Raw genomic sequence first — 56,981 nt, 5'->3', positions numbered from 1 at the left:
CAGGGCGATCACCGGGCAGTTGAATTCCTTCGCCAGGGCCTTCAGCGAGCGGGAGATCTCGGAAATCTCGTTGGTCCGGTTGTCGCCGCTGGAGCCGGGTATCTGCATCAGCTGCAGGTAGTCGATCATGATCAGCGCCAGGTCGCCGTGCTCGCGCACCAGGCGACGGGTCCGCGCACGCATTTCCGAGGGGCTGATGCCGGCGGTGTCGTCGATGAACAGCTTCTTGTCGTTGAGCAGGTTGATCGCCGAGGTCAGGCGCGGCCAATCCTCGTCGTCGAGCTTGCCGGAACGGACCTTGGTCTGATCGATGCGACCGAGCGACGAGAGCATACGCATCACGATCGAGTCGGAGGGCATCTCCAGGGAGTACACCAACACGGCCTTGTCGGTGCGCATCACCGCATTCTCGACCAGGTTCATGGCGAAGGTGGTCTTACCCATCGACGGACGCCCGGCGACGATGATCAGGTCGGCCGGCTGCAGGCCGCTGGTCTTCTCGTCGAGGTCGGTGAAACCGGTGGACACCCCGGTCAGCGCCTCGCTGGTGTTGAACAGGTAGTCGATGCGGTCGATGGTCTTGACCAGGATATCGCTGATCCCCACCGGCCCGCCGGTCTTCGGTCGCGCTTCGGCGATCTCGAAGATCTTCCGCTCGGCCTCGTCGAGGATCTCGTTGGCGCCGCGCCCTTCCGGGTGGAAGGCGCTGTCGGCGATCTCGTTGCTGATGCCGATCAGTTGGCGCAGGGTGGCGCGCTCGCGGATGATCTGCGCGTAGGCCTTGATGTTGGCGACCGACGGAATGTTCTTCGCCAGTTCGCCGAGATAGGCCAGGCCGCCGACCTGGGCCAGTTGTCCTTCCTTCTCCAACTGCTCGGAGAGGGTCACCACGTCGATCGGCTGGTTGGCCTCGGCCAGCTTGTAGATGGCGCGGAAGATCAGGCGATGGTCATGGCGGTAGAAATCGCCGTCGGACACCGAGTCCGACACCCGCTCCCAGGCGTTGTTGTCCAGCATCAGGCCACCCAGCACGGCCTGCTCGGCCTCGATCGAGTGCGGCGGCACCTTCAGGGCTGTGGTTTCCAGGTCGTATTGCTCGGGGCTGGTGATCTCGTTCATAGACTCGACGCAAGAAAAAGGAACAGCGGAAAAAACAACGGGCACGGTGCCGTTGCCGGTACCGTGCCCGATGTTAGCGGACTGCCGCGGACACGCATATGCCCGCCCAGCCCTACCGATCGGATCGCTTACTCAGCGACGATGATCAGCTTCAGAGTGGTTTCCACGTCGGTGTGCAGGTGCACGGCGACGTCGAACTCACCGGTGTTGCGCAGCGCGCCGTTGGGCAGGCGAACTTCGGCTTTTTCCAGCGGGTAACCGGCAGCGGAAACGGCTTCGGCGATGTCGCGGGTGCCGATCGAACCGAACAGCTTGCCTTCGTCGCCAGCGTGGGCGCCGAGGGTTACCACCAGCTCGGAGAGCTGGGCAGCACGGGCTTCGGCAGCGGCCTTCTTCTCGGCGGCAGCCTTTTCCAGCTCGGCGCGGCGGGCTTCGAACGCAGCGACGTTCTCGGCGGTGGCGACGGTGGCCTTGCCCTGCGGCAGCAGGAAGTTACGGGCGTAACCGCCCTTGATGTTCACCTTGTCGCCCAGGTTGCCCAGGTTGGCGACTTTTTCCAGCAGGATGACTTCCATTTGAGTCTTACCTCTTAACTTTTAACCTTCACCGTTCGTGGAACCCTGGCGCCGGGCCAGGCGTCCACGAAAATCAAACAGACTGTCGACAACCGCTAAAAGACAGATCAGGTTCCCCAGCAGCAATACAGCCAGGTACAGGCCCACCAGCCAACCACCCGCGAGGCGCTTCAGGGCGATCAGGCCATGCCCGAGCGCCACGCCGGCGATGATCAGCGGCACGCTGCACAACGGGCCGAGCACCGCGGCCTGCACTTCCAGCGCCGGGACCACGACGGCCCCCAGCAGCAGGATCACGGCAACCGCCGGCGCCAGCCGCAAACTCCGGAATTCGCGGCCGAAGCCGCCCGGGTTGTACAGCGAAGCCTGCCAGTACCGCGCGAGCATCAGGCAGAGCAGGCAGGTCACCTGCAGCGAGGAAGCCATGACCCCGGTCAGGGTCGGCACCAGCGCCACCTGCAACTTGTCCAGCTCTTCGCCCGACAGCTGGGACTCCCCGCGAAGCTGGGTCAGGACCTTGGTGACTTCCGTCGCCAGGGCGCCGATCAGCTCGCTGGAGGTATGCCCCAGCACCAGCGCGAATACCACGCCAACTGCAACACTGCCCAGCAGCACATGGCTCCAGGACGTACTGGCGCGCAGGATCTGCGCCAGCGTCAGGGTACCGAGCAGGACCAGAAGGATGCTCGGATCGCCCAGGTACCACCAGAACATCGCCGGTAGCACCGCCCAGGCCAGGACGCCGAAGGCGTCGCCGAATCCGCGCCGCAGCAGCACCAGGCTACCGGCGGCGGCACTCAGCCAGAACAACAGTGGAACAACCGCGGAGCCTGCCACGGCGAGCGTGGCCTGCATGCGGCCGCGCATGGTGAACTCAGCCAGTGCGCGCATGCGATCTATCCCTTACCAGCGTTCGACTGCCCGATCTCAACGGCCGTGGCTGTCGGTGTAAGGAAGCAGGGCCAGGTAGCGGGCGCGCTTGATAGCGGTCGCCAGCTGACGCTGGTACTTGGCCTTGGTGCCGGTGATACGGCTCGGAACGATCTTGCCGGTTTCGGAAACGTAGGCCTTCAGGGTGTTGAGATCCTTGTAATCGATCTCTTTCACGCCTTCGGCGGTGAAGCGGCAGAACTTACGACGACGGAAGAAACGTGCCATGTGATTGGCTCCTCAATACTGGTCCGGAATTACTCGTCAGCGTTATCGCTATCGCTGTTGTCGTCGCCATCGGCGCCTTCAGCGTTATCGTTCGGACGCTCACGACGCTCGCGACGCTCGTTGCGGCTTTCTTCAGCCTTGAGCATCTCGGACTGCTCGGTGACAGCTTCGTCGCGACGCATGACCAGGTTACGGATCACGGCATCGTTGTAACGGAAGTTGTCTTCCAGCTCAGCCAGGGCCTTGGCGCTGCACTCGACGTTCATCAGAACGTAGTGGGCCTTGTGCACGTTGTTGATGGCGTAGGCCAGCTGACGACGGCCCCAGTCTTCCAGACGGTGGATCTTGCCGCCGTCTTCTTCGATGGCCTTTGTGTAACGCTCGACCATGCCACCGACTTGTTCGCTCTGGTCCGGGTGAACCAGGAACACGATTTCGTAATGACGCATAAATGCTCCTTACGGGTTGCAGCCTGCCGCAGAACGGTCAGGCAAGGAGTGAATGTTTTCTTGGCTTGCCTGGTGGAGAGGCGAACGAACGCCTGCCCGCGCGGCAAGGGGCGACATTCTAGAGAAGGGCAACCGGCGAAGCAAGGAAGATTGGCGAATATTTGTACAGCGGATGGAATGGCGCGGGGCCGCGCCGCGGCGGCCCCGCACGCGCTCACTCCAGCGGGGTGCGCTGGCGGAGGATCTCGAACAGGCAGACGCCGGTGGCGACCGAGACGTTCAGGCTGCTGACGCTGCCGGCCATCGGCAACCTGGCGAGGAAGTCGCAGTGCTCGCGGGTCAGCCGGCGCATGCCCTTGCCTTCCGCGCCCATCACCAGTACGGTCGGCCCCGTGAGGTCGAGCTGGTAGAGGGTCTTGTCCGCCTCGCCAGCGGTGCCGACCACCCACAGGCCGCGCTGCTGGAGCTTTTCCAGGGTGCGCGCGAGGTTGGTCACCGCCACCAGCGGGATCACCTCGGCGGCGCCGCAAGCGACCTTGCGCACGGTGGCGTTGAGGGTCGCGGACTTGTCCTTGGGCACGATCACCGCCTGCACCCCCGCCGCATCGGCGGTACGCAGGCAGGCGCCGAGGTTGTGCGGATCGGTGACGCCATCCAGGGCCAGCAGCAGCGGCACGCCCTCGCTCCGCTCGAGCAGTTCCTCGAGCATGTTTTCGCCCCAGACCTGGCTGGGGCTGACTTCCGCGACCACGCCCTGGTGGACGCCTTCCGCCCACTCGTCGAGTTCGCGCCGGTCGCGCTGCCCTACCGGAATACGGAACCCGGCTGCCAGCTCGGTGAGCACCTGGACCCGCGGATCATGCCGCCCCTCGGCCAGCCACAACTGCTTGACCCGCTTCGGGTGATGACGCAACAACGCTTCCACGGCATGCACGCCGTAGACCTTTTCCCACTGACTCATGACTTGGCCTTACGTTTGCGCGCCCCGGTGGCGGCCGGAGCGTTGTCGGCCTTCGGCTTGGAAGGCCCCTTGCGATGCTTGGTCGGCTTTCCCGGCTTGGCGGCAGTGGCGGGCTTGCCGCCCTTGGCCTTGCCCTTCGCGCTCTTGCCCGCAGGAACGACCTTGCCCTTCTTCCCGCCCTTGTCCTTGCCGCCGCCGACGCGCGCCTCGGCGAGCAGCGCCTGCTTCACCTCGCGACTCTTGCGCACGTCGGTGTTGCCGAGCATCTCCGCGGCCTGCGCCAGCAGCTCCGGCGCGACCGGCGGCAGCGCCTGCACCTTGCCGGCCTTGCGCCGCGGCACCACCGCGGCGTCGGGACTGGCCAGCGCCGGCTCCAGGTCGACCTCGGGCACGGATGCGCCCTTGCGCCCCTTCGGCGCCTTGCCGGCGTTCGCCGACTTGTCGCCGTTGCGCTTCTTGCGTCCGATCGGCGCGCTCAGCACGTTTCCGGCCAGCTCGAAATCGATCTTCCGCTCGTCCAGGTCGACCCGCGCCACTACCACTTCCGTGGTGTCGCCGAGACGGAAGCTGCGCCCGGTGCGCTCGCCGCTGAGGCGATGGTGCACGGCGTCGAAATGATAGTAGTCGCCGGGCAGCGCGGTCACATGGACCAGGCCTTCGACGAAGATGTCGGTCAGCTCGACGAACAGACCGAAACCGGTGACCGCGGTGATTACGCCAGGGAAGGTCTCGCCGACCCGCTCGCGCATGTATTCGCACTTCAGCCAGTTGGTCACGTCGCGGGTGGCCTCGTCGGCACGCCGCTCGGTCATCGAGCACTGCTCGCCCAACTGGTCCAGGCGCAATTCGTCGTACGGATAGATGCGCGCCTTGGGCATGCTCGCCGCGCCGGCCCGCTGCACGTGCGGAGTCTCCGCCTTGGAGCGGATCACACTGCGGATCGCACGGTGCACCAGCAGGTCCGGGTAGCGCCGGATCGGCGAGGTGAAGTGGGTGTAGGCGTCGTAGTTGAGGCCGAAGTGGCCATTGTTGTCCGGGCTGTACACCGCCTGGCTGAGCGAACGCAGCATGACCGTCTGGATCAGGCGGAAGTCGGCGCGGTCGTGGATCTTCTCCAGCAACTCCTGGTAGTCGCCCGGGGTCGGCGCGGCCTTGCCGCGGCCGAGGCTCAACCCCAGCTCGCCGAGGAACTGGCGCAGGTTGTTGAGCTTCTCCTGCGGCGGGCCGTCATGCACCCGGTACAACGCCGGAATGGCGTGCTTCTGCAGGAAGCGTGCGGTCGCCACGTTGGCGCAGAGCATGCACTCTTCGATCAGGCGGTGCGCATCGTTGCGCTGGGTCGGGCGGATTTCCGAGATCTTCCGGTCGGCGCCGAAGACGATGCGGGTTTCCTGGGTCTCGAAATCGATCGCGCCGCGGACATGGCGGCCGGCCAGCAGCGCTTTATACAGCGCATACAACTGCTGCAGGTGCGGCACCACGCCGGGCAACTGCTGGCGCAGGTTCTCGGCCTCGACGCTGTCGGGATGCTCGAGCAACTGGCTGACCTTGGTGTAGGTCAGGCGCGCATGGGAGTGGATCACCGCTTCGTAGAACTGATAGCCGGTCAGCTTGCCGGCCTTGGACAGGGTCATCTCGCAGACCATGGCCAGCCGGTCGACCAGCGGATTCAGCGAGCAGAGACCATTGGACAGCACCTCCGGCAGCATCGGGATCACCCGCTCGGGGAAATACACCGAGTTGCCGCGCCTGGCCGCCTCTTCGTCCAGCGCCGAACCGACCTTCACGTAGTGCGAGACATCGGCGATCGCCACGAACAGGCGCCAGCCGCCGCCGCGCTTGGCCTCGGCGTACACCGCGTCGTCGAAGTCGCGGGCATCCTCGCCGTCGATGGTGACGAAGGGCACCTGGCGCAGGTCGACACGCTTTTCCTTATCCTTCTCCGCCACTTCCGGCTTGAGCTTGGCCGCTTCCTTCTCCACCGCGGCCGGCCAGACGTGGGGGATATCGTAGCTGCGCAGGGCGACTTCGATCTCCATCCCCGGCGCCATGTAGTCGCCGAGCACCTCGACGATCTCGCCCTGGGCCTGGCGGTGGATGCTCGGCCATTGCTCGATGCGCACCTGGACGAACTGGTTGTGCCTGGCCTTGCCGGCCTTGCCCGGCGGGATCAGGACTTCCTGCTGGATCTTCGGGTTGTCCGCGACCACCACGCCGATGCCGCTTTCCTCGAAGTAGCGGCCGACCACGATCTCGTGGGCCCGCTCGATCACCTCGACCAGCTGGCCTTCGCGGCGTCCGCGCCGGTCATGGCCGGACACCCGGGCCAGGGCGCGGTCGCCGTCGAACACCAGGCGCATCTGGGTGGGGCTGAGGAACAGGTCGTCGCTGCCATCGTCGGGGATCAGGAAGCCGAAGCCATCGCGGTGCCCGCTGATGCGGCCGCGGATCAGGTCCAGCTTGTCCACCGGCGCGTAGGCGCCACGACGCGTATAGATAAGCTGCCCGTCGCGCTCCATGGCGCGCAGGCGACGACGCAAGGCCTCTTCCGGCTCCTCGCCGGCGAGCCCGAACTCGTCGAGCAACTGGGAGCGAGTCGCCGGAGCGCCTCGCTCGGATAGGTGAGCCAGGATCAGTTCCCGGCTGGGGATGGGGTTTTCGTACTTTTCCGCTTCGCGAGCGGCCTCGGGATCGAGGTTTTGCCAATCGGCCATTAGAGGTAGGTCACCTTTTCTTCTTTAGCGTTTGCTGCCATTGCTCTATTGAAGCGCGAAAACGCTTCGTCGGTCAGCTTCGGCAGCAGAATAATTTTTATCGCATCAGGGGTTTACAAGCAGAATACGTACTCGTATAGTTCGCGCCCACAACGTTGCTGAGACGTTGTAACACGGAAACGATGAGCGATCATCGACTCCAGTGCCCAGGTGGCGGAATTGGTAGACGCACTAGGTTCAGGTCCTAGCGGTGGCAACACCGTGGAAGTTCGAGTCTTCTCCTGGGCACCATATTTCAGACAAAGCCGGACATTAGACCGTTTTTGTTTCAGCAGTTCAGCCACTACCAGGCATTGAAACTGCGACAAGGTTTGCAACACCCAAGTCGATGAGCGATCATCGCACAATGCTGAAAAGCATGCCCAGGTGGCGGAATTGGTAGACGCACTAGGTTCAGGTCCTAGCGGTGGCAACACCGTGGAAGTTCGAGTCTTCTCCTGGGCACCATCTTCAAGACAAACAGCCGAGCATCGCTCGGCTTTTTGTTGTCCGCGATTTTTCCCTTCGAGCCACGCCACCTTCCCCCGCTCGCCGCGGCGCCGACCCCGGAAATGAAAACGGGCCGCATGCGCAGCCCGTTCCGTCACCGCCCCGCTATCCGCCTCAGGCGAATGGATGGCGCAGGATGATGGTTTCGTTGCGGTCCGGACCGGTGGAGATGATATCGATCGGCGCACCCACCAGTTCCTCCACGCGCTTGATGTAGGCGCGGGCGTTGGCCGGCAACTCTTCCAGGGTCTTCGCACCCACGGTCGACTCGCTCCAGCCGGGCATTTCCTCGTAGACCGGCTGCAGGCCGATGTAGCTGTCGGCATCGGTCGGCGCTTCCAGCACATCGCCATCGGCATTCTTGTAGCCGACGCACAGGCGCACCACGTCCAGACCATCGAGCACGTCGAGCTTGGTCAGGCACAGGCCGGAGATGCTGTTAATCTCGATGGCGCGGCGCAGGATCACGGCATCGAACCAGCCGCAGCGACGAGCGCGACCGGTGGTGGCGCCGAACTCGTGGCCGCGCTTGGCCAGGTAGGCGCCGACGTCGTCGAACAGCTCGGTCGGGAACGGACCGGAGCCGACGCGAGTGGTATAGGCCTTGGTGATACCCAGTACGTAGTCCAGGTACAGCGGGCCGAAGCCGGAACCGGTGGCGGTACCGCCAGCGGTGGTGTTGGAACTGGTCACGTAGGGATAGGTGCCATGGTCGATGTCCAGCAGCGATCCCTGGGCGCCTTCGAACATGATGTCCTTGCCGTGCTTGCGCAGGTCGTGCAGGGTCGCAGCGACATCGGCCATCATCGGCTTGAGCAGCTCGGCATACTCCATCGCCTCGTCCAGGGTCTTCTGGAAGTCGATGGCCGGCTCCTTGTAGTAGTGCTGCAGGACGAAGTTATGGTAGTCCAGCAGCTCGCCCAGCTTGGCGGCGAAGCGCTCGCGGTGGAACAGGTCGCCGACGCGCAGGCCGCGACGCGCCACCTTGTCCTCGTATGCCGGGCCGATGCCACGACCGGTGGTGCCGATCTTGGCTTCGCCGCGGGCCTTCTCGCGCGCCTGGTCGAGGGCGACGTGATAGGACAGGATCAGCGGACAGGAAGGACTGATGCGCAGGCGCTCGCGCACCGGCACGCCCTTCTCTTCCAGCTTGGTGATTTCGCGCAGCAGCGCATCCGGCGCCAGCACCACGCCATTGCCGATCAGGCACTGCACGCCTTCGCGCAGGATGCCCGATGGAATCAGGTGCAGGACGGTTTTCTCGCCATCGATCACCAGGGTGTGGCCAGCGTTGTGACCACCCTGGTAGCGAACTACGGCAGCCGCCTGCTCGGTGAGCAGGTCGACGATCTTGCCCTTGCCCTCATCACCCCATTGGGTGCCCAGGACTACGACATTCTTACCCATAACACTTGTCCCCATCGTGGAAGTTCGATGCCGGCCGCGGCCGGCGGAATCTCAGGACGCCAGCGGCGCCACCTGCCAATTGCCATCGCGCAGCGCCAGCTGCCGGTCGCAGCCCGCCTCGCGCGCAGAAGCCGCATCCTGCCCGGGCAGAGCCTGGACGACACGCTGCCCGTCGCGGCGCAGTCGTTGCACCGCCTGCCAGAGCCCGGCCCCTTCGGCCGGCGCCCAGATACCCGATACGGCCTGGTCCAACCGGGCCTGGCCGAGAGTGACCAGGCTTTTCAGATCGGTGGAGAAACCGGTGGCCGGGCGGGCGCGCCCGAAATCGGCACCGATATCATCATAGCGACCGCCCTGGGCGATGGACTGGCCAACGCCGGGCACGAAGGCCGCAAACACCACGCCGGTGTGATAGTGATAGCCACGCAGCTCGCCGAGGTCGAAATACAGCGGCAAGCCGGGGAAACGTCCAGCCAGCGAATCGGCGATCTCGATCAGCTCGTTCAGCGCCACCTGGACATCGGCCGGCGCCGCCGCCAGACGGGCACGGCCCTGCTCCAGCGCATCGCGGCCGCCGCATAGCTCGGCCAGCGCACGCAACATGCCGCGCAGCTCGGCAGGCAGGTCTGCAGTCAGCGCCTCGACCTCGTCCACCGCCTTGCGCTGCAAGGCATCGAACAACTGCTGCTCGACTTCGCCGGACAGCCCTGCCGCGCGCGCCAGGCCGCGGTAGATACCGACATGGCCGAGGTCCATGTGCACGTCCGGCACTTCCGCCATCTCGAGCATTTCCAGCATCAGGCTGATCACCTCGACATCGCTGGCAGGGCTCGGATCGCCGTACAGCTCGGCGCCCAGCTGGATCGGACTACGCGAAGTGGACAGCGCGCGCGGCTGCGCATGCAGCACGCTGCCGGCATAGCACAGGCGGCTCGGTCCCTCGCGGCGCAGGCTGTGCGCATCCATCCGCGCCACTTGCGGCGTAATGTCGGCACGGAAACCCATGAGCCGGCCGGACGCCGGGTCGGTCACCTTGAAGGTGCGCAGGTCAAGATCCTGTCCCGCGCCGGTGAGCAGCGACTCCAGGTATTCGATATGCGGGGTCACGACGAACTCGTAACCCCAGCGGTGGAACAGATCCAGCACCTGACGGCGGGCTGCTTCGATGCGCGCCGCCTCCGGGGGCAGCACCTCTTCGATCCCATCTGGCAGCAGCCAGCGGTCTACCGTTGCCATTTCGCCTCTCCCCTTTCAGCCGGGCGGCACATCATCAGTGAATCCAGTAAAGAAGCAGGGTGCCGAGCAGCATGCTGCCCAGCCCCACGAGACGCAGGTGACGGTCGCTCAGCCGGCCGATGCCGGTGACCGCCTCGCGCCATTGTCGCGGACACAGGAACGGCAGGATGCCTTCCAGCACCAGCACGAGACAAAAAGCGATGCCGAATTCCTGCCACATGATTCTCGCGGACGCAAAAAAGCCGGGATTTCCCGGCTGGCTCATCATAACACGATTTCTCCGGCGGGCGCTGCCGCCCGCCGGAGAACCGAGTATTACTTGTTGGCCTTGTTCAGATAGCGGAAGAACTCGCTGCTCGGATCGAGCACCAGTACGTCGCGCTTCTCGGCGAAGCTTTCGCGATACGCCTTCAGGCTACGGTAGAAGGAATAGAACTCCGGATCCTGGTTGTAGGCCTTGGCGTAGATCGCGGCAGCCTTGGAGTCGCCGTCACCGCGGGTCTCTTCCGACTCGCGGTAGGCTTCGGCAACGATTACCCGGCGCTGGCGATCGGCGTCGGCACGAATGCCTTCGGCCAGTTCGCGACCCTTGGCGCGGTGCTCGCGGGCCTCGCGCTCACGCTCGGTGCTCATCCGCTCGAAGACGCTGCGATTGACTTCCTTCGGCAGGTCGATGGCCTTGACCCGCACGTCGATCACCTCGATACCCAGCTCCTTCTGCGCCATGCGGTTCAGCGAAGCGGTGATGTCGCCCATCAGCGCGTCGCGCTCGCCCGATACCACTTCATGCAGGGTACGCTTGCCGAACTGGTCGCGCAGACCCGCTTCGAGACGCCGCGACAGGCGTTCGTCGGCGATCTGCTTGAGGCCCGAGGTAGCGGTATAGAAGCGCTCGGCATCCGCCACCCGCCACTTGGCATAGGCATCCACCATCACCGCTTTCTTTTCCAGGGTCAGGAAGCGCTGGGTCGGGGCATCCAGGGTCAGCAGGCGAGCGTCGAACTTGCGCACCTGGTTGACGTACGGGATCTTGAAGTGCAGGCCCGGCTTGACGTCGGACTCGACCACCCGGCCGAAGCGCAACATGACCGCGCGCTCGGTCTGCTGGACTACGTAGACGCTGTTCCACAGGACGATGGCGGCGACGACACCGACGATCAGAGCGATCAAAGACTTGTTGCCCATCAGCGGCTCTCCCTCGTACGCGCGTCTTGCTGGCGCAGGTCGTTGACGATCCGCGACCCCAGGTCGGAAGCGCTGGCGCTGCCACCACCGGCGGAAGCACCGGCACCCGTAGCGGGCGCGGCGTTACGACCATCGATCATCTTGTCCAGCGGCAGGTAGAGCAGGTTGTTCTGCCCTTGCTGACCGGTCACCAGCACCTTGCTGGTCTGGCTGAAGACTTCCTGCATGGTGTCCAGGTACAGACGCTCGCGCGTCACTTCCGGAGCCTTGCGATATTCCACCAGCAGCTTGGAGAAGCGATCCGCCTCACCCTGGGCGCGCGAAATCACCTCGTCGCGGTAACCGTTGGCTTCTTCGATGATGCGCTGAGCCTGGCCACGCGCCTCCGGCACCACGCCGTTGGCATAGGCTTCGGCCTGGTTCTTCTCGCGCTGCTCGTCCTCGCGGGCCCGGATCACGTCGTCGAACGCTTCCTGCACCTCACGCGGGGCCTGGGCGCTCTGGATGTTCACCTGGGTCACGGTGATACCGGTCCTGTAGGTATCCAGGAAGCGTTGCAGGCGCTCGCGCACCTCGGTCGCCATCTGCTCGCGGCCTTCGGTGAGGATCCGGTCCATGGTGGTGGAGCCGGCGACATGCCGCAGCGCGCTCTCGGTCGCCTGCTGCAGGCTGACCTCGGGCTGGTCGACGTTGAGCACGAAGTCCTGCAGGTTGCTGATCTTGTACTGCACGGTCAGCGGCACTTCGACGATGTTCTCGTCCTCGGTGAGCATCTGCCCCTGCTTGCTGTACGCACGCTCGCGGGTGACGTTCTCCTGGAAGCGCTTGTCGATCGGCGGGAAGTAGAAGTTCAGGCCGGGACCGACCGTCTCGTAATACTTGCCGAAGCGCAGGATGACCGCCTGCTCCTGCTCGTCCACCACATAGATGGCGTTGTACAGCCAGAGCACGGCGAGGATCGCCAGGCCGATGCCGAACAGGCCCAGGCCACCGCCCTTGCCGCCGGAACCGGAGCCGGAACCGTTGCCACTGCGTTTTTTTCCACCGAACAGCCCGTTCAGGCTGTCCTGAAGCTTGCGGAAAGCCTCATCCAGGTCGGGCGGCCCCTTGCGGTCACCACCGCCGCCACCACCACCGCGGCGGCCTCCCCACGGGTCTCGATCGTTGTTGTTCGAGTTGTCACCCGGCTCGTTCCAAGCCATAGCGCTCTCCATCTAGTAACGCGAAACGCGCCTGCGGCGCGGCCACCCATGCTACCGAATGCCCTGCCCGCTGCCAAAAGCAGCGATACGGGCTTTATTGCAAAGTGTGTTGCGCAACGAACTCCGCCGGCTGCCAGCCAGCGCGGCTCGCCAGGCGGTTCAACTCGGCCCGCGGCAGGCGCACCTGCAGCAGGGTACAACCTTCCTCATCGTGCGCCTCGGACTGCACCGCGCCCAGTTCGAACAACTGGGCGCGCAGGCGCCCGAGCCGCTGGGGCAGGCGCAAGGTCCCGACGAAGAGGTCCTCGCCGAGCAGCTCGGCGATGGCCTGGCGCAACAGGTCGAGGCCTTCGCCGGTCTGCGCCGACAGCCAGACGCGCACCGGCTTGCCGGAGTCGTCGCGCTGGATGTGCGGCTCGACCGAGGGTAGCAGGTCGACCTTGTTATAGACCTCGAGCATCGGCAATTCGTTGGCGCCGATCTCGCCGAGCACCGCCAGCACCTGCTCGACCTGCGCATCCCGTTCGGGCTCGTAGGCGTCGATCACGTGCAGCAGGAGGTCGGCGTTGCTCGACTCTTCCAGCGTAGCGCGGAAGGCCTCCACCAGCTTGTGCGGCAGGTGACGGATGAAGCCCACCGTGTCGGCCAGCACCACCGGCCCGAGATCGTCCAGTTGCAGGCGACGCAGGGTGGGGTCGAGGGTGGCGAACAACTGGTTGGCGGCATACACCTCGGAGGCGGTGAGCGCATTGAACAGGGTCGATTTGCCGGCGTTGGTATAGCCGACCAGGGAGACCGCCGGGATATCCGCGCGCTTGCGCCCGCGTCGAGCCTGCTCGCGCTGGCTGCGGACCTTCTCCAGGCGCTGCTTGATCTGGCGGATGCGCACGCGCAGCAGGCGTCGGTCGGTTTCCAGCTGGGTCTCGCCCGGACCGCGCAGGCCGATACCGCCTTTCTGCCGTTCGAGGTGGGTCCAGCCGCGTACCAGCCGCGTGCTCATGTGCTCCAGTTGCGCCAGTTCCACCTGCAACTTGCCTTCGTGGGTACGTGCGCGCTGGGCGAAGATGTCGAGGATCAGCCCGGTCCGGTCGAGTACGCGGCACTCGAACGCTCGCTCGAGGTTGCGCTCCTGGCTGGGCGTCAAGGTGTGGTTGAAAATCACCAGCTCGACGTTTTCGGCCTTGACCAGGTCGTGCAACTCCTCGACCTTGCCACTGCCGATAAGATATTTGGCGCTCGGCTGGTGGCGGGAGACGCTGACGAATGCCACCGTTTCCGCGCCGGCCGAACGCACCAGCTCCTGGAACTCCTGCGGGTCTTCACGCGCCTCGGGGTTCTGCCCTTCCAGATGCACCAGAACAGCCTGTTCCCCACCACCTGGGCGCTCAAAGAACAAAGCGGACTCCCGTCAAGCGTTGCCCGGCTCGGCCGGCTGGTCACCGCTCGGCAGACGCACCGGACGGCTCGGTACCACGGTGGAGATCGCGTGCTTGTAAACCATCTGGCTGACGGTGTTCTTCAGCAGGATGACAAACTGGTCGAAGGACTCGATCTGGCCTTGCAGCTTGATGCCGTTGACCAGATAGATGGAAACCGGGACGCGTTCTTTCCGCAGGGTATTGAGGTAAGGGTCTTGTAGCGAATGCCCTTTTGACATGTGCCGCACTCCTTTAAGGATCGTAGTTTGAAGTAGTCGAATAGGGTGACTTGGCGCCGTCCAAACTCCGGTCTCGCTCCGGAAACAGACGGACAAATTAAGGTCTCAGGCCAATATGGAGACCGTTTTCAGGTATTTCAAGGCACGCGGCAGATTGTCACCTGCTAGGCTGTCCATCCAGTGTAGATGGCTCCAGCTTCGCAGCCAGGTGAACTGGCGCTTGGCCAACTGGCGGGTAGCGATGATGCCGCGTTCGGTCATTTCAGCGTAGGACAGCTTGCCATCCAGGTAATCCCACACCTGACGGTAACCCACGGCTCTAATAGACGGTAATCCTGCATGCAAGTCACTTCTGGCATGCAGTGCTTCGACCTCGGCGATGAAACCCTGTTCCAGCATCTGGCGAAAACGCTGCGCAATCCGCGCGTGCAACACCTGGCGCTGCTCGGGAGCAATCGCCAGCTGAGCGACAGTATACGGCAATTGATTCCTGCCTGACGCGTCAAAATCCGCCTTTTCAGCGCTTTGCCGGCGACGCAGGTCGCTCATCGACACCCCGCCGAGGCGATACACCTCGAGCGCCCGCATCAGTCGCTGCGGGTCGTTGGGGTGGATGCGCGCAGCCGACTCCGGGTCGACCTCGGCGAGTTGCCGGTGCAGCGCCTCCCAACCTTCGGCCAGGGCCTCGGCCTCGATCGCCGCGCGCACCTCGGGATCGGCGCCGGGCATGTCGGCCAGGCCCTCGAGCAACGCCTTGTAATAGAGCATGGTGCCCCCCACCAGCAGGGGAATCCTGCCGCGCGCGGTGGCCTCGGCCATCGCCGCCAGGGCGTCGGCGCGGAATTCCGCGGCCGAATAGCTCTCCGCCGGGTCGCGGATATCGATCAGGCGGTGCGGATAGCGCGCCAGCAGCTCCCGGGAAGGCTTGGCCGTACCGATATCCATGCCGCGGTAGATCAGCGCCGAGTCGACGCTGATCAGCTCGCAGGGCAGCACATCGGCCAGCGCCATCGCCAGGTCGGTCTTGCCGGCGGCGGTCGGCCCCATGAGAAAGATGGCGGGAGGCAGGGAAGACATCGGAAAGCTCTTGGACAAAGCGCATAGCTTCGGGCTTTGCGCCCGAAGCTGCAAGGCTCAGCGTCCGCGCAGGAAGAGCTTGTCCAGCTCGTCCAGGCCCAACTGGGTCCAGGTCGGACGCCCATGGTTGCACTGGCCGCTGCGTTCGGTGATTTCCATGTCGCGCAACAGGGCGTTCATTTCCGGCAGGGTCAGGCGCCGGTTGGCGCGCACCGCGCCATGGCAGGCCATGGTGCCGAGCAACTCGTTCAGGTGTGCCTGGATACGGTCGCTGGTGCCGTACTCCAGCAGGTCGGCGATGACATCGCGCACCAACTGGGTCGCCTCCGCCTGCTTGAGCAGCGCAGGGATCTGCCGGATCGCCAGGCTTTCCGGCCCCAGGCGCTGCAGCTCGAAGCCCAGGCGCTGGAACCAGCTGGAATGCTCTTCCGCGCAATCCGCCTCGCGCTCGCTGACCGCGATCGACTCCGGCACCAGCAACGGCTGCCCACGCAAGCCTTCGCTGGCCATCGCCACCTTGAGGCGCTCGTAGGTGATCCGTTCGTGGGCCGCGTGCATGTCCACCAGCACCAGGCCGTGGGCGTTCTCGGCGAGGATGTAGATGCCCTTGAGCTGCGCCAGGGCGTAACCCAGCGGCGGGATGTCCTGGGCGCTCTCGGGCAACGCGGCTGGCGCCTCGCCCGCGGGTAACGGCGCGAAGTAGGCCTTGTAGGCGCCACCGGCCTCGGCCAGAGAAGGCGGCGCTTCCGGCCGGGTGTAGGCGGAATAGCCGGAGGAGCCGCCGGAGACCGACGAGCCGCCACTCCAGCCCACCCGTGCCGCCGGACTCTCCAGCACGCTCTCGGCCAGGCGCATCTCGCCCTGCGGGCCGAACTCGCCGGCGGCAGCGCCGGTCGGTCGCGGCTCGGTCAGGCTGGTCGCCCCGGGCGGCGCGAGCTGGTCGTCGGGACGGACCTCGCCCAGCGCACGATGCAAGGTGCCATAGAGGAAGTCATGGACCATCCGGCTGTCACGGAAGCGAACTTCGTGCTTGGTCGGGTGCACGTTGACGTCCACCACCGCCGGATCGACTTCGAAGAACAGCACGAAGGTCGGATGCCGGCCGTTGTACAGCACGTCGCGATAAGCCTGGCGCACCGCGTGGGCGACCAGCTTGTCGCGCACCATGCGCCCGTTCACATAGAAGTACTGCAGGTCCGGCTGGCTGCGGGAGAAGGTCGGCAAGCCGACCCAGCCCCACAGGTGCAGGCCGTTGCGCTCGACCTCGATCGGCAACGCCTGCTCGAGGAATGCCTGGCCGCACACCGCGCCGACCCGGCGCGCGCGGGCCAGCTCGTCTCGCGCCTCGTGCAGGGCGAAGATGGTCTTGCCGTTGTGGCGCAGGTGGAAAGCCACGTCGAAGCGGGCCAGCGCCAGGCGCTTGATGACCTCCTGCAGATGGTCGAACTCGGTCTTCTCGGCACGCAGGAACTTGCGCCGCGCCGGGGTGTTGAAGAACAGGTCGCGAACCTCGACGCTGGTCCCCACCGGGTGCGCCGCCGGCTGTACCCGCGGCTGCATGTCGCGGCCCTCGGTTTCCACCTGCCAGGCTTCGCCGGCGTCGGCGGTGCGCGAGGTCATGGTCAGGCGCGCTACCGAGCTGATCGAGGCCAGCGCCTCGCCACGGAAGCCGAGGCTCATCACCCGCTCCAGGTCTTCCAGCTCGCGGATCTTGCTGGTGGCGTGGCGAGCCAGGGCCAGCGGCAGGTCGTCGGCGGGGATGCCGCGACCGTCGTCGCGCACTCGCAGCAACTTGATGCCGCCCTGCTCGACCTCCACGTCGATGCGCCGGGAACCGGCGTCAAGGCTGTTTTCCAGGAGCTCCTTGGCCACCGAGGCGGGACGCTCGACCACCTCACCGGCGGCGATCTGGTTCGCCAGCCGCGGACTCAGCAGCTGGATACGCGGTGCTTCACTCATCACTGGGCCGCCAGGGCGGTGCTCGGGATGGACAGGGCCTGGCCGACTTTCAGGTTGTCGCTGGACAGGCTGTTGCTGCTGCGCAGCGCGGCCATGCTCACTTCATAGCGCTGGGCGATCATCGCCAGGGTCTCTCCGGGCCGCACCACGTGCTCGCGCGGCCCCATGGAGAGCTTGCCCTGGGCGCGCAAAGAGGCGATGTAGGTGCCGGGCGGCGGGCTCTGCTGGAAATACTGGCGGATGCCGCTGGTGATCGAACGCGCCAAAGCCTGCTGATGGCTGGCGCTGGCCAGCTTGCGCGACTCGTTGACGTTCGAGATGAAGCCGGTTTCCACCAGGATCGACGGGATGTCCGGCGACTTCAGCACCATGAACCCGGCCTGCTCGACACGACGCTTGTGCAGCGAAGTGATGCGACCGACATTGGTCAGCACCTTGTGGCCGACGTCCAGGCTCGACGAGAGGGTGGCGGTCATCGACAGGTCGAGCAGCACGCCGGCGAGCATCTGGTCCTTGTCGCCGAGGCTGACGCTGCCATCGCCGCCGATCAGGTCGGAACGGTTCTCGCTGTCGGCCAGCCAGCGCGCGGTTTCCGAAGTGGCGCCGCGGTCGGACAGGGCGAACACCGAGGCACCGAAGGCGCTGCGGCTCGGCGCGGCGTCGGCATGGATCGAGACGAACAGGTCGGCGCCCTTCTTGCGGGCGATCTCGGTGCGCTTGCGCAGCGGGATGAAATAGTCGCCGGTACGGGTCAGCTCGGCCCGGTAACCGCGCACCTGGTTGATCTGGCGTTGCAGCTCGCGAGCGATCGACAGGGTGATGTTCTTCTCGTGCAACCCGCCCGGGCCAAGGGCGCCAGGGTCTTCACCGCCGTGGCCGGCGTCGATGGCGATGACGATATCGCGGGTACCGCCCTTGGTCGGCAGCGGCAGCTTGGCCACCGGCTGGGTCGGCGTCACCGGAGTGACCGGCACGCTCGGGGTCGGCGTCGCGGGTACGTCCGGGGTCAGGTCGGCGCCCTGGTCGTAGAGATCGACCACCAGGCGGTTGCCGTATTGCTGGTTGGGCGGCAGGACGAAACTTTTCGGGGTGACCTGCGCCGACAGGTCGAGGACCATGCGCAGGTCGTTGGGCGTGCGCTGGGCAGAGCGCACCGCGGTGATCGGGGTGTTGCCGAGCTTGAGACCGTTGAGCTGGGTCGCCAGCTGGGCGCCGCTGACGTCGATGACGATACGGTTGGGTGCGGCCAGGGTGAACAGGCTGTGCTGCACCGGACCGGAGAGATCGAAGACCAGACGGGTGTTGTCCGGAGCGCGCCAGATCCGCACGCTCTTGATTTGCGCGGCGGCCAGAACCTCGCCGACCTGGCAGGCCAGCAGAATCATCACCCCAGTCAACAACGTCCGCAGACGCAAGCCCCAACCCATCGTTTTTCTCATGCTCCCATGGTCAGGGTGGCACACCAGGCTTCGCCCCGCGCACCGTGCGGTACCAGGCGCAGTGTCCGTCCACCCGCTTGGGCAGTAATGGTAATGTCCAGATCGGCGGTTGGCAAAACGCCCGCACCGCGCTCGGGCCACTCGATCAGACAGAGTGCGCTGCCGTCGAAATAGTCGCGGATGCCGAAGAACTCCAATTCCTCCGCATCGGCGAGCCGGTACAGGTCGAAATGGTAGGCGCGCAGCTCGCCGATTTCGTAAGGCTCGACCAGGGTAAAGGTCGGGCTTTTCACCGAGCCGGCATGGCCGAGGCCGCGCAGGATGCCGCGCGAGAGGGTGGTCTTGCCGGCGCCGAGGTCGCCATGCAGGTAGATCACCCCCTGCCCCCCGCTGACCCGGGCGATGCGCCCGCCCAGTTCGAGCATCGCGTCTTCCCCTTCGGCGGACAGGATCACTTCAGACACGGACTGCACTCCTCGAGCAACTGACGAACGGTAGGTATGAGATCGGTCGCCGCCAGCCCGCGACCCTGGGCGCCGAGCCGCTCACCGGCGGCGGCATGCAGCCAGACAGCCAGGCAGGCCGCCTCGAACGCCTCCACGCGCTGGGCCAGCAAGGCACCGGTGATGCCCGACAGCACGTCACCCAGGCCGGCGCCGGCCATCGCCGGATGCCCCTGGGAACAGACGGCGAGTCGTCCGTCGGGCGCGGCGACCAGGCTGCCGGCGCCCTTCAGCACCACCACCGCCTGGTAGCGACGCGCCAGTTCCAGCGCCGCCGCCGGACGATCCGCCTGCACCTCGGCGGTCGAGCGACCCAACAGGCGCGCGGCCTCGCCGGGATGCGGCGTCAGAATCCATGTCTGCGGCCCTGCTCCGACCGGTTCCAGGGCCAGCAGGTTCAACGCGTCGGCATCCCAGACCTGCGGCAACGGTCGCGACCGGACAGCGCTCAGCAGGCTGCGACCCCAGGCGCGCTGGCCAAGCCCGGGACCGAGCACCAGCACGCTGGCGCGTTCGGCAAGGGCCAGCAGTTGGTTCGCCGACGCCACGCCATGGGCCATGACCTCGGGACAACGGCTCAGCAACGCCGGCACATGTTCGACGCGGGTCGCCGCCGAGACCAGCCCGGCGCCGCAGCGCAGGGCGCTTTCCGCGGCCAGTAGCACGGCCCCGCCCATGCCGGTGTCGCCGCCGACCACCAGCAGGTGGCCGAACAGCCCCTTGTGTGCGGTCCGCGGCCGCGCTGCCAGCCTCGGCAGGGCATTTCGCGCCAGGCGGCGGGCCCGGGGCTGGAGCGCTTGCAGCACGACGGCGTCGCTGCCGAGTTCGTCGAACACCAGCTCGCCGACCCGTGCCGGCGCCTCGCCAGTGAACAGCCCGATCTTCAGGCCGATGAAAGTCACTGTCAGATCCGCCCTGATCGCTTCCCCCAATACCGCGCCGGTGTCGGCGCTCAAGCCGGAAGGAATATCCACCGCCAGCACCGGCAGGTCGGCGGCGTTGGCCAGGCGGATGGCCTGCGCAAAGGGCTCGCGCACGGCACCTGCCAGGCCGGTGCCGAGCAATGCATCCACTACTACGCCCTCGAGCACGGCGCACTCGCTCCAGGGCTCCACCACGACCCCGGTCGCCAGCGCGGCGGCATGCGCCTGCGCCGCGTCGCCGGCAAGCCGCTGCGGCGCCGCGACCGCCAGCACCCGCACTCGCCAACCCGCACGTTGCGCCAGCGCCGCGATCAGGTAGCCGTCGCCGGCATTGTTGCCGTGCCCGGCGAGCACCGTCAGCGCCGCGGCCTCCGGCCAACGGCGGCGCAAGGCACGCCAGGCGGCGTGGGCGGCGCGCTGCATGAGTTCGAAGCCCGGCGTGCCGGCAGCGATCAGGCGCGCATCCAGGTCGCGCACCTGGGCGGCGGAATAGAGGGCGAGTGGCAGGTCGTCGTGCTGGAAGGTCATGGTCATCGGATCGATTCGGCGTCAGGCGCGCAGTCTGGCAGAATTATACCTATCCCATTTCGCTTTCCCTCGTCTTCGTTGCCTCCCATGACTCCCCAACCTCTGGCCGACAACCTTTCCCCGCCGGACCCCGCCCGCCTCGCCCAGTCCATCAAGGACTGGGGCCGCGAGCTGGGGTTCCAGCAGGTCGGTATCAGCGACGTCGAGCTGGGCGAGCACGAAGCGCACCTGCAGCGCTGGCTGGAGGCCGGCTACCACGGCGAGATGGACTACATGGCGGCGCACGGCAGCAAGCGCTCGCGACCTGCCGAGCTGGTTCCCGGCACGCTGCGGGTGATCTCCCTGCGCATGGATTACCTGCCCGGCGACACGCGCATGGCGCAGGTCCTCGCGACACCGGAAAAAGCCTACGTCTCGCGCTACGCCCTCGGCCGCGACTACCACAAGCTGATCCGCAAGCGTCTGCAACAACTGGCCGAGCGCATCCAGGCCGAAGTCGGCCCGTTCGGTTTCCGCGCCTTCGTCGACAGCGCGCCGGTGCTGGAAAAGGCCATCGCCGAACAGGCCGGCCTCGGCTGGATCGGCAAGAACACGCTGGTGCTCAACCGCAAGGCCGGCAGCTACTTCTTCCTCGGCGAGCTGTTCGTCGACATGCCGCTACCCGTCGACCCGGCGATGGACAGCGAGCATTGCGGACGCTGCTCGGCCTGCCTGGACATCTGCCCGACCGCGGCCTTCGTCGGCCCCTACCGGCTGGACGCGCGACGCTGCATCTCCTACCTGACCATCGAGTACAAGGGCGCGATTCCGCTGGAGCTGCGGCCACTGATCGGCAACCGGGTATTCGGCTGCGACGACTGCCAGATCGTCTGCCCATGGAATCGCTTCGCCCGCCCCACCGGGCAGGGCGACTTCCAGCCGCGCCACAGCCTGGACAACGCCGAACTCGCCGAACTGTTCCTCTGGAGCGAGGAGGAGTTCCTCGGCCGCACCGAGGGTTCGCCGCTGCGCCGCGCCGGCTACGAACGTTGGTTGCGCAACCTGGCGGTGGGGCTGGGCAACGCGCCCTCGACCATCCCGGTGCTGGAGGCGCTGAAGGCGCGCCGCGGGTTCCCTTCGGAGCTGGTCCGCGAGCACGTGGAATGGGCCCTGCGGCGCCACGGGGAAACCTAGCCCAGCCGGCGCCTGCCGCCCGGCCCGGACGGATCAGAGCTTGATGAAGTGGTCGCGATAGTGGCGCAGCTCGGCGATCGACTCGCGGATATCGTCCAGCGCCAGGTGGGTGTTGCCCTTCTTGAAGCTCTCGCGGACCTGCGGCGCCCAGCGCGCAGCCAGCTCCTTGAGGGTGGAGACGTCGAGGTTGCGGTAGTGGAAGTAGCCTTCCAGCCTGGGCATGTGCCTATAGAGGAAGCGGCGGTCCTGGCAGATGCTGTTGCCGCAGATCGGCGAGCTGCGCTTGGGCACCCACTGCTCGAGGAAGGCCAGGGTCTGCGCCTCGGCCTCGGCCATGCTCACGGTACTTTCCCGAACCCTCTGGGTCAGGCCGGATTGGCCGTGCTGGCGGGTATTCCACTCGTCCATGCCGGCGAGGATTTCCTCTGGCTGGTGGATGGCGATCACCGGTCCTTCGGCCAGGGTGTTGAGGTCACTGTCGGTGACGATGGTGGCCATCTCGATGATGACGTCCCGGTCCGGATCGAGGCCGGTCATCTCCAGGTCGATCCAGATAAGGTTCTGCGGGTTCTGCATGGGGAGTCGCTCCAGTCGCTATGCCGTGCATTCTAGCGTGGAACGCCGCCGCGCGAATGATGGCGGCGCGCCCATGTTAAACTCGCCGCCGATTTTTCATGCGGACGCATCATGGCCAAACGCCACTTGACCCGCCGGCAGAGCTGGCGCATCGAAAAGATCCAGGAAGAACGCGCGGCCCGGGCGGCCCGTCGCGAGTCGCGTGCCGTGGAAGAGCTGGAGGGCGGCGACCTGGGACCGGAGCAGACCGGCCAGGTGATCGCTCATTTCGGGGTTCAGGTAGAGGTCGAGTCCGCCGACGGCCAGGTTTCCCGCTGTCACCTGCGCGCCAACCTGCCGGCACTGGTGACCGGCGACCAGGTGGTCTGGCGTGCCGGCAACCAGGGCATCGGCGTGATCGTCGCGCAATTGCCACGTCGCTCCGAGCTGTGCCGCCCGGACATGCGCGGGCTGCTCAAGCCGGTAGCGGCCAACGTCGACCGCATCGTCATCGTCTTCGCCCCGCGTCCCGAACCGCACGCCAACCTGATCGACCGCTACCTGATCGCCGCCGAACATGCCGGCATCCAGCCGTTGCTGCTGCTGAACAAGGCCGACCTGGTCGACGAGAGCAATGCCGAAGGCATCGATGCGCTGCTGAATGTCTACCGCACCCTGGGTTATCCGCTGATCGAGGTATCGGCCTTCAATGGCCTGGCGATGGACGAACTGCGCGGCGCGCTGGACGCTCACGTGAGCGTCTTCGTCGGGCAGTCCGGGGTAGGCAAGTCGTCGCTGGTGAATGCCTTGTTGCCGGGTGTCGACACCCGTGTCGGCGACCTCTCCACGGTGACCGGCAAGGGCACCCATACCACCACCACCGCGCGACTGTTCCATTTTCCCGGCGGCGGCGACCTGATCGACTCGCCCGGCATCCGTGAGTTCGGCCTGGGGCACGTGTCGCGAGACGACGTCGAGGCCGGTTTCATCGAGTTCCGCGACCTGCTCGGGCATTGCCGCTTCCGCGACTGCAAGCACGACCGTGAACCAGGTTGCGCCCTGCTCCAGGCCCTGGAGGACGGGCGCATCATGCCGCAACGCATGGCCAGCTACCGGCACATCCTGGCAAGCATGCCGGAAACGGATTACTGAACCTCAGTCGCCCTTGATCTGCTCCAGCTTCAGGCTGCCGCCGTCGTCGAACAGGTTGAGCTTCTTCTGCACCTCGTCCGCCGGTAGCGAAGGTTGCGCGCCCGCCGCCGGTGCCTCGGCAGCCGGCTTCGGCTGCTCGCCCGGGGCAGCCGCGGGGGCGCTGGCTTCGGGAGCGCCGGTCTCGCCTTCGATGGCCTTCTGCGCCTTGCGGGTCAGGACCACGATGTCGATCCGCCGGTTCACCGGGTTCAGCGGGTCCTTGTCGTCGAACAGGCGTGCCGAGGCATATCCGACAACCTGGGCGATCTGCCCTTCCGGATAGCCGCCGGCGACCAGCGCACGGCGCGCGGCGTTGGCGCGATTGGCCGATAGCTCCCAGTTGCCGAAGTCACCGTTGCCGGCATAGGGCTTGGCGTCGGTGTGGCCGCTGATGCTGATCTTGTTCGGCACCTGGCGGATGGTCTCGGCCATGGCCAGCAGGATGTCCTCGAAATACGGCTGCAGGCGCGCGCTGCCGAGGTCGAACATCGGCCGGTTGGCGGCGTCGACGATCTGGATGCGCAGGCCGTCGCGGGTGATCTCGAAGTGGATCTGGTCCTTGAAGTCCTTGAGCATCGGATTTTCGTCGACCTTGTTCTGCAACTCCTGCAGCAGCAGCGCCAGGCGCTCTCGCTCAACCTGCTCGGCGAGGTTCTCGGCCTGGTCGGCGTTGACCTGGTGGTCCTGCTCGGGGCTGATCCGGCTTTCGTTGGAGTCCGGCTGGGCCTGGACCTGCGGATTGAGGGTCTTGTCCGGCGCCGGCGTCGGCGTGCCGCCGAGGTCGATGACGTAGGGGCTGGCGCTTTCGCTGAAACCGATGGGGTCCTGGAAGTATCCGGAAATCGCCTTCTTCTGCTCCGGGGTGGCCGAAGACAGCAGCCAGAGCACCAGGAAGAACGCCATCATCGCCGTGGCGAAGTCGGCGAAGGCGATCTTCCACGAGCCGCCGTGGTGGCCGGCGGCATAGCGCTTGACGCGCTTGACGATGATCGGCTGGTTATTGTCCATCTATCGACAGTGCCTCCACTCAGCGGCCACGCACGGCCTGCTCGAGCTCGGCGAAGGTCGGCCGATGGGCGGGCAGCAGCACCTTGCGGCCGAACTCGACGGCCAGCGAAGGCGGCATGCCGGAAGCGGAAGCGACCAGGCAGGCCTTGATCGCCTCGAACATGTTCAACTCTTCCTTGGCATCGTGCTCCAGCGCGACGGCCAGCGGGCCGACGAAGCCGTAGGCGGCGAGAATCCCGAGGAAGGTACCCACCAGGGCGGCGGCGACGTGGTGGCCGATCTCCGCCTGGCTGCCTTCGCCAAGCAACGCCATGGTGATGACGATGCCGAGTACCGCGGCGACGATACCGAAGCCCGGCAGGGCGTCGGCGACCTTGGTCACCGCGTGGGACGGATGCTCCAGGTCCTCCTTGAGACTGGACAGCTCCATGTCGAACAGACCTTCCAGCTCGTGCGGCGCCATGTTGCCGGAGGACATGATGCGCAGGTAGTCGCAGACATAGGCGGTCATCCGCTCGTCCTTCAGCACGCCGGGGTACTTGCTGAAGATGGGACTGGCCGCGGGGTCCTCGATGTCCGCCTCGATCGCCATCATCCCTTCGCGCCGGCTCTTGTTGAGGATCTCGTAGAGCATGCCCAGCACCTCGAGGTAGTAGGTCTGGGTAAAGCGGTTGCTGAACATCTTCGGCGCTTTCTTCAGCACCACCATGAACGTGCTGCCCGGATTGGCCTGGAGGAACGCCCCCAGTGCCGCACCGCCGATGATCAGGACCTCGAAGGGCTGGATGATGGCGCCGATCTTGCCGCCGGAGAGCAGGAAGCCCCCGAGGACACTGGCGAAAACGACGATGATGCCGATGATTTTTGACATGAGGACCGGACGTGCGAAATGAACAGGATAAGGAGGGGGACTGCTAGGCTCCCTCTTGTTATCGGTTGCTAGCCGCAAGACTATAGTCCGAATACTCGAAAAGCCAGTTCGCCGCCTCGCCGACACCGAGCCCGACACCCATGACAGACCGCCTCGCCGCCTGGCTCGAAGAGCTCGACCGGCAACCCCTGCCGATCCCCGCCAGCCACTATGCCGGCCTGCACGCCGCGCTGAGCGACAGCCGCCGCTCGCTGCGCGAGATCGCCGACCAGTTGCAGGGCAGCCCGACACTGGCTTTGTCCATCCTGCGCGAGGCCAATCGCGCCGAGAGCGCCCGCGACAACCCCGCGGAAAGCCTGGAGGTGGCCCTCAGCCGCCTCGGCCTGGCGCGCGCGAGCCAACTTCTGAAGACCCTGCCGAGCATCCAGGATGCGGAGATGCCCAGGGTCCTCGGGCAGATGCTGCTGATCAGCCAGCACGCCATGCAGCAGGCCAGCGGCCTGTTCGGCGCGCGCCTGGCCAGGCTCTGGCAGGAAATTCACTGGGGCAGCCTGCTGACCATGGCTCCGGTCTGGGCGCTGGCCAACGCCCGCCCGCAGCTGCTGGAGCAATGGCAGCAACGCGTGCTGGTACAGGGCGAACCGACCCTGCGAGTGGAGCGCGAACTGCTCGGCATGCGCCTGCTGCCGATCTGCCTGGCGCTGGCCGAACGCTGGCGGCTACCGCAGTGGGTCATCCAGGGCTATCGCCTGCTCGCCTGCGACCGTCGCCTGCTGGTTCGAGCCTTGCGTATCGCCCGCGACCATCAGTCGCCCCTGCTCCAGCAACAGCAACTCGATGCCCAGCCCGATCTCGCCCGCTGGCTGACCCAGCCGGCCAACTGCACTCTCCTCGCCAATGGCCTGGCCATCGCCGCGCACCAGAGCTGGGACGGGCCGCACATGCTGCGCTGGCAGCGCCTGACCGGCCTGTACCTGGGCCAGCCGCTGACCGAAGTCCAGCAGCAGGTGCACATGCTCGCCGCGCAAAGCGCGCGCCTGCACGCCCGGCCGCCGCTGTGGCATCCGGCGGTGGCCTTGATCTGGCCCTGGCAGGCCAGCCGCTGGCGTGCCGAAGCGGCGCCCCCGCCGCCGCCCTCGGCGGAAGCCCTGGCCGAGTGGCGGCAGCATTGCGCCGAGTTGCTCCGCGAGCCCAGCCCGTTCAGCAACGTCGTGCAGCTCACCGCCTGTGCCCGCGATGCGCTGCGCGCCTGCGGCCTGCAAAGGATGCTGCTGCTGGTGGCCGATCGCACCCAGGTACACGTGCTGGCGCAGCAGAGCGCCGGACTCGAACCGGGCCAGGAGAAATTGCAACTGGAGATTGCCAGCAGCCCGCTGCTGAAGAAACTGTTCCAGCAGCCTGCCCTGCTGCGCATCGGCCCGAACAACCAGGACCAGTTGCTGCCGGCCCTCGGCGAACCCTTGCGCCAACTGTTCCCCGGACCTCACCTGCTGCTGCGCTCGCTGGGCAACGGCTCGCGGGTGGTGATGCTGGTCCTGGCCGACCTCGGCGGCCAGCCGTTCAGCGACCTGCATGCCCAGGCCTTCGCCAAGACCGCCCAGTGCACCGAGCGCGCGATCCAGCAGTTCGGCCGCCAGCGCCGCACGGAATGAGGGACATGCCCGGCACACTGGTCGGGCGCGCTTTCCGTTAAACTGCTGCCCTTCTTCAACCCGGGGGTACTCGCATGTCCGTCTTCTCCGACCTGCCATTGGTGATCGAGCCCAGCGATCTCGCGCCGCGCCTGGGCGCGCCCGAGCTGATCCTGGTCGACCTGACCAGTGCCGCCCGCTACGCCGAAGGGCATATCCCCGGCGCGCGTTTCGTCGACCCCAAACGCACCCAGTGGGGACAACCCCCGGCACCCGGCCTGCTACCGGCCAAGGCCGACCTGGAAGCCCTGTTCGGCGAGCTGGGCCACCGCCCGGAGGCGACCTACGTGGTCTACGACGACGAAGGCGGCGGCTGGGCGGGCCGCTTCATCTGGCTGCTGGACGTGATCGGCCACCACCGCTACCACTATCTCAACGGCGGCCTGCCGGCCTGGATCGCCGACGCCCAGGTGCTCGACCGCGAGGTCCCGGCGCCTGTCGGCGGCCCGCTGCCGCTGACGTTGCACGACGAGCCCAGCGCGACCCGCGAATACCTGCAAAGCCGCCTCGGCGCCGCCGACCTAGCGGTATGGGATGCGCGCAACCCCAGCGAATACGCCGGTACCAAGGTGCTCGCCGCGAAGGCCGGGCATGTGCCCGGCGCGATCAATTTCGAATGGACCGCCGGCATGGACCCGGCTCGCGCCCTGCGCATCCGCGCGGATATCGCCGAAGTCCTGGAGGACCTCGGCATTACGCCGGACAAGGAAGTGATCACCCACTGCCAGACCCACCATCGCTCCGGCTTCACCTACCTGGTGGCCAAGGCGCTGGGCTACCCGCGGGTCAAAGGCTACGCCGGCTCCTGGTCGGAATGGGGCAACCACCCCGATACCCCTGTAGAGGTTTGAGGAATGTCGTTCAAAGATCGTCTGTTCATCTGCAGCCAGTACCTGCTGCCGCACCACCTGCTGTCCCGGCTGATCGGCTTCGCCGCCGACTGCCGGGCGACTTGGTTCAAGGACCGCCTGATCGCCTGGTTCGCCCGGCGCTACCAGGTCGACATGCGCGAAGCGCAGGTCGAGGACCTGCAGGCCTATGAACATTTCAATGCCTTCTTCACCCGCGCCCTGAAGGATGGCGCCCGCCCGCTGGCCCAGGAGCCCGGCGCGGTGCTCTGCCCGGCCGATGGCGCGATCAGCCAGCTCGGCCCGATCGAGCACGGGCGGATCTTCCAGGCCAAAGGCCACAGCTACAGCCTGGCCGAACTGCTCGGCGGCGACGCCGAACTGGCCGCGCCCTTCATGGGCGGCGACTTCGCCACCGTCTACCTGTCCCCCCGGGACTACCACCGCGTGCACATGCCGCTGGCCGGCACCCTGCGCGAGATGGTCTACGTTCCCGGCCGGCTGTTCTCGGTGAACCAGACCACCGCGGAAAACGTTCCCGAGCTGTTCGCCCGCAACGAGCGGGTGGTCTGCCTGTTCGACACCGAGCGCGGTCCGATGGCCGTGGTGCTGGTGGGCGCGATGATCGTGGCCTCCATCGAAACCGTCTGGGCCGGCCTGGTTACGCCGCCGAAGCGCGAACTGAAGACCTTCCGCTACGACGAAGCCGCCCGTGCGCCGATCCGCCTGGAAAAAGGCGCCGAGCTCGGTCGCTTCAAGCTGGGCTCCACCGCCATCGTCCTGTTCGGCCCGCAGCAGGTCGCGTTCAACGACGGCCTCGGGGCAGCGAGCCCGGTGCGCATGGGCGAATGCCTGGCCCTGCCGAAACAGTCCTGACCTCGCCGGGACGGAGCGCCCCGAGCGTCTCCGTCCCATCTCTCCCCGCCGCCGGAACCTCCCGGCGGGATCGTGGCGTCCGAAGGCTGCGGGTCCATTTCGATGCTGCTAGAGTTCGGAAAGGTCCTATCGAGCCTGTGCCGACCCCCTCGGTCAGGAAAGCGGACTGCCGCACAGTTCCTGTCCTGGCCACGACGATGAACCCGCCTCCCGTGTTAAGAAAGAGGAGGCGCAGCCGCGGCGATCGGAAGTCCGGCACCTCTCCGGGGCTTCAACCCCCCGTAGAGCCTTTTCAGTAGCGGAGCCGTCTAACCCCCCATGGAAAACCAGAGCCCCCACCTCTCGTTGCGCGTCCCCACTCCGACGCAGCAGAACCTGAGCTTCTGCGACGCCACCCCGAAGGACATCAAGTACTGGCTGGCGCACCTGCCCAAGGCCAACCTCGGGGAAACCGCGCGCCAGCTCTACCAGGGCCTGATCGAACTCAACCAGTTGGTGCTGCCCGTCGAGGCCCGCCTGCAACTGCTCGAACTGTTCCGTCCAGAGGTGCATTTCGTCTGCGCCCACCTGGAACGGCACTTCCTCAACCAGGCCATCGTCCTCGACGAACGGCCGCGCAAGATCGCCAACCTCTGCCAGGCCCTGCAGAACCACCTGGCCATCGGCTACAAGCTGATCGTGGTCCAGGAAGCGCCGCGCAACAGCCGCGACCGCGCGCAGTTGCTCGCGGTCGGTATCCAGCGGGCGATCCGCAGCCTGTGCGGCCCGCTGATCCGTGCCAGCCAGTTGTACTGCCCGGTCCCCGAGGGGCTTTGGCTGGAACTCCACCAGCTGTACCAGTTGGCCAGCCAGCGCGGTGTGCATCGTCTCGCGGTGCGCGACGAACTGGCCAAGCACACCCCCGGCCTGAGCGTCGAGCAGGCCTACCTGATACCGCTGCTGCTCGGCTGCGCGCGCTGCAACCAGATGCGCCAGAACAACATTGCACGGCTCGCCGAGGTGCTCGAACCCTGGAGCCAATTGCTGTCGATACAGAGCGCGGCGCTGCCCGGCTCGCTGTTCATCGCCGTGCCGCAGATCGACGGCCCGCCGCGCTACCGCTCGCTGTACCCGGAGACCCAACTGGCCAATGCCCTGGGCATCGACACCCAGCCGCTGGTCGAACTGATCCGCGAATACCTGCTGCAGCCCGAGGCCGAGCGCGCGAAGGCGCGCCTGCCGCTGATCGAAGGGGTGACCCTGGACCTGCTGCAACATCTCTCCTCGGCCTGGGGTGACATCGCCGAACGTACCTTCCAGCGCACCCAGGGCCAGGGCCAGTTGACCCTGTGCATCGGCATGAGCGCCCTGCACTACTTCCTCGCCGGGCGCCGCCCGTTCAACGAGGTCCTGCAGATCCAGGAAGCGCCCGAGGCGCCTCGCTTCAAGGCCGACGTCCAGGACGCCTGGGCCGGCGCCTTCGATGCGCAGAAGGTCACCGACTGGCAGCCCGGCATGCCGCTGGAGGAAATCGAGTACCGCCCGCACCAGTCGCCCCGCGGTGGGCAGCCCGATCACCCGCAGGCCCACGCACAGACTGACGCCACCGAGGACTATCCGACCTACGCCCTGCCCATCGTCAACCACAGCCCCGGCGGTTATTGCCTGAGCTGGCCAAAGGAGGTGCCCGCCCAACTGCAGGCGGGTGAACTGGTCGGCCTGCAGGACCTTCCAGGCCAGGCGTGGAGCATCGCGGTGGTGCGCTGGATCCGCCAGGTGCGCAATGGCGGCACGCAGATGGGCATCGAGATGATCGCCCCGGCGGCGCAGCCCTGCGGCCTGCAACTGCTGCGCAAGACCGAGCAGAGCAGCCACTACCTGCGCGCCCTGCTGCTGCCGGAAATCGCCGCGATCTCGCGGCCGGCGACGGTGATCACCCCGCGCCTGCCGTTCCAGGAGGGCAGCCGGGTGCAGATCAACCTGCACGGCGAGGAGCGGCGCGCGGTGCTGAATCGCCGGCAGGCCTCGACCGGCAGCTTCAGCCAGTTCGAATACCGCTCGGCGGAACCGGTGAACACCCCAAGCGATAAGCCGGTCACAGCGCCAGTGGCCCGGCCGCCTGCGGGGGAGGAAGATTTTGACTCGCTCTGGAAGTCTCTGTAGATTGCCCCGACACCTCCATTCGCCGTCTTTTCGCGCCCGCCCGGACGCGGACTGAGCCCTTTCCATGGCCATCGAAAAGAAAACCATCCGCCTGCTGATTCTGGAAGACTCGCAGAACGAAGCCGAACGCCTGGTCAGTCTGTTCCGCAATGCCGGCCACGCGACCCGCGTACATCGACTGACCTCTCCCGAGGACCTCGCCGAGACCCTCCAGCAAAGCTGGGACCTGCTGATCGCCGCGCCGACCAGCGAGTGTCTCGAGCCCGGCGAGGCGCTCGCCACCTTGCGCCGCCAGTCGCGCGACATCCCGTTCATCCAGCTGGTGGCCGACAACAGCTCCGACGCCATCACCGACGCCTTGATGCTCGGCGCCCAGGACGCCCTGCCGCAAGGCGAGGACGAGCGCCTGGTGCTGGTCGCCAACCGCGAGCTGGCCGGCCTCGCCGAACGCCGCGCGCGCCGCGCCGCCGAACTGGCCCTGCGCGAGGCGGAAAAACGCTGCCAGTTGCTGCTCGACAGCTCGGTCGACGCCATCACCTACGTCCACGACGGCATGCACATCTACGCCAACCGCTCCTACATGGCGCTGTTCGGCTACGAGGACGCCGAGGAACTGGAAGGCCTGCCGGTCATCGACCTGATCGCCTCCTGCGACCAGGGCGCCTTCAAGGATTTCCTCAAGGGCTACCAGAACGACCAGCGCCAGACCGAACTGGTTTGCACCGGGGTCAAGCTCGACGGCCAGGAATTCAAGGCGCGCATCAGCCTCTCCGCCGCCACCTACGACGGCGAACCCTGCATCCAGGTGGTGATCCGCGGCGAGGTCGACAACGCCGAGCTGGAAGAAAAGCTCCGCGAAGTCAGCAGCCAGGACCCGGTCACCGGACTCTACAACCGCAGCCACTTCCTCGACCTGATGGATGCCGCCGTGCAGCAGGCGGTGACCGCCCGCAAGCCGTCGACCCTGGCCTATATCCATCTCAACGGCTACCCCTCGCTCCAGGCCGACCACGGGCTTTCCGGGATCGACCTGCTGCTCGGCCAGTTGGCCGGACTGATGCGCGAACAGTTCGGCGAGGAAGCCGACCTGGCGCGTTTCGGCGATTCGATCTTCGCCGCCCTGTTCAAGGGCAAGACTCCCGAGCAGGCGCAAGCGGCACTGCAACGACTGCTGAAGAAGGTCGAGAACCACCTTTTCGAGCTGAACGGCCGCAGCGCTCAGGCCACCCTCAGCATCGGCGTCGCCGGTCTCGACGAGAAGACCGCCAAGGCCCAGGACGTGATGAACCGTGCGCATCGCTGCGCCGATGACGCGGCACGCAAGGGCGGGTCGCAGATCAAGCAGTACAACCCGGCGGAAGAGCTTGCCGCCGCCGCCCAGCGCGGCGACGTCATCGCGATCCTCCAGCAGGCGCTGGAGACCAACAGCTTCCGCCTGCTGTTCCAGCCAGTCATCAGCCTGCGCGGCGACAGCCACGAGAACTACGAGGTGCTCCTGCGCCTGCTCAATCCGCAGGGCCAGGAAGTGCCGCCGGCGGAGTTCCTGCATGCCGCCAAGGAAGCCGGGCTGGCGGAGAAGATCGACCGCTGGGTGATCCTCAACTCGATCAAGCTGCTCGCCGAGCATCGCGCCAAGGGGCACCAGACCAAGCTGTTCGTCCACCTGTCCAGCGCCAGTCTGCAAGACCCCGGCCTGCTGCCCTGGCTCGGGGTGGCGCTGAAGGCCGCGCGCCTGCCGCCGGAGTCGCTGGTGTTCCAGATCAGCGAAGCCGACGCCACCAGCTATCTGAAGCAGGCCAAGCAACTGACCCAGGGCCTGGCCACCCTGCATTGCCAGGCGGCGATCAGCCAGTTCGGCTGCTCGCTGAATCCGTTCAACGCGCTGAAGCACCTGACCGTGCAATTCATCAAGATCGATGGCTCCTTCGTCCAGGACCTCAACCAGGTGGAAAACCAGGAGATCCTCAAGGGCCTGATCGCCGAACTGCACGAACAGCAGAAGCTCAGCATCGTCCCCTTCGTCGAGAGCGCCAGCGTCCTCGCCACCCTGTGGCAAGCCGGCGCCACCTACATCCAGGGCTACTACCTGCAGGGGCCGAGCCAGGCGATGGACTACGACTTCTCCTCGGGAGACGAATGAAGAACGGGCGCCCTGGGCGCCCGTTGCTTTTCCGCTCTACCGACCTGGTTCGTGGCTGCCGGGCCGGCAAGAGGCGCCCGCCGGCCTCAGGCTCGCCCTTCGCGGTCGCGGTAGCCGAGCAGGTAGAGGATGCCGTCCAGGCCCAGGGTCGAGATCGCCTGCTTGGCCGACTGCTTGACCAGCGGCTTGGCGCGGAACGCCACGCCCAGGCCGGCCAGGCCGAGCATCGGCAGGTCGTTGGCGCCGTCGCCGACGGCGATGGTCTGCTCCAGGCTCAGACCTTCCTTCGCCGCCAGTTCGCGCAGCAGGTCGGCCTTGCGCTGGGCATCGACGATCGGCTCGACCGCCACCCCGGTGACCTTGCCGTCGACGATCTGCAACTCGTTGGCGAACACGTAGTCGATCCCCAGCTTCGCCTGCAATTGACGGGCGAAATAGGTGAAGCCGCCGGACAGGATGGCGGTCTTGTAACCCAGGCGCTTGAGTTCGGCGAACAGGGTTTCAGCACCCTCGGTCAGACGCAGCGAGGCGCCGATCTCCTCCAGTACGTCTTCCGACAGTCCCTGCAGCAGCGCCAGGCGCTCCTTGAAGCTGGCGCGGAAGTCCAGTTCACCGCGCATCGCCCGTTCGGTGATCGCGGCGACCTTCTCGCCGACGCCGGCGGCCTTGGCCAGTTCGTCGATGACTTCCGCCTCGATCAGCGTCGAATCCATGTCGAACACCGCCAGCCGGCGATTGCGGCGGAACACGCTGTCCTGCTGGAAAGCGATGTCGACGTTCAATTCCTGGGCGACGCTGAGGAATTCCGCACGCAGCGCCGCCGGATCGGCCGGTTCGCCGCGTACCGAGAACTCGATGCAGCCCTTGCCCTGGTCGGCGGGCATGTCCAGCGGCATGCGCCCGGAGAGACGGTCGATGTGGTCGATGTTCAGCGCGTACTTGGCGGTGATCGAGCTGACCCTCTGCAGTTGCTCGGCAGTCACCCGGCGGGTGAGCAGGGTCACGATGTGCCGCGCCTTGCCCTGGCCGTCGACCCATTGCCGGTAGTCCTCTTCCGAGACCGGGGTGAAGCGCACCTGCTGGTCCAGCTTGTAGGCGGTGAACAGCACGTCCTTGAGGACCGAGGAACCGGCTTCGGTATCCGGGATTTCCACCAGGATGCCGAACGACAGGGTGTCGTGGATCACCGCCTGGCCGATGTCGAGGATGTTCACCCCGCCCTGGGCCAGTACGCCGGTGATGGCCGCGGTGAGACCGGGGCGGTCTTCCCCGGTGATGTTGATCAGGACAATTTCGCGCAAGGCGTAAGCTCCGCCAGGTAAAAGACGCCATTCTACCCGCTTTCCCGCACACCCGAGAGACGCAGAGCCGGGCATTTGCCATCACCACCGGTCGGAACCGACCGGGAAAACCCGCGAAACCGCCGCGCGGCGGCCTGGAAAGCGCGTCAACGGCCCTTTGCCCCTCGGGGGGCGCTGGTTATACTGCGCGATACCTCTATTTCAGAAGACCGAGCCCCCTGTGACCCGGCCCACGTCCGTCAAGCCCGACAATTTCTTCCTCCTGCTGTTTCGTGCCTTGCGCCAGCGCCGCGTCCCGATCGCCCTGCGGCTCGCCAGCCATAGCCTGATCCTGGTGGCCCTGGCCCTGCTGATCTACGCCTGGGTCATGGGCATGCAGTTTCGCCAGGCCATGCAGCAGCAGGCCGATGCCCTGGGCCAGAGCCTGATCACCCAGACCGCCGCGTCCGCCACCGAGTTGCTGGTGTCCAACGACATCCTCAGCCTCAACGTGCTGCTGAACAACCTGGTGAAGAACCCGCTGGTGGCCCATGCGGCGATCTACAGCGTCGACCAGCGCATCCTCGCCGAGGCCGGCAGCCGTCCGAAGCAGAGCCTGCTCGGCGCCACCGAAGGCCTGTACTCGACGCCGATCACCTTCCAGGAAGTGATCGCCGGGCACCTGCGCATCAGCCTGGACATGCAGCAGTTCCAGCAGCCGATGATGATCAGCCTGCAGAGCATGGGCCTGATCAGCCTGATCCTGCTGATCCTCGCCCTGTATTTCAGTCTGCGCCTGGGGCGGCAGATTTCCACACCCTTGTTGCAATTGCGTGTCTGGTTGCGCGATCCGGACAATCCGGCCCCCGGCGCCGAACTGCAGAACGAGCTGGGCGACCTGGCGCGCGACCTGGAAGAGCGCCTGGTGCCGGAGAAGCCGCCGGCGCCGGAGCCGGAAGAAGCACCGCTGCCGCAGAACTTCGACGACATCCTGCTGGAAGACGACGAAGCCGACCTGCGCAGCCGCAAGGTCGAGGCCTCGGCCTTCGAGGAAGACGACATTCCGCTGGGCGACGCCCTGCTGGACGAGACCAAGCCGGTGGAATTCACCTCCATCGACGAAGACCCGCTGGACCAGGACGCCTTCGACGAGAACGGAGCCGAAGCCGGGGACCAGCCCGCGGCGCCCGCCGCTGCGCGCGAACCGCAACACAGTGCGGTGCTGGCGATCCAGCTCGGCGCCCAGGAACAGTTGCGCCGGTTGCCGCGCAGCCGCCTGGTGGACCTCCTGCAACGCTATCGCGACTGCCTGGAACAGGCCGCCCGCCAGTACAAGGGCAGCCTGCACACGCTCAGCGACGGCGGCAGCCTGATTCTCTTCCACAGCCGCGACAACCGCGCCGACTACCTGACCAACGCGCTCTGCTGCGGTGAACTGATGCGCGCGCTCGGCCATGCCCTGCAGATCGAGGTCGCCGACAGCGGCATCACCTTGCAGTTGCAACTGGGCCTGAGCCTCGGCGAAGACCTCAGCGAACAGACCCAGGCCGACCTGCTGCTCAACGAAACCGTGCAGAACGCCCTCGCCCTCAACCAGCACAGCCGCAACCTGCTGCTGGTCGAACGCAGCATCGCCGACGACGCGGTGGTCCGCGAGCGCGCCCGTATCCGCGCCATCGCCAGTCCGGAAGGAGCCTGCTGCGTCGAGCGTCTGCTGGAGCCGTATCCGTCGATGCTCGAGCGCCAACTGGCGCGCATGCACGACCGCGCCCGCCCGTGACCACCCTGATCACCCACCCGCTGCCGGTCCTGGCGGTGGGACTGGCCCTTGGCAGCCGGGTGATCCCGCCACGCCTGCTGCTGGCAGGCATGCTCGCCGCCTGCCTGCCGGACTTCGACGTAGTCGCCTTCAAGCTCGGCATCGCCTATCACGATGCCTTCGGCCATCGCGGCTTCAGCCATTCGCTATTGTTCGCCGCGATCCTCGGCGCGCTCGCCGCCCTCGCCTGCCGGCCGCTGCATAGCGGACCGCTGAAAGCCGGGCTGTGGGTGGCGCTGGCCACCGCCTCGCACAGCCTGCTGGACGCGATGACCAATGGCGGGCTGGGCGTCGCCTGGTTCTGGCCCTGGAGCGACGCCCGCTACTTCATGCCCTTCCATCCGATCGCCGTGTCGCCGATCGGTCTGTCGCGCTTCCTCAGCGAACGCGGATTGCTGGTGCTGCAATCGGAGGCGCGCTGGGTCTGGCTGCCCTGCCTGCTGCTGGCGCTCGCCGGCATGGCCCTGCGCTTCCTGTTGCGCCGCTCACGCTGACGCCGAAACGAAAAAGCCCCGCTTCGGCGGGGCTTGTTCCTGGTCGGCTCTCGACAATCAGAACCGATAGACCTCGGCATCGGTGCGAATCGGCACCACCAGCGGCATTTTCGGACCTTCCTCTTCCTTGGCCTTCGGCTTGGCCACCGGCTTGCGCGCGGTCGCCGGCGGCGGCGCCTCGGCCGCCACGGCGATCGGCTTGACGTCCTTGGCCAACTGCGCCGCCAGGCGCTTGAGCAGGTCGCTCTGGGCACGGATCTGGTCGCCGATGCTGCCCTGGTGCCGTTCTTCCTCGTGGAACACCCGGCTATCCTTCAGGTCGCCCTTCTGGTCCAGCAGGCGCCAGCGCGCCTCGATCACCGCCGGCTGCTTGGGGCCGGAGTCGAGGCGACTGATGGTCAGCATCACCTGGACCTGGGGGGTGAAACCGGGTTTTTCCGGGAACAGCGCCAGGCGGCTGCTGCCCAGCTCGCTGGACATCTGCCGCAGCAGTTGCTGGCTGACATTGGTCTCCAGGTTGCCGGCCCAGCGTGCGTCGGTGGACAGGCTGAGAATACCGTCGGCCTGCCGCTGCACCATCACATCGCGCTTGAGATAGTCGGCCAGTTGTACCGGGCCGAGCAGGACGGCCGCACCGCCATCCTTTTTCGGTACTGCGGCGGCACCGACGTCCAACTGGTAGAGCTGGGCCGGCGGATGGACCGCACAACCCGTCAGCCCGAGCAGGCTGACGAGGGAAAGACATGCGAAGACGCGCCACGCGCTCATCGAGAACCACCGTATTTCGCCGAAGATCGGCACTACTGATGCAAGACTTGAATTCTACTGGCCACCCGCCATCGGAAACGGCGGCCGAAGGGGCGTATCATCCCCTAACCAGCGCCATAGCTCCAGAGGCAGAGCGTATTCCGAAACCGGTTTCGGACCACCTGCGTCAGGGGAAAACCCGGCGGAACCCGCCAGGGAGACGACATTCCCCCGGAAAGCCGGCCTCGGAAGAGGCCGCTTTCGCCATTCCCTTGCGGATATGCGAGAGATCGGAGACCGGTAACGGCTCATTTCAATCCTGTGGCGGAATATCCACCAGCAGGCTGTCGACGCGCTGGAAACCGCGCGGCAGCTTGTTGCCTCGCCGGCCCCGCTCCCCCTTGTAGTGTTCCAGGTCGTCGCCCTTGAGCGACAGGGTACGCTTTCCAGCCTGCAGGACCAACGTCGCCCCGGCTGGCAGAACAGCCAGGTCGGTGAGGTACTCCTCGCGGCTGGCCACGCGTTCGCCGGGGATGCCGATGATCTTGTTGCCCTTGCCCTTGCCGAGCTGCGGCAGGTCGGAGACCTTGAACAATAGCAGACGGCCCTCGGTCGTCACGGCCGCCAGCCAATCCTGCTCCACATCGCGCACCGGGCGCGGCGCCACCACGGCGGAGCCGTTGGGCAGGCTGAGCAGGGCCTTGCCGGCCTTGTTCTTGGCTTGCAGGTCCTCGCCCTTGACCACGAAACCATAGCCGGCGTCGGAAGCGATCACGAACAGCGCATCGTCGTCCGGCAGCAGCACGCATTCGAAGCTGGCCCCCGGCGGAGGCGTCAGCCGGCCGCTGAGTGGCTCGCCCTGGCCTCGCGCGGACGGCAGGCTGTGGGCCGGCAGCGAGTAGCTGCGCCCGGTGGAGTCGATGAACACCGCATACTGGTTCGAGCGTCCCGGCGCGGCGGCCTTGAAGCCGTCGCCGGCCTTGTAGGAGAGGCCGGCGGCGTCGATGTCGTGGCCCTTGGCGCAACGCACCCAGCCTTTTTCCGAGAGCACCACGGTCACCGGTTCGGTGGGCATCAGCTCGGTTTCCGACAGCGCGCGGGCCTCGGCGCGGGCGACGATCGGCGAACGGCGGTCGTCGCCGTAGGTCTCGGCGTCCTTGATCAGCTCCTCGCGCACCAGCTTCTTCAGCTTGGCCTCGCTGCCGAGCAGGGTCTGCAGGCGCTTCTGCTCCTTCAGCAACTCTTCCTGCTCGCCGCGGATCTTCATCTCTTCCAGGCGTGCCAACTGGCGCAGGCGGGTGTCGAGGATGTAGTCGGCCTGCACCTCGCTGAGTTCGAAGCGCTCCATCAGCACCGCCTTGGGCTGATCCTCGGTGCGGATGATGTGGATCACCTCGTCGAGGTTGAGGAAGGCGATCAGCAAGCCATCCAGCAGATGCAGGCGGCGCTCGACCTTGTCCAGGCGGAACTGCAGGCGTCGACGCACGGTGCCGATGCGGAACTGCAGCCACTCCGAGAGCAACTGGCGCAGGTCCTTGACCTGCGGCTTGCCGTCGAGGCCGATGATGTTCAGGTTGACCCGGTAGCTGGTTTCCAGGTCGGTGGTGGCGAACAGATGGGTCATCAGCTCTTCGACATCGACCCGGTTCGAACGCGGGATGATGACGATGCGGGTCGGGTTCTCGTGGTCCGACTCGTCGCGCAGGTCGGCCACCATCGGCAGCTTCTTGGCCTGCATCTGCCCGGCGATCTGTTCCAGCACCTTGGAACCGGACACCTGGTGCGGCAGGGCGTGGATGACGATGTCGCCGTCCTCGACGCGGTACACCGCGCGCATGCGCACCGAACCGCGGCCGGTCTCGTAGACCTTCTGCAGGTCGGCGCGCGGGGTGATGATCTCGGCTTCGGTGGGGAAGTCCGGGCCCGGCACGTGTTCGCACAATTCGGCGACCGTCGCGCCCGGCTGGTCGAGCAGGCGCACGCAGGCCGACGCGACTTCCCGCAGGTTGTGCGGCGGCACGTCGGTGGCCATGCCCACCGCGATGCCGGTGGTGCCGTTGAGCAGCAGGTTGGGCAGGCGGGCCGGCAGCACGGCCGGCTCGTCGAGGGTGCCGTCGAAGTTCGGTACCCAGTCCACGGTACCCTGGCCCAGTTCGCTGAGCAGCACCTCGGAATAGCGCGACAGGCGCGCCTCGGTATAACGCATGGCGGCGAAGGACTTGGGATCGTCCGGCGCCCCCCAGTTGCCCTGGCCGTCCACCAGCGGATAGCGATAGGAGAACGGCTGCGCCATCAGCACCATGGCCTCGTAGCAGGCCGAGTCGCCGTGCGGGTGGAACTTGCCGAGCACGTCGCCGACGGTGCGCGCCGACTTCTTGTGCTTGGAATCGGCATCCAGCCCCAGTTCGCTCATGGCGTAGACGATGCGTCGCTGCACCGGTTTCAGGCCGTCGCCGATATGCGGCAGGGCGCGGTCCATGATCACGTACATGGAATAGTTCAGATAGGCCTGCTCGGTGAACTCGGCCAACGACCGGCGTTCGACCCCTTCCAGGCTCAGATCGAGGGATTCGCTCATGCGTACCTCACGGAGAAGTGTTTTGGCGCAGCACCAGGGTGCCGTCGCGCTGGGTGAATTCGAGTTGTTTCAGGGCGCTCATGCCGAGTAGCACCTCATCGCCGTCCATGCCCGGCGCAATCAGCGCCGCGACCCCGGACAGGCGGATATCGCCGAGTTGCAGCTGGTCCAGCCGCGTGCGCCAGCCCGTGGCGCGGCCGTTGGCCGTGCTCAGGGTGATCGGCGCGCCGCGCTCCAGCGCGAGTCTTGCCGCCAGGGCTTCCGGCACCGCCACCTGGGTCGCCCCGGTATCGAGCAGGAAGGTCACGCCCTGGCCGTTGATCTGCCCGTTCAGCAGGTAATGGCCCTGGCGGCTGCTGGCCAGGCGCAACTCGACGTAGCCGTCGCCATGGATCGATTGCGGCGCCTGGTTCGGGTTGCGCTGTCGATCTTCCCAGACGCCGAAATAGCGCGTCGCCAGCGCCAGCCCGGCGATCCAGGCCAGCACCAGCATGATCCGTCCCAGCCGCTGACCGGGCGCCTGTTGCGTCACTTGTCCCCCAACCAGCCGCCGGCGGGCGCGGCGAAGCGCAGGACGAAGGGCCGCACGTCGCCATCGGCGCGCGCATGGTCGCCATTGTCGATGCCCAGCCAGGCGCCCTTGTCGTCCAGCGACAGGGCTTCCGCGACGCCATAAGGCAGCTCGTAGCGACGCTCCGGCGCCAGGACCGCCGAGGCGAACGACCAGCAGCGCTCGACCTTGGCCTGGGCCAGGTCGCGGCGGCAGATCTGATGCGCCAGGCGCTCCAGGGTGAACAGCTTGCCGCGGTAGAAGGCGAGGTCGGAGAAATCCTTCGGCAGCTTGCGCGCGCTGCCCAGTTCCGGCGGCGGCTCGATCTTGCCGCCCTCGGCGAGCAGTACGCAGCTGCCCTCGCAGCGCCAGGCACTGTTGTCGCGGTGGGCCACCAGCAGGCCGCGGCGCTCGCGCTCGGCAGCCAGCCAGAGGCGCTTGCCCTCGGGGTCGACGGCGATCCCTTCGAACAGCGCGTTGAAATTCATCAGCATGCCGCTGGCCCGCGCTTGCGGCAGCAGGCCGGGCGGCAGGCGCAGCCAGTTCGGCGCGCCGCTCACCGGCAGTTGCAGGACCGCCGCGTGCGCCTCGCTGACCAGGTAGCGATTGCCGGCGGCATCGCAGGCGATGCCTTCGAAGTCGAGGTTGCCGCCGCGCACCAGGCCACTGAGCCAGACCCGCGTGCTCATGCCCCAGGGCAACCCGCTGTCCGGCGGGGTCGGAGCGATGAAACTCTCGGCCTCGGCCTGCCAGGGCTGGTCGGAGCCTTCGGCCGAGGGTTGCAGGCGATACAGGCGGTCGTCGTCGCGGTCGGAAACCGTCCACAGCGCGCCGCCACACCAGGCCAGCCCGGAAAGGTTGCCGCCGCGCATGCCCTCCACCGCATGTTCGGAGATGAAGCTCAAGGCTGCCGGAACCGGTGGCTCTGGCGGCGCCTCGGCCGCCTGGACCAGGCCCCCGAACAGGCCGAGGATGGCCAGCAGGCGGCGCATCAGACCAGCACCTCGGCCAGGTTGCCCTTGCTCTCCAGCCAGGACTTGCGGTCACCGGCGCGCTTCTTGGCCAGCAGCATGTCCATGATCTCCAGGGTACCGGTGGCGTCCTCCAGGGTGAGCTGGACCAGCCGCCGGGTATTCGGATCCATGGTGGTCTCGCGCAGTTGCAGCGGATTCATTTCGCCAAGGCCCTTGAAGCGGGTGACCTGCGGCTTGCCGCGCTTCTTCTCGGCGGCCAGGCGCTCGAGGATGCCGTCGCGCTCGGCTTCGTCGAGGGCGTAGTAGATTTCCTTGCCGAGGTCGATGCGGTACAGCGGCGGCATCGCCACGTAGACGTGGCCGGCCTCCACCAGCGGGCGGAAATGACGGACGAACAGCGCGCAGAGCAGCGTGGCGATGTGCAGGCCGTCGGAGTCGGCATCCGCGAGGATACAGATCTTGCCGTAGCGCAGCTGAGCCAGGTCGCTGGCGCCCGGATCGACGCCGATGGCTACCGCGATGTCGTGGACCTCCTGGCTGGCGAGCACCTCGCCGCCGTCCACTTCCCAGGTGTTCAGGATCTTTCCGCGCAGCGGCATGATCGCCTGGAATTCCTTGTCCCGCGCCTGCTTCGCCGAGCCGCCGGCGGAGTCGCCCTCGACCAGGAACAGTTCCGCGCGCATCGGTTCCTGTCCGGCGCAGTCGGCCAGTTTGCCGGGCAGCGCCGGCCCCTGGGTGATCTTCTTGCGCTCGACCTTCTTGCCCGCCTTGAGGCGACGCCCGGCATTGCTGATCGCCAGTTCCGCCAACTGCAGGCCGATCTCGGCGTGCTCGTTGAGCCACAGGCTGAAGGCGTCCTTCACCACGCCCGAGACGAACGCCGCCGCCTCGCGGGACGACAGGCGCTCCTTGGTCTGCCCGGAGAACTGCGGCTCCTGCATCTTCATCGAGAGGACGAAGGCGATCCGCTCCCAGACGTCCTCGGGCGCCAGCTTGACGCCGCGCGGCAACAGGTTGCGGAACTCGCAGAATTCGCGCATGGCGTCGAGCAGGCCCTGGCGCAGGCCGTTCACATGGGTGCCGCCCTGGGCCGTGGGAATCAGGTTGACGTAGCTTTCCTGCACCGACTCACCGCCCTCGGGCAGCCACAGCAGGGCCCAGCTCACCGCTTCCTTGGAACCTTCGAGGTTGCCGCAGAAGGGTTCGTCCGGCAGGCGCGGCAGCTCGGCGACCGCGTCGGTCAGGTAGGAGCGCAGGCCGTCCTCGAAGTGCCACTCGACGCGCTCGCCGGTGTTCTTGTCCTCGAACACCACGCTCAGGCCCGGGCACAGCACCGCCTTGGCCTTGAGCACATGCTTGAGGCGGCTGACCGAGAACTTCGCCGAATCGAAATACTTCGGATCCGGCCAGAAATGCACGCTGGTACCGGTATTGCGCTTGCCGACCGTGCCGATGACTTCCAGATCGCTGTCCTTGAAGCCGTCGGCGAAGGTCATCCGGTACTCGTTGGCGTCGCGCTTGACGCGTACCTCGACCCGGGTCGAGAGCGCGTTCACCACCGAGATGCCGACCCCGTGCAAGCCGCCGGAGAACTGGTAGTTCTTGTTCGAGAACTTGCCGCCGGCATGCAGCTTGGTAAGGATCAGCTCGACGCCCGGCACGCCCTCTTCCGGGTGGATGTCCACCGGCATGCCGCGGCCGTCGTCGATGACTTCCAGCGAGTTGTCCTGGTGCAGGATCACCTGCACGCTCTTCGCGTGGCCGGCCAGGGCTTCGTCGACGCTGTTGTCGATGACTTCCTGGGCCAGGTGGTTGGGGCGGGTGGTGTCGGTGTACATCCCCGGGCGCTTGCGCACCGGGTCGAGGCCGGAAAGGACTTCGATGGCGTCTGCGTTGTAAGTAGCCATGGGGTCTCTATTCAGTCAAAAGTCGAAAAATCGGTGTCGCGCCACAGCGCCGACGGGTAGCCGGCGAACGCCAGCAGCGCCGGCAGGTGCCGGGCGAAGCCCTGGAAGCCGTGGTCGCCGCCGGCCTGGATGCGTAGCGCGCAGGCTCGGTAGAAGGCCTGCGCGGCGCGATAGTCGAGGGTTTCGTCGGCGGTCTGCAGCCATACCTGGTAGCGTTCGGGACGTTGCAGGCGCGTGACTTCCAGTTCGGCCAGCGCCGCCACGTGGTCCTCGGTGAGTTCCCAGGTCTCGCCGCTGTAGTGGTTGGTCTGCGCGCCCAGGTAGCCGTCGAAGGAGCGATGCGGGGCGACCGCCGGATTGACCAGGATCGCCGCCAGGCCATGGCGCTCCGCCAAATGGGTCGCATAGTAGCCACCCAGGGAGCTGCCGACCAGCACCGGTCGCCCGAGCTCGGCGATGGCCCGCTCCAACTGGGCGATGGCCTGCCGTGGGTGATGGTGCAGGGCCGGGACGCGCAGGCCTTCGGCCAGGCCCAAGTGGCCGAAAGCCGCCTGCAGCTGGCGCGCCTTGTGCGATTCGGGCGAACTGTTGAAGCCGTGGATATACAGCAGGGATGGGCTGGTCGCAGTCATCGGGAACGGGCTAATGGGCTTCAACTCGGTAGGGAAAGCCGAACGGTACCAGCTTCCAGGCTTCATCTTCCAGCCTGCGCGCCGATCGGCAACGACGCACGCGGCCGCGGCATCCCGCGACCGGGGGGCATGTCAGTATCCGGCGGTGTCGTAGTCCACTTCGAAGACGACGTCGTCGACCCGCGAGATCCCCGTTTCCAGGCGCCCGTCGTCGTGCAGGCGCAACCAGCGGTAGCCCGGCGCCAGGCGGTCGAGGGTGAAGTCGCTGCTGCCGGGGGCGAACTGCACGCAGGTGGACGGCGAAGCCAGCAGGCGCAGCGGGCCGCGCTGGCGGTCGAACTCCTGGTGAATGTGCCCCCACAGCAGGCAGCGCACCTGCGGATAGGGTGCCAGCAGGTCGAACAGCGCCTGCGGGTTGCGCAGGCCGATGGGGTCCATCCAGTCGCTGCCGATCGGCACCGGGTGGTGATGGAAGGAAACCAGCAGGAAGCGTTCGCCAGCGCTGTCGATGGCGCGCCGCAGCAGGTCGAGCTGGTCGTCCTCGAGATAGCCCGGCACCGCGCCGGGAATGCTCGAGTCGAGCAACACCACGCGCCAGTTGCCGACGTCGACGACCTGCTCCAGCAGGTCGCTGCCCTCGGTCGCCCGCTGCATCGGCTCGCGTTCGTCGTGGTTACCGGCGAACCAGCGCAACGGCGCGGCCAGCGGCGCGCTCAACCTGCGGAAGCGTGTGTAGGAATCCAGGCTGCCGTCCTGGGAGACGTCGCCGGTGGCGAGGATCAGGTCGATCCGCGGTTGCTCCCGGGCGACCCGCTCGACCACCTTTTCCAGGCTATGGGCGGTGTCCATGCCGAGCAGGCGCGCGCCGTCCTCGGCGAACAGGTGGCTGTCCGAAAGCTGCACCAGCAGTACGGAGGCGTCGGTGGCGGGAGTGTTCGAATGGCGTGACAAGGGGCCGTCTCCTGAAGGCGAGGCGTCCGCGGTGAATGGGGTGATTATGGTGACCGACGAAAGTGGCGGCAAACCCGGAAAGCGGAACAGATCACAGTTGCGAGGACTACTTTTGGCTTGATGCCATTCAACTGGCCTTTTGCCTGCAACCGCTCAGCGCTGGGCCACCGGCACCATCTCGTGGCCGCAGGCCAGACAGTGGGCGAGCCACTCGCCGAGGAACAGGTTGAGCTGGTTCTTCTCGTCGGGCTGGTGCATCGCCTGGTTCGGGTAGGGATAGATCGCCATCAGCCGCCGCGCCTGTTCGGCGCCGATCACCTCGGCCATCCGTGCATCGTGGTAGACCCGCACTTCCAGCCGCGGCGCCGGCAACCAGGGCAGGCCCAGTTCCTGGCGCACCTGCAGGGTGGTGGTGTACGGGCAGGCCTCGGTCACTTCCAGCGCCAGGACGCCGAGCAGCCGCTCCCCTTCGCTCAGCGCGACCCGGCGCGAGGCCTGTGCCTCGCGCATGTCCGGGAGCAGGCGCATGAGCCGCGCGTAGTTCGCTTCGCAGGTCGCCTGCAGGCTGGCCAGGTCGACCCGGTAGCGCTCGCGCAGCAGGTTCAGGCCCATAGCCCACGCACCTCGGCCCGGTTCAGGGCCAGCCACTGCAGGGCGATGATGCTCGCCGCGTTGTTGATCCGCCCGTCGCGCACGGCCTGCAGCGCATCTTCCAACGGCCAGACGTGGACGCGGATGTCCTCGCCCTCCTCCGGCAAGCCATGCACGCCGCCGACGCCTTCGCTGTCGCAACGGCCGACGAACAGGTGCACCACCTCGTCGGTGCCGCCCGGCGACGGCAGGTACTGGGTTATCGGCCAGAGCGCACCGAGGGTCAGCCCGGCCTCCTCCATCGCCTCGCGATGGGCCACTTCCTCCGGTTGCTCGTCCTTGTCGATCAGGCCGGCGACCAGCTCCAGCAGCCAGGGGTTGGCGAGCTTCTGCATCGCCCCGACGCGGAATTGCTCGATGAGCACCACGCAATCGCGCTGCGGGTCGTAGGGCAGCACGCAGACCGCGTCATGGCGGACGAACAGTTCCCGACTGATTTCCCGGCCCATGCTGCCGTCGAACTGGCGATGCCGCAGGCGCAGGCGATCGAGACGATAGAAGCCGCGGAAGCATTCCTCGCGCTGCACGAGCTCGACGTCACCGGGGGCGGGTTTGAAGGTTTCGGACATCCTCGACTCACTTCACTCGGGTATGTGGGTTTCGCGCCATCCTATCGCGGCCCGGCGCAGGGCGCAGCCACTTTCAGGACGGCTCGGGAAAACTTCGTGGCGCTCGCCGCGCGGGCGTGTTTCCCGGCCACGGCTAAGCCATACTTGGGGTTTGCGCGGGCCGAACTCAAGCGCGGCGCCAGGGTCGAAACGGACTGGTCGACGCTTCGAGCCCGCCCATCCACCGTCGCAAAAGGAATCCCATGCGCCTTCTGAAATTCGCCGCCCTCGGCAGCCTGGTCGTTCTGCTGAGCGCCTGCCAGAGCTTCTTCAAGCCCGGCCTCGACGACCCGCTGCCCACCGAGCGCCTCGCCAGCGAGCACCTGAAGCCCGGCTGCCAGGGCGAACAGTGCCCCTTGGTAAACATCGACACCCTGAAGTTCCCCGACGAACCGCAGCTGGACCCGATCGTCGAGCGCGCCCTGCTGGAAATGACCCGGGAAAACAACGAAACGCCCCTGCCGGCATCGCTGGCGGACTACGAACGGCAGTTCCTGGACAGCGCCGAACCGGGCTGGAGCAGCTACCTGCAAGCCAAGGTGCGCGAACAACATGACGGTCTGGTGATCATCGAGCTTTCCAGCTACCTGTTCACCGGCGGCGCCCACGGCATGCCCGGTCGCGGCTTCATCAACTACGACCGCAGGCAGCACAAGGTGCTGAGCCTGCAGGACATGCTGGTTCCCGGCCAGGAAGAAGCCTTCTGGAAACAGGCCGAGCTGGCACACAAGGCCTGGCTGCTGGCCAACAAGCTCGACCAGGACGCCGATTTCCAGAAGACCTGGCCGTTCCAGCGCACCCCGCACGTGGCATTGACCTTCGGCGCGGTGACGCTGAAGTACGACGCCTACTCCATCGCGCCGTATTCCTATGCCCACCCCGAACTGAAGATCCCGTATCCGCGCCTGAACGGCATCGTCAAGCCGAACCTGTTCCCCGGCCGCGGCTGACGCTTCCGACACCCCGAAGCCCCTCGCCGCGGCGAGGGGCCCGGTGGTGCGGCGCGGCCTACACCTGCCTGTAGATCACCGATCCTTCGTCCTTGAAGCGCGCCGCCTGCTCCTGGAAGCCGGCCTCGATGGCCTTGCTCTCGTCGGACAGGCCGTTCTCCTTGGCGTAGTCGCGGACTTCCTGGGTGATCTTCATCGAGCAGAACTTCGGTCCGCACATGGAGCAGAAGTGCGCGACCTTGGCCGAGTCCTTCGGCAGGGTCTCGTCATGGAACGCCCGCGCGGTGTCCGGGTCCAGGCCAAGGTTGAACTGGTCCTCCCAACGGAACTCGAAGCGCGCCTTGGACAGCGCGTTGTCGCGGATCTGCGCGCCCGGGTGGCCCTTGGCGAGGTCGGCGGCATGGGCGGCGATCTTGTAGGTGATGATCCCGGTCTTCACGTCATCCTTGTTCGGCAGACCCAGGTGCTCCTTGGGCGTGACGTAGCAGAGCATGGCGCAGCCGAACCAGCCGATCATCGCCGCGCCGATGCCGGAGGTGATGTGGTCGTAGCCGGGGGCGATGTCGGTGGTCAGCGGGCCGAGGGTATAGAACGGCGCCTCGTCGCAGCACTCCAGCTGCTTGTCCATGTTTTCCTTGATCAATTGCATCGGCACGTGGCCGGGGCCTTCGATCATCACCTGCACGTCGTGCTTCCAGGCGATCTTGGTCAGCTCGCCGAGGGTTTCCAGCTCGCCGAACTGGGCGGCGTCGTTGGCGTCGGCCACCGAGCCCGGACGCAGGCCATCGCCCAGCGAGAAGCTGACGTCGTAGGCCTTCATGATTTCGCAGATCTCTTCGAAATGCGTGTAGAGGAAGTTCTCCTGGTGGTGCGCCAGGCACCACTTGGCCATGATCGAGCCGCCGCGGGAAACGATGCCGGTGACCCGCTTGGCGGTCAGCGGCACATAGCGCAGCAGCACGCCGGCGTGGATGGTGAAGTAGTCGACGCCCTGCTCGGCCTGTTCGATCAGGGTGTCGCGGAAGATTTCCCAGGTCAGGTCCTCGGCGACGCCGTTGACCTTCTCCAGCGCCTGGTAGATCGGTACGGTGCCGATCGGTACCGGGCTGTTGCGCAGGATCCACTCGCGGGTTTCATGGATGTGCTTGCCGGTGGACAGGTCCATCACCGTGTCGGCGCCCCAGCGGATGCCCCAGGTGAGCTTCTCCACCTCTTCCTCGATCGACGAGCCCAGCGCGCTGTTGCCGATGTTGCCGTTGATCTTCACCAGGAAGTTGCGGCCGATGATCATCGGCTCAAGCTCGGTGTGGTTGATGTTCGCCGGAATGATCGCGCGGCCGCGGGCGACTTCCTCGCGGACGAACTCGGGGGTGATTTCCTTCGGGATGTTGGCGCCGAAGCTGTGCCCCGGGTGCTGCTGGTCGAGCAGGCCGGCGGCCCGGGCTTCCTGCAGCTTCATGTTCTCGCGGATGGCGATGTATTCCATCTCCGGGGTGATGATGCCTTTCTTCGCGTAGTGCATCTGCGAGACGTTGGCGCCCGGCTTGGCCCGGCGCGGCGTGCGCACGTGGGCGAAGCGCAGGGCATCGAGGCTGGCGTCGGCCAGGCGGGCCTGGCCGAACTCGGAGGTCAGGCCGGGGAGGATCTCGGTGTCGCCGCGCTCGTCGATCCAGCGCGAACGCACGTCAGGCAGGCCCTTGCGCAGATCGATGCGGACCTCGGGGTCGGTATACGGGCCGGAGGTGTCGTAGACGAACACCGGCGGGTTCTTTTCGCCGCCGAAGGCGGTGGGGGTGTCGGCGAGGGAGATTTCCCGCACCGGGACGCGGATGTCCGGGCGCGAGCCGGTCAGGTAGACCTTGCGCGAGTTCGGGAAAGGCTGCGTCGACTGGCGGTCGAGCTGCTCAAGGCGGGTGATGTTGTTCTTCTGCGTTGCGCTCATCGATGGCTCTCCTGGGTGATTGTCGGGAGAACCTGGCACGCGGGGCCACCGGGACTGGTGGCGAGAAGGACGCGCCGGCAAGGCAGGCATGGCGCGGACATCTTGTTCCCTACGCGGGTTGCTGCGGTCCGCGCGAGGCGGAACCGGACGCTAGCCCGATCAGGTTCAACGGGATCCGGAACTATCCGATCTCAGCCCCTCGTATAGGGCACCCCGACAAGAACCCCGGCAGTCTAATCAACACCGGCGGGATACGCCAACGGGAAAACGCCCCGCCCGACCGGCAGTCATGGTCCAGTCCGGCGCCCTCTCGCCAGGGAAGACGCAGATCCCCGCACGTTCGCCGGCACATCGATCCGGACTGGCTCTTCGATCAGTTGCCGCGCAGGTGCCTTGACCGCCACCGGTAGCGACCTTAGCCTTGCCCCACCTCGCATCTTTTCCAGGACGAACGAATGCTGCGCAGACTCTCCCTGGCGGCCGCCGTGGCCGCTGCTACCGGTGTCGCCTGGGCCGCCCAGCCGACCCCGCTGCCGACCAAGACCGACCTGATCAGCGTCTACAAGGAAGCCGTCGACAACAACGCCGACCTCGCCGCCGCCCAGGCCGACTACCTGGCGCGCAAGGAAGTGGTGCCCCAGGCCCGCGCCGGCCTGCTGCCGCAACTCGGCGCCGGCGCCCGCGTCGGAGACACCCGGATCGCATTCGACGAGCGTCCGGCGACCGTCAAGCGCAACAGCCAGGTCGTCCAGGCCACCCTCAGCCAGCCGTTGTTCCGCGCCGACCGCTGGTTCCAGTGGCAGGCCGCCAAGGAAACCAGCGACCAGGCCCGGCTGGAATTCTCCGCGACCCAGCAGGACCTGATCCTGCGCAGCGCCGAGACCTACTTCACGGTGCTCCGCGCCCAGGACAACCTAGCCACCAGCAAGGCCGAGGAAGCCGCCTTCAAGCGCCAGCTGGACCAGGCAAACGAGCGCTTCGACGTGGGCCTTTCCGACAAGACCGACGTGCTCGAGGCCCAGGCCAGCTACGACACAGCCCGCGCCAACCGGCTGATCGCCGAACAGCGCGTGGACGATGCCTTCCAGGCCCTGGTGACCCTGACCAACCGCGATTACAGCGCCATCGAGGGCATGCGCCACACCCTGCCAGTGGTGCCGCCGGCGCCGAACGACGCCAAGGCCTGGGTCGACACCGCGGTGCAGCAGAACCTGCGCCTGCTGGCCAGCAACTACGCGGTCAACGCCGCCGAGGAAACCCTCCGCCAGCGCAAGGCCGGGCACCTGCCGACCCTCGATGCCGTGGCCCAGTACCAGAAGGGCGACAACGACGCCCTCGGCTTCGCCAACAGCGCCGCCAATCCGCTGGTGCACTATGGCAAGTATGTCGATGAGCGCAGCATTGGCCTGGAACTGAACATCCCGATCTACAGCGGCGGCCTGACCTCCTCCCAGGTCCGCGAGTCCTACCAGCGCCTCAACCAGAGCGAGCAGTCCCGCGAAGGCCAGCGCCGCCAGGTGGTGCAGGACACCCGCAACCTGCACCGCGCGGTGAATACCGACGTCGAGCAGGTCCAGGCGCGGCGCCAGGCGATCATCTCCAACCAGAGTTCGCTGGAAGCCACCGAGATCGGCTACCAGGTCGGCACCCGCAACATCGTCGACGTGCTCAACGCCCAGCGCCAGCTGTACGCCGCCGTGCGCGACTACAACAACAGCCGCTACGACTACATCCTCGATACCCTGCGCCTGAAGCAGGCGGCCGGCACCCTCAGCCCGGCCGACCTGGAGGCGCTCAGCGCCTACCTGAAGCAGGATTACGATCCGGACAAGGACTTCCTCCCGCCGGACCTGGCCAAGGCCGCCGCCGAGCAGTTACAGAGCAAGCCGCGCCAGCAGTACTAGCACGAGCCAAGACGCCCCCGGTCGGGGGCGTCTTCGCTTGACTGGCCTGGCGCGCGTCGCCCGGGTCAGCGCGCCAGCGGCTGGAGCAGCGCGTCGAACTGCTCCAGCCGCGGGAACCGCAGGGGTACATCCTGCTCGAGATTTTCCAGCCGCGCCCGGTAGGCGCGCAGGAAGTTGCCGCGCGCTTCCTCGCTGATGTATGGCACGTGCCAGGCGACGAAGGGCTCCAGCACCTGCATGCCGACATAGGCCAGGGTGCCGCGCAGGATCGGCCGCAGCATGTCCTCCAGCGGTCCGTGGATGGCACCCTCGCCGAACATGTGCTGGCGCCCGCCCAGGGTCAGGCTGACCAGCGCCTTCTTGCCGGCCAGGCCACCCTGGTCGTAGAAGCGCTTGCCGCCATAGCAGACCCCGGACACCAGTACCCGGTCGAACCACCCCTTGAGGATCGCCGGCACCGAGAACCAGTAGATCGGAAAGTTGAGGATCAGCAGGTCGGCCCACAGCAGCTTGTCCAGCTCGGCCTGGATGTCGGCGGCCAGGCTCTGGCGCTTGACGCTCTCGCGCTGCTCCAGGGCGTAGACCAGGTAGTCGGGATCGGCGCGCTCGGCGAAGTCGGCGGCACTGGCCACCGGATTCCAGTTCATCGCGTAGAGATCCGAGACCTGCACCGCGTGGCCCTGGCCTGCCAGGGTCTCGCATGCCTGGTCACAGAGCGCGCGGGTGAAGGATTGCGGTTCGTTGTGGGCGTGGACGATCAGTACGTTCATCGTGGTTTCCGAATCGTGGTGACCGGCCGCATCGCTCGCGGCCGAGGGGTTCAGGCCTGGCCGAGCAACTCGGCGGCGCACAGCGCGATGCGCCGACAGGCTTCGCGCAGCGGTTCGGCGCCCAACACCAGGCCGAGGCGGATGTGACCGGCGGCGCTCGGGCCGAAGGCTTCGCCGGCGAGCACCGATACGCCATGGCGGTCCAGCAGGCGGTCGGCGAAGGCCTGGGCGGAAAGTCCGGTGGGACGGATGTCGACCATCACGAACATGCCGCCGTCCGGGCGCAGTGGACGCAGGCCGGGGCTGTCGGCCAGGCACTCGATTACCAGGTCGCGGCGGCGGCGGTAGGCCTCGCGCATCGCCTCCAACTCCGGCAGCGGCGCCTCCAGCGCGGTGCAGGCGGCATCCTGGATGAATTCCGGCGAGCCATAGAGCATGCACAGGGCGAGGTTCTCCAGGTGCGCGCAGAGTGCTGCGGGACCGACCACCCAGCCGACCCGCCAGCCGGTCATGGCGTGGGATTTCGACAGGCTGTTGAGGGTCGCGGTACGTTCGGCCATCCCCGGCAGGCTGGCCGGGCTGACGTGCTCGCCGTCGAACAGCAGTTCGCTGTAGACCTCGTCGGAGATCATCCACAGGTCATGGGCCGTGCACAGCTCGGCCAGGGCTTCCCAGGTGGCCCGCGGCAGGCTGGCGCCGGACGGGTTGTGCGGGCTGTTCAGCGCCATCGCGCGCGTGCGCGGGGTGATCAGTGCGGCGACCTCCTCGGCCTGCACGCGGAAGCCATTCTCGGAGCGCACCGGCACCGGCACCACCCGCGCGCCACAGGCGCCGAACACCGCTTCGTAGGTGACGTACATCGGCTCGGCGACTATCACCTCGTCGCCCGGATTCAGCAGGCACTGCACCACCGCGTACAGCGCGCACTGGGCGCCGGCCAGCACCACCACCTGCTCCGCGTCCACCGCCTGGCCGCTGCGCTGCCGGTGGCGTTCGGCGATGCGCTGGCGCAGGGCGCGCTTGCCGCGCACGTCGGCGTAGTGGGTGTTGCCGGCCAGCAGGCTGTCGATGGCCGACTGGACGATGGGCGCCGGGGTATCGAAGTCGGGGTCGCCGACCGACAGCAGGAGGATTTCCTCGCCCTGCTCGACCCGTGCCAGCGCGCGATAGTGGATGTCCCAGGCAGCGGCGCCGTCGCCGGCGATACGTTGGGTGAAGTCGGAATAGCGCATGGATGCTCTCCTTGTCCGGCGGTCAGCGCGCGCAGGCGTGCCGCAGTTCGATCAGGGTCACGCCGGGCTGCCCGAAGCCGGCGCGCAGGTCGCGCTCCAGTTCGTCCAGGTCCTGCGGCTGGCGCACCGCGCAACCGTAGGCGCGGCCCAGCAGGGCGAAGTCGGGGTTGCGCGGCAGCACGCCGACCGGCTCGATGTCCAGGCCGAGCATGTCGTCGCGGATCTGGCCGAGCGCGTCGTTGTTCCACAGTAGCACCACCAGCGGACTGTCCAGTTCCTCGCTGGCGGTGGCCAGTTCCTGCGCGGTGTAGAGGAAGCCGCCATCGCCGACCAGCACCAGGCCCGGGCGCTGCGGGGCGCCGAGCTTGGCGCCGATGCCGGCCGGCAGGCCGTAGCCGAGGGTGCCGTAGCCGGTGGGATGCAGCCAGCTGCGCGGTGCTCGGCTGGCGAACGCGTAGTTGCCGGTATAGGCCAGCTGGGTCATGTCGGTGCTGACGAACGCATCGGCCGGCAGCGCAGCGGCGATCCGGTCGAGGATCGCCTGGTGCAGCGCCTGCAGCGGCGCGTGTGCCGCGCGGATCTCCGCGCGCAGGCGCGCCACCCTCGCGGCGGCCGGCGCGGCGTCGCGGGCCTCCTGCGGCAGGCGCGCCAGCAGCGCTTCCAGGGTCTGCCGGGCATCGCCCCTGAGCGCTACGGCAGAGGGATAGAAGTCGTTGAACTTGCGCGGGTCGATATCGACGCGGATCAGTTCGCCGGACAGCGGCAGGCGTTCGCGCCAGAAGTCGGTGTCGGCCATCTCGGTGCCCACCGCCAGCACCAGGTCGGCCTCGGCGATCATCTCCCAGCCCGGCGCTACGCACAGGCTGGCCCCGGCGTTGAGCGGCGCGTCCGGCGGCAGCAGACCCTTGCCGGCGACGCTGGTGAACAGCGGCGCGGCCAGGCGCTCGCTCAGCGCGGCAAGCGCCTCGCCGGCCGCCAGCGCGCCGCCGCCGGCGATGAGCATTGGTCGCCGGGCCGCAGCCAGGCGCTCCGCCGCCGCCCGCAATGCCTCGCTGCACGGCACACCACGACCAGGGCGGCGCGCCACGGCAGCGCTCCAGTCATGGGCCACCGGCGCGGCGAGCACGTCGAGCGGGATCGAGATATGCACCGGGCGCGGACGCTCGCTGTCGAACACCGCGTAGGCCCGGGCGATCAGTTCGGGCAGCTGTTCCGGGCTCAAGGCCAAGGCGGAGAAGGCAGTGATCGGCGCGGTCATGGCACGCTGGTCCTGGGTCTCGTGCAGGCAGCCCCAGCCCTTGCCCAGGCTGGCGCTGTGGTTGACGCTGGAAATCACCAGCAGCGGTACCGAGTCGGCGTAGGCCTGGCCGATGGCGGTGGCGACGTTGGTCACGCCCGGCCCGGTGATGACGAAGCACACTCCCGGCTTGCCGCTGACCCGCGCATAACCGTCGGCCATGAAGCCGGCGCCCTGCTCGTGGCGGGTCAGCACGTGGCGGATGCCGCTGCCCGGAAGTCCGCGGTACAGCTCGAGGGTGTGCACGCCGGGGATACCGAAAACGGTATCCACGCCGTAGTTGGCCAGCAAGCGGACCAGGGCCTGGCCGGCGGTGAGGGTCTTCTGTGGTTGCATGGGCAATATCCTCGTCCAGTTCGGCGACCATCGGAGTCGCCGCTCGCGCCGCAGCGCTCTTGCTCCCATTCCCACAAGCGGAAGGGGGAGCCGTCGTGTCCGCCCGGGCCTTCAGCCATTGGCCAGCCGGATCAACGCATCCACCGCCAGCGCTCCCTCGGCATCCGCCAGCAATGGGTTGACGTCCAGCTCCAGCAAGCGCTCGGCATGTTCGCAGGCGAATTCGGCGACCGCGCGGATCGCCGCCACCAGGGCCTCCATGGATACCGCCGGGCGACCGCGGAAGCCGCTGAGCAACGGCGCGCTGCGCAGGCTCAGCAGGGCATCGCGGATCGCCGCGTCGGTGGTCGGCAGGAGCAGGCTGCGACTGTCGCGCAGCAGCTCCACGAGTATCCCGCCGGCACCGATCACCAATGCCAGGCCGAAGCCCTCCTCGCGCTTGACCCCGACGATCAGCTCGGCCAGCGGCGCGCCTGCCATGCGCTCCAGCAACACACGCTCGAAGACCAGTTGCGGCGCGTGCCGGGCCAGGCTTTCGCGCATGTCGAACAATGCCGCCTCCAGCGCCGCCTCGTTGCGCAGGCCGAGCGCCACGCCGCCGGCCTCGGTCTTGTGCGGCAGCGCGGCGCTGACCGCCTTGAGCACCAGCGGGAAGCCGAGGTCGAGGGCCGCTTCGCGGGCCTGCCCGGGGGTGCTCAGCACCCCCGGGGGCAGTGGCAGGCCGAAGGATTTCAGCGCCTGCTTGGATTGCCACTCGTCGAGCAGGTAGCCGTCGCCCGCCAGCGGCCCTGGGCAGATCGGCACCAACGCCGCCTCGCCGCGCTCCAGCAGCGCCGCGCGGCGCTGGCGGTAGCGGGCGATCCGTCCCCAGGCGGCGAGACCATCCTCGACGCCTTGCAGCGCGGCGACGCCCTCGCCGTGCAACAGCTCGCGGGCCCGGGCCGGCAGCAGTTCCGGGAACGCCGAGGCGATGAAGCCGACTTTGCCGTGGCGCTTCAGCGCGGCGCAGTAGCGTTGCAGAAGCAGGTCGCACTGCGGCCGCTCGCCGGTTTCCTCGCCCGGATAGTCGAGCACCAGCAGGGCGGCGTCGGCAGGGCTGCGCAAAGCGCTGTCGAGCATTTCCTCCAGGGCCGCGGCATCGCCCCAGATGGCGGTGGTGAAGTCCAGCGGATTGGCGATGTTGGCGTAGTCGGGCAGTACCCCGGCCAGTTCGTCGCGCTGTCCGGCGTCGAAAGACGGCAACCCCAGGCCGTTGCGCTCGGCGTAGTCAGCGATCAACCCGGCGTCGCCGCCGGAACAGGCCAGCGCGACCAGGCTCGGCCCGCCAGGCAGGTGGCCGCAGGCGGCGGCCTTGAGGGTTTCGACGAAGCTCACCGGGCCGCTCACACGGATTACCCCGAGGCGCTCGAACAGGCTGTCGTAGAGCGCGTCGGAACCGGCCAGGGAACTGGTGTGGCTGAGCGCGAGGGCCGCGCCTATCTTCGACACTCCGGTCTTCAGGGCGATCACCGGCACGCCTTTCTGCAACGCCTTGTAGGCCGCGCGGGCGAACCCCGGGACGTTCTTCAGACCTTCCAGATGCAGGCCGATGGCAGTCACCCGCGGCTCGTCGAGCAGCACGTCCATCAGCTCGGCGATGCCCAGCTGCGCCTGGTTGCCCACCGATGCCATATAGGCCACCGGCAGCGAACGGTCGCTCATCGACAGGTTGTAGGCGAAGTTGCCGCTCTGCGTCAGCACCGCGACGCCCCGCTCCACCTGCCGACCGCCATGTGCCACCGGCCATAGCGCGGCGCCGTGCAGGTAGTCGAGCAAGCCGTAGCAGTTCGGGCCAAGCAGCGCCATTTCGCCGGCGGCGGCCAGCAGCCGGCGTTGCACGGCCAGGCCCTGTTCGCCGGTTTCGGCGAAGCCGGAGGCATAGCAGATCGCCCCGCCGGCGCCTTTGGCGGCGAGCGCGGCGACCGCGTCGAGGGTCAGTTCGCGGTTGGTGGCGACGAACGCCGCGTCCGGGCCGCACGGCAGGTCGGCGACGCTGGCCACGCAGGGTACGCCTTCGAGTTCGGCGTGCTGCGGATTGACCAGCCACAACTGGCCGGCGAAACCGCCTTCGGCACAGCGTTTCAGGGCACGCGCCATGCCACGGCCGCCAATGAAGGCGAGATGCCTGGGTGCCAGCAGACGCTTGAGGTTTTCACGATTCATGTCGGTTCTCGATTCGGAACA

The 56,981-nt window shown here is 67.0% G+C and carries 48 protein-coding genes, 2 tRNA genes and 1 riboswitch (1 of these 51 only partly in view); of the genes, 13 read left to right on the top strand and 37 right to left on the bottom strand.

Features of this window, described 5'->3' with window-relative positions:
* From dnaB to rnr, 7 genes are all read right to left on the bottom strand, one after another.
* Positions 1-1,119, bottom strand: partial view of a replicative DNA helicase gene (dnaB, locus tag FOC67_RS29310; protein WP_003095622.1) — the 5' portion only. Its footprint begins 276 nt before the window's first position; only the first 1,119 of its 1,395 coding nucleotides appear in the window; its start codon is at positions 1,117-1,119; the stop codon falls past the left edge of the window.
* A gap of 128 nt (positions 1,120-1,247) precedes the next feature.
* Complete coding sequence (gene rplI, locus FOC67_RS29305) at positions 1,248-1,694, bottom strand: 50S ribosomal protein L9 (RefSeq protein WP_003095627.1); 447 nt, start codon at positions 1,692-1,694, stop codon at positions 1,248-1,250.
* Positions 1,695-1,715: 21 nt separating this feature from the next.
* Entirely contained in the window at positions 1,716-2,585 is an 870-nt protein-coding gene (locus FOC67_RS29300; RefSeq protein ID WP_003095630.1) for a hypothetical protein, read from the bottom strand.
* Between the two features lie 36 nt (positions 2,586-2,621).
* Positions 2,622-2,852 carry a 30S ribosomal protein S18 gene (gene rpsR / locus FOC67_RS29295; protein WP_003095634.1) on the bottom strand — a complete coding sequence of 77 codons (231 nt, stop codon included), beginning with the start codon at positions 2,850-2,852 and terminating at the stop codon, positions 2,622-2,624.
* Between the two features lie 29 nt (positions 2,853-2,881).
* A complete protein-coding gene (gene rpsF / locus FOC67_RS29290; protein ID WP_003095636.1) occupies positions 2,882-3,301 on the bottom strand; it encodes a 30S ribosomal protein S6 in 420 nt (139 codons plus the stop codon).
* Between the two features lie 214 nt (positions 3,302-3,515).
* Positions 3,516-4,262 carry a 23S rRNA (guanosine(2251)-2'-O)-methyltransferase RlmB gene (gene rlmB, locus FOC67_RS29285; RefSeq protein ID WP_003141712.1) on the bottom strand — a complete coding sequence of 249 codons (747 nt, stop codon included), beginning with the start codon at positions 4,260-4,262 and terminating at the stop codon, positions 3,516-3,518.
* A complete protein-coding gene (gene rnr / locus FOC67_RS29280; RefSeq protein ID WP_009314346.1) occupies positions 4,259-6,976 on the bottom strand; it encodes a ribonuclease R in 2,718 nt (905 codons plus the stop codon). Before rnr ends, rlmB begins: the two co-directional genes overlap by 4 nt.
* Positions 6,977-7,180: 204 nt before the next feature.
* On the opposite strand from rnr, the gene FOC67_RS29275 reads away from it, so the two are divergent.
* Together FOC67_RS29275 and FOC67_RS29270 are read left to right on the top strand one after the other, a co-directional pair.
* Positions 7,181-7,267 (top strand) — tRNA-Leu (locus tag FOC67_RS29275).
* Between the two features lie 129 nt (positions 7,268-7,396).
* A tRNA-Leu gene (locus FOC67_RS29270) sits at positions 7,397-7,483 on the top strand.
* Between the two features lie 156 nt (positions 7,484-7,639).
* Here the strand turns inward: FOC67_RS29270 and FOC67_RS29265 are convergent.
* The 12 genes from FOC67_RS29265 to FOC67_RS29210 all read right to left on the bottom strand — a co-directional run bounded on the left by FOC67_RS29265 (position 7,640) and on the right by FOC67_RS29210 (position 20,647).
* A complete protein-coding gene (locus tag FOC67_RS29265; protein ID WP_003095642.1) occupies positions 7,640-8,932 on the bottom strand; it encodes an adenylosuccinate synthase in 1,293 nt (430 codons plus the stop codon).
* A gap of 51 nt (positions 8,933-8,983) precedes the next feature.
* Positions 8,984-10,168 (bottom strand): ATP phosphoribosyltransferase regulatory subunit, encoded by a 1,185-nt coding sequence (locus FOC67_RS29260; RefSeq protein WP_003095644.1) that lies wholly within the window; start codon positions 10,166-10,168, stop codon positions 8,984-8,986.
* 34 nt (positions 10,169-10,202) lie between these two features.
* Positions 10,203-10,388 carry a DUF2065 domain-containing protein gene (locus tag FOC67_RS29255; RefSeq protein WP_003095647.1) on the bottom strand — a complete coding sequence of 62 codons (186 nt, stop codon included), beginning with the start codon at positions 10,386-10,388 and terminating at the stop codon, positions 10,203-10,205.
* Between the two features lie 95 nt (positions 10,389-10,483).
* Positions 10,484-11,353 (bottom strand): protease modulator HflC, encoded by an 870-nt coding sequence (gene hflC / locus FOC67_RS29250; protein ID WP_003106429.1) that lies wholly within the window; start codon positions 11,351-11,353, stop codon positions 10,484-10,486.
* On the bottom strand, positions 11,353-12,555 hold the full coding sequence (hflK, locus tag FOC67_RS29245; RefSeq protein WP_003106427.1) for an FtsH protease activity modulator HflK: 1,203 nt from the start codon (positions 12,553-12,555) through the stop codon (positions 11,353-11,355). The genes hflC and hflK overlap by 1 nt, the downstream gene beginning before the upstream one ends.
* Positions 12,556-12,649: 94 nt before the next feature.
* Positions 12,650-13,951, bottom strand: a complete 1,302-nt coding sequence (gene hflX, locus FOC67_RS29240) for a ribosome rescue GTPase HflX (protein ID WP_003095652.1) — start codon at positions 13,949-13,951, stop codon at positions 12,650-12,652.
* A gap of 12 nt (positions 13,952-13,963) precedes the next feature.
* A complete protein-coding gene (gene hfq / locus FOC67_RS29235; RefSeq protein WP_003095657.1) occupies positions 13,964-14,212 on the bottom strand; it encodes an RNA chaperone Hfq in 249 nt (82 codons plus the stop codon).
* Between the two features lie 105 nt (positions 14,213-14,317).
* Entirely contained in the window at positions 14,318-15,289 is a 972-nt protein-coding gene (gene miaA / locus FOC67_RS29230) for a tRNA (adenosine(37)-N6)-dimethylallyltransferase MiaA (RefSeq protein ID WP_003109468.1), read from the bottom strand.
* 57 nt (positions 15,290-15,346) lie between these two features.
* Positions 15,347-17,248 carry a DNA mismatch repair endonuclease MutL gene (gene mutL, locus FOC67_RS29225; protein WP_009314349.1) on the bottom strand — a complete coding sequence of 634 codons (1,902 nt, stop codon included), beginning with the start codon at positions 17,246-17,248 and terminating at the stop codon, positions 15,347-15,349.
* Positions 17,248-18,675, bottom strand: coding sequence for an N-acetylmuramoyl-L-alanine amidase AmiB (gene amiB, locus FOC67_RS29220; protein WP_003123571.1), 1,428 nt, complete (start codon positions 18,673-18,675; stop codon positions 17,248-17,250). Before amiB ends, mutL begins: the two co-directional genes overlap by 1 nt.
* A gap of 8 nt (positions 18,676-18,683) precedes the next feature.
* Positions 18,684-19,151 carry a tRNA (adenosine(37)-N6)-threonylcarbamoyltransferase complex ATPase subunit type 1 TsaE gene (tsaE, locus tag FOC67_RS29215; RefSeq protein ID WP_003095664.1) on the bottom strand — a complete coding sequence of 156 codons (468 nt, stop codon included), beginning with the start codon at positions 19,149-19,151 and terminating at the stop codon, positions 18,684-18,686.
* On the bottom strand, positions 19,139-20,647 hold the full coding sequence (locus tag FOC67_RS29210; protein WP_009314350.1) for a bifunctional ADP-dependent NAD(P)H-hydrate dehydratase/NAD(P)H-hydrate epimerase: 1,509 nt from the start codon (positions 20,645-20,647) through the stop codon (positions 19,139-19,141). Before FOC67_RS29210 ends, tsaE begins: the two co-directional genes overlap by 13 nt.
* A gap of 81 nt (positions 20,648-20,728) precedes the next feature.
* On the opposite strand from FOC67_RS29210, the gene queG reads away from it, so the two are divergent.
* The gene (gene queG, locus FOC67_RS29205; protein ID WP_003110324.1) at positions 20,729-21,814 is read left to right on the top strand and encodes a tRNA epoxyqueuosine(34) reductase QueG; all 1,086 of its coding nucleotides are present in this window, start codon (positions 20,729-20,731) and stop codon (positions 21,812-21,814) included.
* Between the two features lie 33 nt (positions 21,815-21,847).
* Here queG and orn read toward each other — a convergent pair whose 3' ends face one another.
* Entirely contained in the window at positions 21,848-22,390 is a 543-nt protein-coding gene (gene orn / locus FOC67_RS29200) for an oligoribonuclease (RefSeq protein ID WP_003095671.1), read from the bottom strand.
* Positions 22,391-22,501: 111 nt separating this feature from the next.
* On the opposite strand from orn, the gene rsgA reads away from it, so the two are divergent.
* Positions 22,502-23,521, top strand: a complete 1,020-nt coding sequence (gene rsgA / locus FOC67_RS29195) for a small ribosomal subunit biogenesis GTPase RsgA (protein WP_003102042.1) — start codon at positions 22,502-22,504, stop codon at positions 23,519-23,521.
* Positions 23,522-23,524: 3 nt separating this feature from the next.
* Here the strand turns inward: rsgA and motB are convergent, their stop codons facing one another.
* Positions 23,525-24,568 (bottom strand): flagellar motor protein MotB, encoded by a 1,044-nt coding sequence (motB, locus tag FOC67_RS29190; protein ID WP_003095673.1) that lies wholly within the window; start codon positions 24,566-24,568, stop codon positions 23,525-23,527.
* Positions 24,569-24,587: 19 nt separating this feature from the next.
* Positions 24,588-25,439, bottom strand: coding sequence for a flagellar motor stator protein MotA (gene motA, locus FOC67_RS29185; protein ID WP_003095674.1), 852 nt, complete (start codon positions 25,437-25,439; stop codon positions 24,588-24,590).
* A 140-nt stretch (positions 25,440-25,579) separates the two neighbouring features.
* Here motA and FOC67_RS29180 point away from each other — a divergent pair, with 140 nt between their 5' ends.
* The 5 genes from FOC67_RS29180 to fimX all read left to right on the top strand — a co-directional run bounded on the left by FOC67_RS29180 (position 25,580) and on the right by fimX (position 33,136).
* On the top strand, positions 25,580-27,091 hold the full coding sequence (locus FOC67_RS29180; protein WP_003102046.1) for an HDOD domain-containing protein: 1,512 nt from the start codon (positions 25,580-25,582) through the stop codon (positions 27,089-27,091).
* 74 nt (positions 27,092-27,165) lie between these two features.
* Positions 27,166-27,981 (top strand): thiosulfate sulfurtransferase, encoded by an 816-nt coding sequence (rhdA, locus tag FOC67_RS29175; protein WP_003095676.1) that lies wholly within the window; start codon positions 27,166-27,168, stop codon positions 27,979-27,981.
* 3 nt (positions 27,982-27,984) lie between these two features.
* The gene (asd, locus tag FOC67_RS29170; protein ID WP_003095677.1) at positions 27,985-28,854 is read left to right on the top strand and encodes an archaetidylserine decarboxylase; all 870 of its coding nucleotides are present in this window, start codon (positions 27,985-27,987) and stop codon (positions 28,852-28,854) included.
* Between the two features lie 318 nt (positions 28,855-29,172).
* Positions 29,173-30,996: a cyclic-di-GMP receptor FimW gene (gene fimW, locus FOC67_RS29165; protein WP_003095679.1), complete on the top strand. Its 1,824-nt coding sequence runs from the start codon at positions 29,173-29,175 to the stop codon at positions 30,994-30,996.
* A 64-nt stretch (positions 30,997-31,060) separates the two neighbouring features.
* A complete protein-coding gene (gene fimX, locus FOC67_RS29160; RefSeq protein ID WP_003095680.1) occupies positions 31,061-33,136 on the top strand; it encodes a cyclic di-GMP-binding protein FimX in 2,076 nt (691 codons plus the stop codon).
* An 86-nt stretch (positions 33,137-33,222) separates the two neighbouring features.
* Here fimX and serB read toward each other — a convergent pair whose 3' ends face one another.
* Positions 33,223-34,437, bottom strand: coding sequence for a phosphoserine phosphatase SerB (serB, locus tag FOC67_RS29155; RefSeq protein WP_003095681.1), 1,215 nt, complete (start codon positions 34,435-34,437; stop codon positions 33,223-33,225).
* 220 nt (positions 34,438-34,657) lie between these two features.
* Here serB and FOC67_RS29150 point away from each other — a divergent pair, with 220 nt between their 5' ends.
* A complete protein-coding gene (locus tag FOC67_RS29150; RefSeq protein WP_003095683.1) occupies positions 34,658-36,196 on the top strand; it encodes a YtjB family periplasmic protein in 1,539 nt (512 codons plus the stop codon).
* Positions 36,193-36,729, top strand: coding sequence for a metal-dependent hydrolase (locus FOC67_RS29145; RefSeq protein WP_003095684.1), 537 nt, complete (start codon positions 36,193-36,195; stop codon positions 36,727-36,729). The genes FOC67_RS29150 and FOC67_RS29145 overlap by 4 nt, the downstream gene beginning before the upstream one ends.
* Positions 36,730-36,786: 57 nt before the next feature.
* On the opposite strand, the gene FOC67_RS29140 is transcribed toward FOC67_RS29145, so the two are convergent.
* The 9 genes from FOC67_RS29140 to FOC67_RS29100 all read right to left on the bottom strand — a co-directional run bounded on the left by FOC67_RS29140 (position 36,787) and on the right by FOC67_RS29100 (position 46,288).
* Positions 36,787-37,497 carry a membrane integrity-associated transporter subunit PqiC gene (locus tag FOC67_RS29140; RefSeq protein ID WP_003110318.1) on the bottom strand — a complete coding sequence of 237 codons (711 nt, stop codon included), beginning with the start codon at positions 37,495-37,497 and terminating at the stop codon, positions 36,787-36,789.
* A gap of 292 nt (positions 37,498-37,789) precedes the next feature.
* Positions 37,790-40,054 carry a DNA topoisomerase IV subunit A gene (gene parC, locus FOC67_RS29135; protein WP_003095687.1) on the bottom strand — a complete coding sequence of 755 codons (2,265 nt, stop codon included), beginning with the start codon at positions 40,052-40,054 and terminating at the stop codon, positions 37,790-37,792.
* A gap of 7 nt (positions 40,055-40,061) precedes the next feature.
* Positions 40,062-40,586: a TIGR02281 family clan AA aspartic protease gene (locus FOC67_RS29130; RefSeq protein WP_003141732.1), complete on the bottom strand. Its 525-nt coding sequence runs from the start codon at positions 40,584-40,586 to the stop codon at positions 40,062-40,064.
* On the bottom strand, positions 40,583-41,596 hold the full coding sequence (locus tag FOC67_RS29125) for an esterase-like activity of phytase family protein (RefSeq protein WP_003095689.1): 1,014 nt from the start codon (positions 41,594-41,596) through the stop codon (positions 40,583-40,585). Before FOC67_RS29125 ends, FOC67_RS29130 begins: the two co-directional genes overlap by 4 nt.
* Positions 41,596-43,485 carry a DNA topoisomerase IV subunit B gene (parE, locus tag FOC67_RS29120; protein WP_003095690.1) on the bottom strand — a complete coding sequence of 630 codons (1,890 nt, stop codon included), beginning with the start codon at positions 43,483-43,485 and terminating at the stop codon, positions 41,596-41,598. The genes FOC67_RS29125 and parE overlap by 1 nt, the downstream gene beginning before the upstream one ends.
* 11 nt (positions 43,486-43,496) lie before the next feature.
* The gene (locus tag FOC67_RS29115) at positions 43,497-44,117 is read right to left on the bottom strand and encodes a YqiA/YcfP family alpha/beta fold hydrolase (protein WP_003110317.1); all 621 of its coding nucleotides are present in this window, start codon (positions 44,115-44,117) and stop codon (positions 43,497-43,499) included.
* A gap of 132 nt (positions 44,118-44,249) precedes the next feature.
* Positions 44,250-45,068 (bottom strand): 3',5'-cyclic-AMP phosphodiesterase, encoded by an 819-nt coding sequence (gene cpdA, locus FOC67_RS29110; protein ID WP_003110316.1) that lies wholly within the window; start codon positions 45,066-45,068, stop codon positions 44,250-44,252.
* Between the two features lie 153 nt (positions 45,069-45,221).
* Positions 45,222-45,680, bottom strand: coding sequence for a DUF1249 domain-containing protein (locus FOC67_RS29105; RefSeq protein ID WP_003095693.1), 459 nt, complete (start codon positions 45,678-45,680; stop codon positions 45,222-45,224).
* Positions 45,671-46,288, bottom strand: coding sequence for an NUDIX domain-containing protein (locus tag FOC67_RS29100; protein WP_003095694.1), 618 nt, complete (start codon positions 46,286-46,288; stop codon positions 45,671-45,673). The genes FOC67_RS29105 and FOC67_RS29100 overlap by 10 nt, the downstream gene beginning before the upstream one ends.
* A gap of 242 nt (positions 46,289-46,530) precedes the next feature.
* On the opposite strand from FOC67_RS29100, the gene FOC67_RS29095 reads away from it, so the two are divergent.
* Positions 46,531-47,277 carry an RsiV family protein gene (locus tag FOC67_RS29095; RefSeq protein WP_003110315.1) on the top strand — a complete coding sequence of 249 codons (747 nt, stop codon included), beginning with the start codon at positions 46,531-46,533 and terminating at the stop codon, positions 47,275-47,277.
* A 58-nt stretch (positions 47,278-47,335) separates the two neighbouring features.
* Here FOC67_RS29095 and thiC read toward each other — a convergent pair whose 3' ends face one another.
* Positions 47,336-49,219: a phosphomethylpyrimidine synthase ThiC gene (gene thiC / locus FOC67_RS29090; protein ID WP_003095696.1), complete on the bottom strand. Its 1,884-nt coding sequence runs from the start codon at positions 49,217-49,219 to the stop codon at positions 47,336-47,338.
* 89 nt (positions 49,220-49,308) lie between these two features.
* Positions 49,309-49,445: riboswitch (TPP riboswitch) on the bottom strand.
* Positions 49,446-49,674: 229 nt separating this feature from the next.
* Between thiC and opmH the strand changes: the two genes are divergently transcribed.
* A complete protein-coding gene (gene opmH / locus FOC67_RS29085) occupies positions 49,675-51,123 on the top strand; it encodes an efflux transporter outer membrane subunit OpmH (RefSeq protein WP_003095699.1) in 1,449 nt (482 codons plus the stop codon).
* Between the two features lie 65 nt (positions 51,124-51,188).
* On the opposite strand, the gene FOC67_RS29080 is transcribed toward opmH, so the two are convergent.
* The 4 genes from FOC67_RS29080 to FOC67_RS29065 are packed head-to-tail and all read right to left on the bottom strand — an operon-like array spanning position 51,189 to position 56,960.
* Entirely contained in the window at positions 51,189-51,893 is a 705-nt protein-coding gene (locus FOC67_RS29080) for an NAD(P)H-dependent oxidoreductase (RefSeq protein ID WP_003102071.1), read from the bottom strand.
* A 50-nt stretch (positions 51,894-51,943) separates the two neighbouring features.
* The gene (aruH, locus tag FOC67_RS29075; RefSeq protein WP_003135629.1) at positions 51,944-53,125 is read right to left on the bottom strand and encodes an arginine--pyruvate transaminase AruH; all 1,182 of its coding nucleotides are present in this window, start codon (positions 53,123-53,125) and stop codon (positions 51,944-51,946) included.
* A gap of 22 nt (positions 53,126-53,147) precedes the next feature.
* The gene (locus FOC67_RS29070) at positions 53,148-54,827 is read right to left on the bottom strand and encodes a 5-guanidino-2-oxopentanoate decarboxylase (protein ID WP_073656117.1); all 1,680 of its coding nucleotides are present in this window, start codon (positions 54,825-54,827) and stop codon (positions 53,148-53,150) included.
* Positions 54,828-54,869: 42 nt separating this feature from the next.
* Positions 54,870-56,960: an acetate--CoA ligase family protein gene (locus FOC67_RS29065; RefSeq protein ID WP_003095707.1), complete on the bottom strand. Its 2,091-nt coding sequence runs from the start codon at positions 56,958-56,960 to the stop codon at positions 54,870-54,872.
* Positions 56,961-56,981 lie beyond the last annotated feature (21 nt).

It is taken from the genome of Pseudomonas sp. FDAARGOS_761 (genome assembly GCF_013343155.1).
In the GTDB taxonomy this organism is placed as follows: domain Bacteria; phylum Pseudomonadota; class Gammaproteobacteria; order Pseudomonadales; family Pseudomonadaceae; genus Pseudomonas; species Pseudomonas aeruginosa.
This window is presented reverse-complemented; position numbering and strand designations above follow the sequence as displayed.

Excerpts from the sequence above, each read along its gene's own strand:
- rplI (WP_003095627.1), bottom strand. The coding sequence starts at position 1,694 with ATGGAAGTCATCCTGCTGGAAAAAGTCGCCAACCTGGGCAACCTGGGC.
- FOC67_RS29300 (WP_003095630.1), bottom strand. The coding sequence starts at position 2,585 with ATGCGCGCACTGGCTGAGTTCACCATGCGCGGCCGCATGCAGGCCACG.
- rpsR (WP_003095634.1), bottom strand. The coding sequence starts at position 2,852 with ATGGCACGTTTCTTCCGTCGTCGTAAGTTCTGCCGCTTCACCGCCGAA.
- rpsF (WP_003095636.1), bottom strand. The coding sequence starts at position 3,301 with ATGCGTCATTACGAAATCGTGTTCCTGGTTCACCCGGACCAGAGCGAA.
- rlmB (WP_003141712.1), bottom strand. The coding sequence starts at position 4,262 with ATGAGTCAGTGGGAAAAGGTCTACGGCGTGCATGCCGTGGAAGCGTTG.
- rnr (WP_009314346.1), bottom strand. The coding sequence starts at position 6,976 with ATGGCCGATTGGCAAAACCTCGATCCCGAGGCCGCTCGCGAAGCGGAA.
- FOC67_RS29265 (WP_003095642.1), bottom strand. The coding sequence starts at position 8,932 with ATGGGTAAGAATGTCGTAGTCCTGGGCACCCAATGGGGTGATGAGGGC.
- FOC67_RS29260 (WP_003095644.1), bottom strand. The coding sequence starts at position 10,168 with ATGGCAACGGTAGACCGCTGGCTGCTGCCAGATGGGATCGAAGAGGTG.
- FOC67_RS29255 (WP_003095647.1), bottom strand. The coding sequence starts at position 10,388 with ATGTGGCAGGAATTCGGCATCGCTTTTTGTCTCGTGCTGGTGCTGGAA.
- hflC (WP_003106429.1), bottom strand. The coding sequence starts at position 11,353 with ATGGGCAACAAGTCTTTGATCGCTCTGATCGTCGGTGTCGTCGCCGCC.
- hflK (WP_003106427.1), bottom strand. The coding sequence starts at position 12,555 with ATGGCTTGGAACGAGCCGGGTGACAACTCGAACAACAACGATCGAGAC.
- hfq (WP_003095657.1), bottom strand. The coding sequence starts at position 14,212 with ATGTCAAAAGGGCATTCGCTACAAGACCCTTACCTCAATACCCTGCGG.
- miaA (WP_003109468.1), bottom strand. The coding sequence starts at position 15,289 with ATGTCTTCCCTGCCTCCCGCCATCTTTCTCATGGGGCCGACCGCCGCC.
- mutL (WP_009314349.1), bottom strand. The coding sequence starts at position 17,248 with ATGAGTGAAGCACCGCGTATCCAGCTGCTGAGTCCGCGGCTGGCGAAC.
- amiB (WP_003123571.1), bottom strand. The coding sequence starts at position 18,675 with ATGGGTTGGGGCTTGCGTCTGCGGACGTTGTTGACTGGGGTGATGATT.
- FOC67_RS29210 (WP_009314350.1), bottom strand. The coding sequence starts at position 20,647 with ATGACCATGACCTTCCAGCACGACGACCTGCCACTCGCCCTCTATTCC.
- queG (WP_003110324.1), top strand. The coding sequence starts at position 20,729 with ATGACTCCCCAACCTCTGGCCGACAACCTTTCCCCGCCGGACCCCGCC.
- orn (WP_003095671.1), bottom strand. The coding sequence starts at position 22,390 with ATGCAGAACCCGCAGAACCTTATCTGGATCGACCTGGAGATGACCGGC.
- rsgA (WP_003102042.1), top strand. The coding sequence starts at position 22,502 with ATGGCCAAACGCCACTTGACCCGCCGGCAGAGCTGGCGCATCGAAAAG.
- motB (WP_003095673.1), bottom strand. The coding sequence starts at position 24,568 with ATGGACAATAACCAGCCGATCATCGTCAAGCGCGTCAAGCGCTATGCC.
- motA (WP_003095674.1), bottom strand. The coding sequence starts at position 25,439 with ATGTCAAAAATCATCGGCATCATCGTCGTTTTCGCCAGTGTCCTCGGG.
- FOC67_RS29180 (WP_003102046.1), top strand. The coding sequence starts at position 25,580 with ATGACAGACCGCCTCGCCGCCTGGCTCGAAGAGCTCGACCGGCAACCC.
- rhdA (WP_003095676.1), top strand. The coding sequence starts at position 27,166 with ATGTCCGTCTTCTCCGACCTGCCATTGGTGATCGAGCCCAGCGATCTC.
- asd (WP_003095677.1), top strand. The coding sequence starts at position 27,985 with ATGTCGTTCAAAGATCGTCTGTTCATCTGCAGCCAGTACCTGCTGCCG.
- fimW (WP_003095679.1), top strand. The coding sequence starts at position 29,173 with ATGGAAAACCAGAGCCCCCACCTCTCGTTGCGCGTCCCCACTCCGACG.
- fimX (WP_003095680.1), top strand. The coding sequence starts at position 31,061 with ATGGCCATCGAAAAGAAAACCATCCGCCTGCTGATTCTGGAAGACTCG.
- FOC67_RS29140 (WP_003110318.1), bottom strand. The coding sequence starts at position 37,497 with ATGAGCGCGTGGCGCGTCTTCGCATGTCTTTCCCTCGTCAGCCTGCTC.
- parC (WP_003095687.1), bottom strand. The coding sequence starts at position 40,054 with ATGAGCGAATCCCTCGATCTGAGCCTGGAAGGGGTCGAACGCCGGTCG.
- FOC67_RS29125 (WP_003095689.1), bottom strand. The coding sequence starts at position 41,596 with ATGCGCCGCCTGCTGGCCATCCTCGGCCTGTTCGGGGGCCTGGTCCAG.
- parE (WP_003095690.1), bottom strand. The coding sequence starts at position 43,485 with ATGGCTACTTACAACGCAGACGCCATCGAAGTCCTTTCCGGCCTCGAC.
- FOC67_RS29115 (WP_003110317.1), bottom strand. The coding sequence starts at position 44,117 with ATGACTGCGACCAGCCCATCCCTGCTGTATATCCACGGCTTCAACAGT.
- FOC67_RS29105 (WP_003095693.1), bottom strand. The coding sequence starts at position 45,680 with ATGGGCCTGAACCTGCTGCGCGAGCGCTACCGGGTCGACCTGGCCAGC.
- FOC67_RS29100 (WP_003095694.1), bottom strand. The coding sequence starts at position 46,288 with ATGTCCGAAACCTTCAAACCCGCCCCCGGTGACGTCGAGCTCGTGCAG.
- FOC67_RS29095 (WP_003110315.1), top strand. The coding sequence starts at position 46,531 with ATGCGCCTTCTGAAATTCGCCGCCCTCGGCAGCCTGGTCGTTCTGCTG.
- thiC (WP_003095696.1), bottom strand. The coding sequence starts at position 49,219 with ATGAGCGCAACGCAGAAGAACAACATCACCCGCCTTGAGCAGCTCGAC.
- opmH (WP_003095699.1), top strand. The coding sequence starts at position 49,675 with ATGCTGCGCAGACTCTCCCTGGCGGCCGCCGTGGCCGCTGCTACCGGT.
- FOC67_RS29080 (WP_003102071.1), bottom strand. The coding sequence starts at position 51,893 with ATGAACGTACTGATCGTCCACGCCCACAACGAACCGCAATCCTTCACC.
- aruH (WP_003135629.1), bottom strand. The coding sequence starts at position 53,125 with ATGCGCTATTCCGACTTCACCCAACGTATCGCCGGCGACGGCGCCGCT.
- FOC67_RS29070 (WP_073656117.1), bottom strand. The coding sequence starts at position 54,827 with ATGGGAGCAAGAGCGCTGCGGCGCGAGCGGCGACTCCGATGGTCGCCG.
- FOC67_RS29065 (WP_003095707.1), bottom strand. The coding sequence starts at position 56,960 with ATGAATCGTGAAAACCTCAAGCGTCTGCTGGCACCCAGGCATCTCGCC.